The 53729-nt window shown below is 65.6% G+C and carries 66 protein-coding genes and 1 tRNA gene (1 of these 67 running past the window's edge); 21 read left to right on the top strand and 46 right to left on the bottom strand.

What is annotated here, in order from left to right; translation table 11 throughout:
• The 3 genes in view from GTH33_RS17895 to GTH33_RS10885 are tightly spaced (each overlapping or abutting the next) and all read right to left on the bottom strand, a layout consistent with a single transcriptional unit that may run on beyond the window.
• Positions 1 to 12 carry the 5' end (the start) of a hypothetical protein gene (locus GTH33_RS17895; RefSeq protein WP_166753137.1) on the bottom strand. 165 nt of this gene lie to the left of the window's left edge, so only the first 12 of its 177 coding nucleotides appear in the window; the start codon lies at positions 10 to 12; its stop codon lies beyond the left edge, outside the window.
• On the bottom strand, positions 9 to 254 hold the full coding sequence (locus tag GTH33_RS10890) for a hypothetical protein (protein WP_163958418.1): 246 nt from the start codon (positions 252 to 254) through the stop codon (positions 9 to 11). Before GTH33_RS10890 ends, GTH33_RS17895 begins: the two co-directional genes overlap by 4 nt.
• Complete coding sequence (locus tag GTH33_RS10885; protein WP_163958417.1) at positions 254 to 778, bottom strand: hypothetical protein; 525 nt, start codon at positions 776 to 778, stop codon at positions 254 to 256. Before GTH33_RS10885 ends, GTH33_RS10890 begins: the two co-directional genes overlap by 1 nt.
• Positions 779 to 896: 118 nt before the next feature.
• On the opposite strand from GTH33_RS10885, the gene GTH33_RS10880 reads away from it, so the two are divergent.
• On the top strand, positions 897 to 1064 hold the full coding sequence (locus GTH33_RS10880) for a hypothetical protein (protein WP_166753136.1): 168 nt from the start codon (positions 897 to 899) through the stop codon (positions 1062 to 1064).
• Here GTH33_RS10880 and GTH33_RS10875 read toward each other — a convergent pair.
• From GTH33_RS10875 to GTH33_RS10850, 7 genes are all read right to left on the bottom strand, one after another.
• The gene (locus GTH33_RS10875; protein WP_163958415.1) at positions 1054 to 1269 is read right to left on the bottom strand and encodes a hypothetical protein; all 216 of its coding nucleotides are present in this window, start codon (positions 1267 to 1269) and stop codon (positions 1054 to 1056) included. The genes GTH33_RS10880 and GTH33_RS10875 overlap by 11 nt on opposite strands.
• Positions 1269 to 1394, bottom strand: coding sequence for a hypothetical protein (locus tag GTH33_RS18305; protein WP_276508879.1), 126 nt, complete (start codon positions 1392 to 1394; stop codon positions 1269 to 1271). The genes GTH33_RS10875 and GTH33_RS18305 overlap by 1 nt, the downstream gene beginning before the upstream one ends.
• Positions 1394 to 1534 (bottom strand): hypothetical protein, encoded by a 141-nt coding sequence (locus GTH33_RS10870; protein ID WP_017980185.1) that lies wholly within the window; start codon positions 1532 to 1534, stop codon positions 1394 to 1396. The genes GTH33_RS18305 and GTH33_RS10870 overlap by 1 nt, the downstream gene beginning before the upstream one ends.
• A complete protein-coding gene (locus GTH33_RS10865; RefSeq protein ID WP_163958414.1) occupies positions 1531 to 2001 on the bottom strand; it encodes a helix-turn-helix domain-containing protein in 471 nt (156 codons plus the stop codon). Before GTH33_RS10865 ends, GTH33_RS10870 begins: the two co-directional genes overlap by 4 nt.
• Positions 2002 to 2113: 112 nt before the next feature.
• Positions 2114 to 2398, bottom strand: a complete 285-nt coding sequence (locus GTH33_RS10860) for an Ogr/Delta-like zinc finger protein (RefSeq protein ID WP_163958413.1) — start codon at positions 2396 to 2398, stop codon at positions 2114 to 2116.
• Positions 2399 to 2445: 47 nt separating this feature from the next.
• The gene (locus tag GTH33_RS10855) at positions 2446 to 2952 is read right to left on the bottom strand and encodes a hypothetical protein (RefSeq protein ID WP_163958412.1); all 507 of its coding nucleotides are present in this window, start codon (positions 2950 to 2952) and stop codon (positions 2446 to 2448) included.
• Positions 2949 to 3368 carry a hypothetical protein gene (locus GTH33_RS10850; protein ID WP_163958411.1) on the bottom strand — a complete coding sequence of 140 codons (420 nt, stop codon included), beginning with the start codon at positions 3366 to 3368 and terminating at the stop codon, positions 2949 to 2951. The genes GTH33_RS10855 and GTH33_RS10850 overlap by 4 nt, the downstream gene beginning before the upstream one ends.
• A 23-nt stretch (positions 3369 to 3391) precedes the next feature.
• Between GTH33_RS10850 and GTH33_RS10845 the strand changes: the two genes are divergently transcribed.
• The 6 genes from GTH33_RS10845 (at position 3392) to GTH33_RS10820 (ending at position 9939) form a co-directional block, all read left to right on the top strand.
• Positions 3392 to 4117 carry an XRE family transcriptional regulator gene (locus GTH33_RS10845; protein ID WP_163958410.1) on the top strand — a complete coding sequence of 242 codons (726 nt, stop codon included), beginning with the start codon at positions 3392 to 3394 and terminating at the stop codon, positions 4115 to 4117.
• Positions 4118 to 4198: 81 nt separating this feature from the next.
• Positions 4199 to 6457, top strand: a complete 2259-nt coding sequence (locus GTH33_RS10840) for an ATP-binding protein (RefSeq protein ID WP_163958409.1) — start codon at positions 4199 to 4201, stop codon at positions 6455 to 6457.
• Positions 6454 to 7659: a hypothetical protein gene (locus GTH33_RS10835; protein ID WP_163958408.1), complete on the top strand. Its 1206-nt coding sequence runs from the start codon at positions 6454 to 6456 to the stop codon at positions 7657 to 7659. The genes GTH33_RS10840 and GTH33_RS10835 overlap by 4 nt, the downstream gene beginning before the upstream one ends.
• Before the next feature lie 8 nt (positions 7660 to 7667).
• Positions 7668 to 8375: a hypothetical protein gene (locus GTH33_RS10830; protein ID WP_163958407.1), complete on the top strand. Its 708-nt coding sequence runs from the start codon at positions 7668 to 7670 to the stop codon at positions 8373 to 8375.
• 71 nt (positions 8376 to 8446) lie between these two features.
• Positions 8447 to 9484: a DNA cytosine methyltransferase gene (locus GTH33_RS10825; protein ID WP_249054860.1), complete on the top strand. Its 1038-nt coding sequence runs from the start codon at positions 8447 to 8449 to the stop codon at positions 9482 to 9484.
• A gap of 47 nt (positions 9485 to 9531) precedes the next feature.
• Entirely contained in the window at positions 9532 to 9939 is a 408-nt protein-coding gene (locus tag GTH33_RS10820) for a very short patch repair endonuclease (RefSeq protein WP_163958405.1), read from the top strand.
• Here GTH33_RS10820 and GTH33_RS10815 read toward each other — a convergent pair.
• The 26 genes from GTH33_RS10815 to GTH33_RS10690 form a co-directional block, all read right to left on the bottom strand.
• The gene (locus GTH33_RS10815; RefSeq protein WP_163958404.1) at positions 9917 to 10951 is read right to left on the bottom strand and encodes a contractile injection system protein, VgrG/Pvc8 family; all 1035 of its coding nucleotides are present in this window, start codon (positions 10949 to 10951) and stop codon (positions 9917 to 9919) included. The genes GTH33_RS10820 and GTH33_RS10815 overlap by 23 nt on opposite strands.
• Positions 10948 to 11334 (bottom strand): phage tail protein, encoded by a 387-nt coding sequence (locus tag GTH33_RS10810; RefSeq protein ID WP_163958403.1) that lies wholly within the window; start codon positions 11332 to 11334, stop codon positions 10948 to 10950. The genes GTH33_RS10815 and GTH33_RS10810 overlap by 4 nt, the downstream gene beginning before the upstream one ends.
• Positions 11334 to 14069 (bottom strand): phage tail tape measure protein, encoded by a 2736-nt coding sequence (locus GTH33_RS10805; protein ID WP_249054858.1) that lies wholly within the window; start codon positions 14067 to 14069, stop codon positions 11334 to 11336. The genes GTH33_RS10810 and GTH33_RS10805 overlap by 1 nt, the downstream gene beginning before the upstream one ends.
• 1 nt (position 14070) lies before the next feature.
• The gene (locus GTH33_RS10800; RefSeq protein WP_163958402.1) at positions 14071 to 14190 is read right to left on the bottom strand and encodes a GpE family phage tail protein; all 120 of its coding nucleotides are present in this window, start codon (positions 14188 to 14190) and stop codon (positions 14071 to 14073) included.
• Positions 14191 to 14198: 8 nt separating this feature from the next.
• The gene (locus tag GTH33_RS10795; protein WP_163958401.1) at positions 14199 to 14534 is read right to left on the bottom strand and encodes a phage tail assembly protein; all 336 of its coding nucleotides are present in this window, start codon (positions 14532 to 14534) and stop codon (positions 14199 to 14201) included.
• An 80-nt stretch (positions 14535 to 14614) separates the two neighbouring features.
• Positions 14615 to 15124: a phage major tail tube protein gene (locus GTH33_RS10790; RefSeq protein ID WP_163958400.1), complete on the bottom strand. Its 510-nt coding sequence runs from the start codon at positions 15122 to 15124 to the stop codon at positions 14615 to 14617.
• 41 nt (positions 15125 to 15165) lie between these two features.
• The gene (locus tag GTH33_RS10785; RefSeq protein ID WP_163958399.1) at positions 15166 to 16338 is read right to left on the bottom strand and encodes a phage tail sheath subtilisin-like domain-containing protein; all 1173 of its coding nucleotides are present in this window, start codon (positions 16336 to 16338) and stop codon (positions 15166 to 15168) included.
• Between the two features lie 11 nt (positions 16339 to 16349).
• Positions 16350 to 16712: a GPW/gp25 family protein gene (locus GTH33_RS10780; RefSeq protein ID WP_163958398.1), complete on the bottom strand. Its 363-nt coding sequence runs from the start codon at positions 16710 to 16712 to the stop codon at positions 16350 to 16352.
• Positions 16709 to 17233, bottom strand: a complete 525-nt coding sequence (locus GTH33_RS10775) for a phage baseplate assembly protein V (RefSeq protein ID WP_249054856.1) — start codon at positions 17231 to 17233, stop codon at positions 16709 to 16711. The genes GTH33_RS10780 and GTH33_RS10775 overlap by 4 nt, the downstream gene beginning before the upstream one ends.
• A gap of 92 nt (positions 17234 to 17325) precedes the next feature.
• Entirely contained in the window at positions 17326 to 18177 is an 852-nt protein-coding gene (locus tag GTH33_RS10770; protein WP_163958396.1) for a hypothetical protein, read from the bottom strand.
• A 10-nt stretch (positions 18178 to 18187) separates the two neighbouring features.
• Positions 18188 to 20026, bottom strand: coding sequence for an SGNH/GDSL hydrolase family protein (locus GTH33_RS10765; RefSeq protein WP_163958395.1), 1839 nt, complete (start codon positions 20024 to 20026; stop codon positions 18188 to 18190).
• 3 nt (positions 20027 to 20029) lie between these two features.
• A complete protein-coding gene (locus GTH33_RS10760; RefSeq protein ID WP_163958394.1) occupies positions 20030 to 20935 on the bottom strand; it encodes a tail fiber protein in 906 nt (301 codons plus the stop codon).
• Positions 20932 to 21588: a phage tail protein I gene (locus tag GTH33_RS10755; protein ID WP_163958393.1), complete on the bottom strand. Its 657-nt coding sequence runs from the start codon at positions 21586 to 21588 to the stop codon at positions 20932 to 20934. The genes GTH33_RS10760 and GTH33_RS10755 overlap by 4 nt, the downstream gene beginning before the upstream one ends.
• Entirely contained in the window at positions 21578 to 22477 is a 900-nt protein-coding gene (locus GTH33_RS10750; protein WP_163958392.1) for a baseplate assembly protein, read from the bottom strand. Before GTH33_RS10750 ends, GTH33_RS10755 begins: the two co-directional genes overlap by 11 nt.
• An 80-nt stretch (positions 22478 to 22557) precedes the next feature.
• Positions 22558 to 23223, bottom strand: a complete 666-nt coding sequence (locus GTH33_RS10745) for a phage virion morphogenesis protein (RefSeq protein WP_163958391.1) — start codon at positions 23221 to 23223, stop codon at positions 22558 to 22560.
• Positions 23220 to 23675: a phage tail protein gene (locus GTH33_RS10740; protein ID WP_163958390.1), complete on the bottom strand. Its 456-nt coding sequence runs from the start codon at positions 23673 to 23675 to the stop codon at positions 23220 to 23222. Before GTH33_RS10740 ends, GTH33_RS10745 begins: the two co-directional genes overlap by 4 nt.
• Complete coding sequence (locus GTH33_RS10735) at positions 23672 to 23905, bottom strand: hypothetical protein (RefSeq protein WP_163958389.1); 234 nt, start codon at positions 23903 to 23905, stop codon at positions 23672 to 23674. Before GTH33_RS10735 ends, GTH33_RS10740 begins: the two co-directional genes overlap by 4 nt.
• Before the next feature lie 16 nt (positions 23906 to 23921).
• Positions 23922 to 24221: a hypothetical protein gene (locus GTH33_RS10730; RefSeq protein ID WP_163958388.1), complete on the bottom strand. Its 300-nt coding sequence runs from the start codon at positions 24219 to 24221 to the stop codon at positions 23922 to 23924.
• A gap of 160 nt (positions 24222 to 24381) precedes the next feature.
• Positions 24382 to 25038, bottom strand: coding sequence for a glycoside hydrolase family protein (locus tag GTH33_RS10725; protein ID WP_163958387.1), 657 nt, complete (start codon positions 25036 to 25038; stop codon positions 24382 to 24384).
• Positions 25035 to 25382, bottom strand: a complete 348-nt coding sequence (locus tag GTH33_RS10720; RefSeq protein ID WP_017980156.1) for a hypothetical protein — start codon at positions 25380 to 25382, stop codon at positions 25035 to 25037. The genes GTH33_RS10725 and GTH33_RS10720 overlap by 4 nt, the downstream gene beginning before the upstream one ends.
• Before the next feature lie 5 nt (positions 25383 to 25387).
• On the bottom strand, positions 25388 to 25615 hold the full coding sequence (locus GTH33_RS10715; RefSeq protein ID WP_163958386.1) for a tail protein X: 228 nt from the start codon (positions 25613 to 25615) through the stop codon (positions 25388 to 25390).
• Positions 25615 to 26097 carry a head completion/stabilization protein gene (locus GTH33_RS10710; protein ID WP_163958385.1) on the bottom strand — a complete coding sequence of 161 codons (483 nt, stop codon included), beginning with the start codon at positions 26095 to 26097 and terminating at the stop codon, positions 25615 to 25617. Before GTH33_RS10710 ends, GTH33_RS10715 begins: the two co-directional genes overlap by 1 nt.
• Positions 26094 to 26429: a hypothetical protein gene (locus GTH33_RS10705; protein ID WP_163958384.1), complete on the bottom strand. Its 336-nt coding sequence runs from the start codon at positions 26427 to 26429 to the stop codon at positions 26094 to 26096. The genes GTH33_RS10710 and GTH33_RS10705 overlap by 4 nt, the downstream gene beginning before the upstream one ends.
• The gene (gene gpM, locus GTH33_RS10700) at positions 26426 to 27274 is read right to left on the bottom strand and encodes a phage terminase small subunit (RefSeq protein ID WP_243848301.1); all 849 of its coding nucleotides are present in this window, start codon (positions 27272 to 27274) and stop codon (positions 26426 to 26428) included. Before gpM ends, GTH33_RS10705 begins: the two co-directional genes overlap by 4 nt.
• A 53-nt stretch (positions 27275 to 27327) precedes the next feature.
• Positions 27328 to 28428, bottom strand: coding sequence for a phage major capsid protein, P2 family (locus GTH33_RS10695; RefSeq protein WP_163958383.1), 1101 nt, complete (start codon positions 28426 to 28428; stop codon positions 27328 to 27330).
• Between the two features lie 45 nt (positions 28429 to 28473).
• Complete coding sequence (locus tag GTH33_RS10690; RefSeq protein WP_249054855.1) at positions 28474 to 29445, bottom strand: GPO family capsid scaffolding protein; 972 nt, start codon at positions 29443 to 29445, stop codon at positions 28474 to 28476.
• On the opposite strand from GTH33_RS10690, the gene GTH33_RS10685 reads away from it, so the two are divergent.
• The 3 genes from GTH33_RS10685 (at position 29444) to GTH33_RS10675 (ending at position 33654) form a co-directional block, all read left to right on the top strand.
• Positions 29444 to 31249, top strand: a complete 1806-nt coding sequence (locus GTH33_RS10685) for a terminase large subunit domain-containing protein (RefSeq protein WP_163958382.1) — start codon at positions 29444 to 29446, stop codon at positions 31247 to 31249. The genes GTH33_RS10690 and GTH33_RS10685 overlap by 2 nt on opposite strands.
• 1 nt (position 31250) lies before the next feature.
• Positions 31251 to 32297: a phage portal protein gene (locus GTH33_RS10680; RefSeq protein ID WP_243848300.1), complete on the top strand. Its 1047-nt coding sequence runs from the start codon at positions 31251 to 31253 to the stop codon at positions 32295 to 32297.
• A 133-nt stretch (positions 32298 to 32430) separates the two neighbouring features.
• A complete protein-coding gene (locus GTH33_RS10675; protein WP_163958381.1) occupies positions 32431 to 33654 on the top strand; it encodes a hypothetical protein in 1224 nt (407 codons plus the stop codon).
• 20 nt (positions 33655 to 33674) lie between these two features.
• On the opposite strand, the gene GTH33_RS10670 is transcribed toward GTH33_RS10675, so the two are convergent.
• The 6 genes from GTH33_RS10670 to GTH33_RS10645 form a co-directional block, all read right to left on the bottom strand.
• The gene (locus GTH33_RS10670) at positions 33675 to 34943 is read right to left on the bottom strand and encodes a Y-family DNA polymerase (RefSeq protein WP_163958380.1); all 1269 of its coding nucleotides are present in this window, start codon (positions 34941 to 34943) and stop codon (positions 33675 to 33677) included.
• Positions 34940 to 35365, bottom strand: a complete 426-nt coding sequence (locus tag GTH33_RS10665; protein ID WP_017980146.1) for a LexA family protein — start codon at positions 35363 to 35365, stop codon at positions 34940 to 34942. Before GTH33_RS10665 ends, GTH33_RS10670 begins: the two co-directional genes overlap by 4 nt.
• Positions 35366 to 35908: 543 nt before the next feature.
• Positions 35909 to 36574 (bottom strand): replication protein A, encoded by a 666-nt coding sequence (locus GTH33_RS10660; RefSeq protein WP_163958379.1) that lies wholly within the window; start codon positions 36572 to 36574, stop codon positions 35909 to 35911.
• A 43-nt stretch (positions 36575 to 36617) separates the two neighbouring features.
• Positions 36618 to 37901, bottom strand: coding sequence for a tyrosine-type recombinase/integrase (locus tag GTH33_RS10655; protein WP_163958378.1), 1284 nt, complete (start codon positions 37899 to 37901; stop codon positions 36618 to 36620).
• Between the two features lie 160 nt (positions 37902 to 38061).
• Positions 38062 to 38146: transfer RNA gene (locus GTH33_RS10650), tRNA-Leu, on the bottom strand.
• A gap of 109 nt (positions 38147 to 38255) precedes the next feature.
• Positions 38256 to 39764 (bottom strand): YifB family Mg chelatase-like AAA ATPase, encoded by a 1509-nt coding sequence (locus GTH33_RS10645; RefSeq protein ID WP_163958377.1) that lies wholly within the window; start codon positions 39762 to 39764, stop codon positions 38256 to 38258.
• Positions 39765 to 39892: 128 nt separating this feature from the next.
• Here GTH33_RS10645 and GTH33_RS10640 point away from each other — a divergent pair, with 128 nt between their 5' ends.
• The 8 genes from GTH33_RS10640 to dapE all read left to right on the top strand — a co-directional run bounded on the left by GTH33_RS10640 (position 39893) and on the right by dapE (position 45450).
• Positions 39893 to 40171 (top strand): hypothetical protein, encoded by a 279-nt coding sequence (locus tag GTH33_RS10640; protein WP_163959921.1) that lies wholly within the window; start codon positions 39893 to 39895, stop codon positions 40169 to 40171.
• 87 nt (positions 40172 to 40258) lie between these two features.
• The gene (gene rpmH, locus GTH33_RS10635) at positions 40259 to 40393 is read left to right on the top strand and encodes a 50S ribosomal protein L34 (protein ID WP_017978410.1); all 135 of its coding nucleotides are present in this window, start codon (positions 40259 to 40261) and stop codon (positions 40391 to 40393) included.
• A gap of 86 nt (positions 40394 to 40479) precedes the next feature.
• Positions 40480 to 40794 (top strand): ribonuclease P protein component, encoded by a 315-nt coding sequence (gene rnpA, locus GTH33_RS10630; RefSeq protein WP_243848299.1) that lies wholly within the window; start codon positions 40480 to 40482, stop codon positions 40792 to 40794.
• Positions 40791 to 41003 carry a membrane protein insertion efficiency factor YidD gene (gene yidD / locus GTH33_RS10625; RefSeq protein WP_212592668.1) on the top strand — a complete coding sequence of 71 codons (213 nt, stop codon included), beginning with the start codon at positions 40791 to 40793 and terminating at the stop codon, positions 41001 to 41003. The genes rnpA and yidD overlap by 4 nt, the downstream gene beginning before the upstream one ends.
• A gap of 19 nt (positions 41004 to 41022) precedes the next feature.
• Positions 41023 to 42729, top strand: coding sequence for a membrane protein insertase YidC (gene yidC / locus GTH33_RS10620; protein ID WP_163958376.1), 1707 nt, complete (start codon positions 41023 to 41025; stop codon positions 42727 to 42729).
• Positions 42730 to 42818: 89 nt separating this feature from the next.
• Entirely contained in the window at positions 42819 to 43436 is a 618-nt protein-coding gene (gene yihA, locus GTH33_RS10615; RefSeq protein WP_208404086.1) for a ribosome biogenesis GTP-binding protein YihA/YsxC, read from the top strand.
• Positions 43437 to 43664: 228 nt separating this feature from the next.
• A complete protein-coding gene (locus tag GTH33_RS10610) occupies positions 43665 to 44327 on the top strand; it encodes a glutathione S-transferase family protein (RefSeq protein ID WP_163958375.1) in 663 nt (220 codons plus the stop codon).
• A 10-nt stretch (positions 44328 to 44337) separates the two neighbouring features.
• Positions 44338 to 45450 carry a succinyl-diaminopimelate desuccinylase gene (gene dapE, locus GTH33_RS10605; RefSeq protein ID WP_249054853.1) on the top strand — a complete coding sequence of 371 codons (1113 nt, stop codon included), beginning with the start codon at positions 44338 to 44340 and terminating at the stop codon, positions 45448 to 45450.
• A 373-nt stretch (positions 45451 to 45823) separates the two neighbouring features.
• On the opposite strand, the gene GTH33_RS10600 is transcribed toward dapE, so the two are convergent.
• The 3 genes from GTH33_RS10600 to GTH33_RS10590 form a co-directional block, all read right to left on the bottom strand.
• On the bottom strand, positions 45824 to 46348 hold the full coding sequence (locus GTH33_RS10600) for a Smr/MutS family protein (protein ID WP_163959913.1): 525 nt from the start codon (positions 46346 to 46348) through the stop codon (positions 45824 to 45826).
• Between the two features lie 25 nt (positions 46349 to 46373).
• Positions 46374 to 47735: a murein transglycosylase A gene (gene mltA / locus GTH33_RS10595; protein WP_163958373.1), complete on the bottom strand. Its 1362-nt coding sequence runs from the start codon at positions 47733 to 47735 to the stop codon at positions 46374 to 46376.
• A gap of 162 nt (positions 47736 to 47897) precedes the next feature.
• Positions 47898 to 48548, bottom strand: coding sequence for a Tim44/TimA family putative adaptor protein (locus GTH33_RS10590; RefSeq protein WP_163958372.1), 651 nt, complete (start codon positions 48546 to 48548; stop codon positions 47898 to 47900).
• 188 nt (positions 48549 to 48736) lie between these two features.
• Between GTH33_RS10590 and secB the strand changes: the two genes are divergently transcribed.
• From secB to trpS, 3 genes are read left to right on the top strand one after another with little or no spacing between them, the layout of a single operon-like run.
• Positions 48737 to 49261 carry a protein-export chaperone SecB gene (gene secB / locus GTH33_RS10585; RefSeq protein WP_163958371.1) on the top strand — a complete coding sequence of 175 codons (525 nt, stop codon included), beginning with the start codon at positions 48737 to 48739 and terminating at the stop codon, positions 49259 to 49261.
• Positions 49262 to 49285: 24 nt separating this feature from the next.
• Positions 49286 to 50863 (top strand): murein biosynthesis integral membrane protein MurJ, encoded by a 1578-nt coding sequence (murJ, locus tag GTH33_RS10580; RefSeq protein WP_163958370.1) that lies wholly within the window; start codon positions 49286 to 49288, stop codon positions 50861 to 50863.
• 10 nt (positions 50864 to 50873) lie between these two features.
• Complete coding sequence (trpS, locus tag GTH33_RS10575) at positions 50874 to 51890, top strand: tryptophan--tRNA ligase (protein WP_163958369.1); 1017 nt, start codon at positions 50874 to 50876, stop codon at positions 51888 to 51890.
• A 217-nt stretch (positions 51891 to 52107) separates the two neighbouring features.
• Here trpS and dnaA read toward each other — a convergent pair whose 3' ends face one another.
• Positions 52108 to 53538, bottom strand: coding sequence for a chromosomal replication initiator protein DnaA (dnaA, locus tag GTH33_RS10570; RefSeq protein WP_208404083.1), 1431 nt, complete (start codon positions 53536 to 53538; stop codon positions 52108 to 52110).
• Positions 53539 to 53729: the final 191 nt, after the last annotated feature.

Below are 53729 nucleotides of genomic sequence, written 5' to 3'. Positions count from 1 at the left end.
GTTGCGGTTCATGACCGGACCTTCAGCTCGTCGAGGCGGAGACTGAGGATCGCGCGGCGGGCGGCATCGATGTCGCCGGCCGCCGCGGCCTTCACCGCCGACGCGAGATCGAGCGCGATCTCGATGACGTTGTCGATGATCACGGAATGGGCGGCGGCCGACATCGGCTTGTCGGCCGCCAGCAGGAGGCGCGCGTCACCGTCGCGGATGACTTCCAATGCGCGGAGGCTCATCGTGAAGGTGGCGCGCTGCATCAGCCCTGCGCCCCTGTCTTCGTGCTTTCGGATATGATCGATGCCGCCAGCCGGCGCGCAGCGGCCGACAGGAGGTGCGGCGAGGCGTCTGGCCCTTGCCCCATCCGCTCGTAGCCGAAGCGCTCGACGAGGTCGCAATGCGCGAGGACGGTGGCGATTTGAACGGGCAGCGGGGTGGCGAGCGTCTGCGAGACGGGGTCGGTGACGATCGCACGTAGCTTGTGGGCGTGGGTGAGCAGCTTTGCCGCCTGGCGTTCGAGCAGCCGTACAGCGCCGAGCATGTCATCGTCGGATGCCCCGCGTTCGCCGTTTATCTTGTAACTGAGTGCCCGGCGCGTGATGCACATTTCGTCGGCGAGATCGCCCGCCCCTACCAGCTTGGCCGCGGTGTCGAGGCCCATGATCCGGCGAACGTCGATTGGCAGCGCGCTAGGGTGTTCCGATTTTTGTGAACAGGTCGCCGCATCGGCGGGCGCAGCGGGGGAAAGCTGGCGGTCGCCGGTGGGCGGGGTGTCGTTCGTCATGGAGGGCCCTTTCGTGGAGGGGGAGCGATCCGCGGCGCCAGTGGCGGCTCTTGTAGAATTGCCTTCGCCAAGGGTCGGCGACGGTTCACCACATGGGCGGCGGTCGGCGGGGGATCGGGTGGAGATCGCGGACGAGGCACAGGGCAGCGACGCCGTCATCGAATCGGATGCCGGCGAAGACCCTGCGGGGAGACAGGGCGTCGCCGTGCTGCCCGCGCCGCTGGCCGGCGCCGAGGTAGAGGACGCGGTCGCCATGAGCGATGCCATGGGGCGCCTCACCGGTTGACGCGCGGGGCACGCGTGGCTGCCATATGTTCGCGGATCTCGGCGAGATCGCGGATCAGGTCCGCCAGCTCCCACGGATCCGACACCTCAAGATCGACGCGAACCTTGGTGACGCCCCGCGCACCAGCGGCGCTGGTAAAGCCCGTCACCTTCACCTTCGCGATCGGGAAAGAAATTACGACCGCGCCGTCGGTGAGAACCCCCATTACAGCCCCCTCATGGCAAGCAGGTCGACGATACGGCGATGCTGCGGCACCACGGTCGCGAGGATCGTGCCGATCGCGGCCGATGCGGCGCCGGCGAAGACCACGATGTCGAGGACGGCGCGCATCAGCGGCGCTCCGCGGCGACGCCGGCGACGAGCATGAACAGGCCGACGATCAGCGCGGCGACCGCGGCGACCGCGATGCCGAGGATCCGTAGTGCGCGCGAACGACGCGAGCGGCGGGCGGTGGTGCGGCCGGCGGTCACTGATCATCTCCCGCGCAGCGCGTGCAAATCGCGGCGCCGTCGCGGCTGATCGGCGACCAGGCGCAACATTCGTGGCCGTCGGCCGAGACGCAGGCGTCGTTCTGGCTGCACCCGCAGCCGAAGCACACGCGCGGGTGGCGGGCGGCGGGGTCGTGGGCGAGCTGGCGGTACACGTCGGCGTCGAAGCTGAAGGCGAGCGATAGCCGGTCGAGCGTCAGGCCCACCTTCGCCCGCACGCCCGGCGTTTCGAGCGCGGTGATCAGGTCGACCGCGATCCGCACCTTGCCGTCGTCGCTGCCGAACATGCGGCGCGCGGCCTGCAGGATGGTGAGGCCCGCCGCCTCGCGCCGCAGGCGCAGGTAACGTTCGGCGGTGACAGGGGCGGTGGAGGTGCGCGCCTCCACCGCGGAATGGATCGCGCCGGCAAGGCGCGGACTGCGGCGGGGCGGCAGGGTGTAGTGGATCATGCGTCGTTCCTTTCGGACAAGGCGGAGGCGGCGCCGGAAGCGGGGACTTCCGGATTGGGGTGCGGTGGCGAAGGGATGCGGCGGTCAGCCGCGGGGGATCAGGGCGGTGGGATTAGCCCGGCGTCGGCGCGATCTCGGCCGCGTCGGGCTTGTCGTCGTTGGCGGGGATGCGGGTGTCGTCGTTGGCGGGCGCGCGGTTGCCCCAGGGGCCGACGTGCAGCGTCACCGCGGGGTTGGGCCGCTTGCTGGAATGGACTGTCCGCACGACGGCGAGCTGCGCCACGAAGACATGCCCGCAATCGACATCGTCGCAGCGATAGCGGATCTCGCGCGTCAGCCGGTCGATCTTAACGCTGTCGTAGGCGATCGACCGCGTTTCGCAGTGCGGGCACGTCATGCCCGGTATGCGCGGCGGATAATTGTTCTTCCTCTTTTTCACCTGTTTCACACCCCGGTTCTCCCCGACCCGTCCGGCATGGAGAGGCGAAGGAATTTGGGCAGGCGCCGGCGGATGCGGCGCAGAACGCCGTCGAGCTGCTGCGCCTCGACCAGCGCCCGATGATGATCGAGCGGGGAAGCGCCGGGCTGGGCGGCGTGGATAAGGGCGGCGGACAGGTCGGCCGATTCGCGGAGCAATTCGACTTGGTCGGCGACCAGCTCGCGCCGGCATACGTCCTGCTGGTCGACGGCCATGCCCAGCTGATGGGAAAAGGCGTCGCGGAACGGCGCGTCCTCGCCCCCTGCGAGCTGATAGGCCGTGTCAAGCGCCAGCGCGACGGCCAAGCTGGGCAAGGTGCCGCTGTCGGGGTTCGCCCATTCGTACATGGTGCGATCCGCATAGGTACGCCCCGCCGCTTGGCTGGCGACATTCGCCGCCTCGGCCGCGCCGATCAGCGCGATAACCTTGCCCATGGCATCGGCGAAGCTGTCGGGGGTGCGTGCCTTGGTCATTCCTGCCCCCGCAAAACGATGACTCGATCGCAAGCGACTGATGCGTCGTCGCTGCGGTAAGCGTGCGTCATAGAGACATCGGATACAGGCGGGCGCCCCATGCTGATAAGTGCCGTTGCAGCGTCATGAGGGATGACACGGTCGGGCCAGTTTGCCGGGACACGGAACCATGCATTGAATTTTTCGAGGTTCGCGACGGAGAACGTCGCCCCCGCTTTAAGGCGAGTGAAGAACGCGCCGCTGCTGACGACGATTGTTGCCACGCGCGAAAGCGATTTACCGCCCCAGCGAATAACTTCAGCTTCATACGACTCAGCGACAGTTCGCAAAGCGTTCTCATATGCGTCGTTCATGCCGCTTACTGCGTCGTATACGACGCTCTTGTCAACGGCGTATTTGCCGCTGGCATACCGCATGTGCGGCAAGGCAAGTGTGCGTCATGAGTTCAGCACCTGATATTTTGAAGGAGCGCATCCAGGCCAAGCTGTCTGAGCTGAATGTGTCGGCGCGCGAGATCTCCATGGCGGCGCTCAATCAGCCTGACGCCATCCGAAATATCGTGAAGAAGGGGCACATGCCCGCAATCGACAGACTAGATGCGATAGCGGACCATCTAGGAACGACGAGTGACTGGCTGCTCGGTCGTGAAAAGGCAATCGAACGGACCTTGCCGGAGGTCGCTGGCATACCGCCGGAGGCTTTCCGCAGACTTCCGAAAACATTGCCGATATATGGGAGCGCGCTGGGCGCGGACTTAGAATATAGCGACGAACATGGGATCGTCGTGAAGGTCGAGCAAACGGAAGTCCATATGTCCGCACCCATGGACTTCATGGCGCGGCCGATCGGCGTCACCGGACGCCCCGACCTTTACGTCGTCGAGGTGTCGGGCCATTCGATGGAACCGCGCTATGACTCCGGCCGACGCGTCTTGGTCGACCCCCGCCGCGCAGCCGGTGTCGGCGACGACGTCGTCGTCCAGCTCCGCGGCCCCACCTTCGACGGCGAGGAAATCCGCCACGTCCTCATCAAGCAACTGGTGCGCCGACGGCCCGGCGTCGTCGTCCTACGTCAGTTCAATCCAGTGGTCGAATTCGAGGTGCCGAACGAACAGGTATCCGCCGTTCACCGCGTGATGCCCTGGGACGAGGCGCTGGGTTTTTAAGTGATAACCATAAAAAATGTACGTAATTATCGCCCAAATCACGAACGGCCTTATGAGCTCAACGATTGAGGTAAATCAGGAGTGACCATCGACGTCTCCGATACGGTCGACGACTTCACGATCGAAGCGGAAGACCCCGCTTACGAGCCCTTCCCATTTTCGGCAGACTCCGCTCTCATACGGGAGTTGGGCGAGCGCTTGGTGGGTCAGCCATATACGGCGCTCGCCGAATTGGTTAAAAACGCTTACGACGCAGACGCCACGATCTGCCAGATCAGACTGCAAGGTAATAGGATTACCGTGTCCGACAACGGTCACGGCATGAGCACAGCCGAGTTCCAGCAACATTGGATGACGATCGGCACCCGAAACAAGCAGCGGATCACCCGCAGCCGTAAATTCGGTCGGTCCACTACAGGTTCGAAAGGCGTTGGTCGCCTATCAGCGCAATTCCTCGCTCACCGGATGCAGTTAGTCACCACGTCGGAAGAGGACTTGAGCAGGCGATTGCACGCCCTGGTCGATTGGGACACGGCCGTAGAGGCTGGCTTGCTGACGAACGCGCAGGCGCAGTACAAATCGGAGCCGGCGGGGTCCGGATTGTACCCCGGTGGAAGTGCCACCGGTACGACCGTGATCATGGAGGAATTGAAGCAGGGGTGGGCCGAAGAAGATATCAAGTTGCTGGGCAGGCAGATCTGGAGCCTGCAATCGCCGTTCGCCGGATGGGGAAGCCGGTCCACCGGTGACAGCGACGAACTCGATTTCACCATCGGTTTCGATACCGATCGCCCTGGCCTCGACACCACGTTCTCCAATCAGATGCGCGCGATCATCGACAGCTGGCACGCTGCGATCGTTGGATCCGTCCGCAGCGAAGGCGATAGGCATTTCGTCGACGTGGATTTACGCTTCGCGGACGGCGAGCGCCTGCACGACAGCTGGCCCATCGAGGATCTGCGTGACTTCGACACCTGGCCGGACTGGTTCGTCCACGAAGCGCAATGGCAGATCCGCATCTACGACTTCGTCGGAAGGCAGCCCGGCAACGTTCCCGTTCAGGATGCGCGCGATTATCTCCAAAAGTTCGGCGGCGTGACGCTTTACGATAGCGGCTTCAAGTTGCCCTACTATGGAGCGGAAACCGACTGGTTGGGTATCGAGTTCGATCACTCACACCGAAAGTCGGCGTCCACCCTGCTGCCGTCGCGCTTGCAGGCGAGCCGTGCCCTAAACGATTTGCCGACGCAGGGCCGTATTCTAGGCGTGGTGAGGATCAACACAGGCGCGGAATACGCCGCAGCTACGTCGGAACAGCGAACCAGCGGCGAATATCTCAAGATCCTGATCACGCGCGATCGCCTTGCCGGCAACGACGCGTTCGAGCAGCTGGCTCAGGCGGTACGCTCGTCGATCGACTACTACGCCACAAGACAGCGCATCCGTGCCGATCGCATGATAGAGATCGTGCGGCCGTCGCTGCCGCCCATAGCCAGGGTCGCCGGTCTTGAGGATCTGGCCCAGACCGCTACGATCCGATATCCCGATGACGAGATCATTCGAAATATATCCTCGGAGATCATCGAATTAGGCACGTCGATAGCCAAGCAGAGCGAGGCCGACGATGCCGAGAGATCGCTACTCGGCTCGCTCGCATCGACTGGCATGGCCGCCCTCGCCCTGGAACATGAGAACAAGAAGGAGATACGGCTCGGGCGTCAATTGGTCCGCCGCCTGAAATCCATTGCGGCCCGGATCGACGATCCGGAAGTTTCGGGTGTCGCAGGCGACATCGACACTTGGCTCAATCGGTTGGAAGCCACTCGGCGCATCTTTGCTCCGATGCTAAGCCAGGAAGACCGTGATGTCGTGGAAGCGTTGCAGGTCCGTAGCGTCGTCGAGGAGGTGATACGGGCGACCGAGCCACTCATGCCGCGCGTAGCCACGGAAATAGATATTCCCGGTCATGTCTATTTCCCACCAGCGACATTCGCCGATTGGCATGCTCTATTGCAAAACGTGTTGGTTAACGCAGCGAATGCAATGCTTGATATAGACGAGCCCCGAATTGCCTTCCGGTTCGGGCGGACAGGACGCAGTAGTTGGCTGCGCATCAGCAACAACGGACTTCCCATAGACGTTCCCAGCTCACACACCTACTTCGAGCCATTCAGGCGGCGGCAGGTGGCGTCGTCCGAACGCTCGGCTTTAGGATTGGGCGGTATGGGTCTTGGTTTGACGATCGTGCGGATGATCGCAAGCTTGCGCGGATGCCAGGTCAGATTCGTAGAAGACGGCGGTCCGACGACATTTCAAATTAGCTGGAGTAGCGGTGAATGAGCATTAAGCGCATCGCTGTTTGCGACGACAATCCCAGCCTTGCGGCGGACTGGCAGAAGCAAATAGCCAAGGCCGTTGGTTCAGGCGTAGACGTGGAGCGCATAGAGGATGCTCGCGCCCAATTTCGAAATCTGCTGACGCGTATCCCTACTTCGGAGAATAGCAGCTCCGACAAAGTCGAAACGCAATTCGACCAAGCCGACATTCTCGTCGTCGACTACGATCTCTTGGAGATTGATGCGCAGAATGCGCGGCATACGGGCGAGGGCTTTGCCCGGATGGCTAGGCTTTATTCCGATTGCGCATTCGTGGTCGTCATGAATCAGTTCGTCGATAAGGCCATGTTCGACCTTGAGATGCGGGGTCACTTGGAAAGCTTCGCCGATCTCAACATCGACTCGTCTCTGATTGGTTCGCAAACTCTCTGGGGCGGACAAAGGGATGGCGCGACGTTCGCTCCTTGGACTTGGCCGGATATCGGAAAGGTGATCGACAACCGCGGAAATCTTACGTCCGGCCTACTCGATGCATTCGACCAGCCTATACTTGATGTATTGCAATTTCCGGAGCGACATGTCTCGGCTTTGAGCGATGAGGCGGTCGGCTTTTTGTCGAACCAGGTGACGAACGCGGATGATTTGCAAAAGCTAAGCGTTCGAAAATTCCTGATGCAGTCGACGGAACATAAGGAGGTCGCACGAGCGATAGAGTCCAATAAGCGAAGGGCTATGGCGGCGACAGTAGCGCGTTTGTCCAAGTGGTATTCGCGGGCGGTGGTGGGACCACAAAATGTTCTAGTGGATGTTCCCCACTTGCTACAGCGCATGCCATTCCTGATGCGTCCGGAGTTGGGCGATCCTTTGGATATCGCGACGTGGAATCGAGCGATCGTATTCGGAGCGGAAGCGTTGATCGATGACGTCGCCGGTGCGAAATTCCAAGGGCATGCGGGTTGGCTCGGGCAGGATGCGTTCTGGTGGCCAGACCTCCTCAAGCTCGACGTCGTTCGCAAGGGACGCTCCGAATACGACCCGGCCAAATTCGCCGACGTCGTGTTCGCAGAGGACGCCTCAATCTTCATACCGTTCGACGCAGCCAAGCCGTTCCGGGCGGGCTTTCACAATCAATTCGACGTCAGATACCTAGCCTTCTTTCATCCGGACATCAGCTATGGCCCGAGCCGGCGCCTCGCCTCGGTATAGGTCTGGCCATGGAGGAAGAAGCGAGGGGACTGGTAATCATCCTACAGAAGCTCGCGCAGCGAGGTGGCGAAACGAATCGGCGCAACCTAGGTATGGTTCCGGGGGAACACGCCAAAGATGAGCCAAAGTCGGGCGAGCTGAGGCGGATCGTCGATCAGTACGCCAGACTGGGTCAGCGTGAGCTTGCCGACCTTCAAAAAGGCTCCTTAAACAAGCAATTTCCCGACAATCATTTCATCGAGCTGGAACCAAGCCGCTATACCAATGACGGCTACTCGTTTCTGTGGTGCAGCTGGCGCCTCGAGGGGCAACCGGAGGCGCATTTTCTCTACGGCATGTTTCGCTTGGGTGGCCGGCATTCGGTCGCTGGGGAAACCACGCCGAAGGGTCATGTCCCGCAATTTTGGGGCTACCGTTTTGAAACGCCGAGTTGGCAAGGCCGCGAGCATCGGTTTCATCACGCTCAACCGATCGACTCCATGACCCCTGATCGGGTGCCGATCGCGTGCGCACTCCCGCGCTCCACGAAAGGTCCGACGTTCCCGCTCGGCAGCTCAACCGTGTGCGGCTTGCTATTAACCCTCGTGCTGACCATCTTGGGGCGAGACGTGATGGACGAGATCGTCGCGGACCTTCAAAACGACTCCCGCGCCAAGCGAAACGCCTACGTCACCAACGGCATCAAGGAGGCCACCGGCCTTGTGTTGAATCCCTGACCACGGCAATGGATCGGCTTATGGTTGCGCCAACGAATTCCGCTGAGCCCCCTCGCCCTGCCTTGCCTGCGGTGGCATCGGTGGTCGATCTGTTTTGCGGGGCGGGTGGGCTTGCCCATGGCTTTCGCAATGAGGGCTTTTCCATTGCAGCGGGCATCGACTTGGATCCGGCATGCGAGTACGCTTTCGAGTACAACAACGCGTCTCGTTTCATCAGGAGAGACGTGGACGAGCTGACAGCCAATGACCTGTGCTCATTGTACCCGGAATCCGGTCGCCGGGTGCTGGTTGGATGTGCGCCGTGCCAACCGTTTTCGACTTATAATCAAAAGGGACGCGGGAAAGCCAAGTACGCGCTAGTTGAAAAATTCTCTCGACTGATTGCGGAATGCGAACCGGACGTCGTTTCAATGGAGAACGTTCCAAAGCTTGCCGACTTCGACGGAGGAAGACTCTTAGGTGACTTCGAAGCGCGCTTGAAAGCCAAGAACTATCATGTTTTCCGAGGGATAGTTCCAATGGTTCAATACGGGCTGCCGCAAAAGCGTAATCGCTTGGTTGTGCTTGCGTCGAAACTCGGCAAGATCGAGCTGGAGCAACCGGAGGTTCTCGCTCAAGCCCGCTCGGTACGCGACGAAATTGGCGATCTGCCGCCTCTTGCCGCAGGTGGCGTGGATGCGTGCGATCCACTGCATAGATCAGCGAAGCTTTCGGAACTCAATCTGAGGCGAATTCGCGCGTCTCGGCCGGGCGGAAGTTGGGCGGACTGGGAAGAGGATCTGGTTGCTGATTGTCACCGTTCGGCATCGGGTAGCACGTACCGATCGGTATATGGGCGCATGACCTGGAACGATCCTTCACCGACGATGACAACGCTATTCTACGGTTTCGGCAACGGCCGGTTCGGTCATCCCGAACAGGATCGCGCCCTTTCGCTAAGAGAGGGTGCGATGCTGCAGTCGTTTCCTCGCGACTATGAATTCGTCCGACCGGGTGACAGGGTCAATATGCGAAGCGTCGGCCGACTGATCGGCAATGCAGTTCCAGTTGCCTTGGGTCGAGTGATAGCACGCTCAGTCCGCCGCCACTTAGCGGCGTATCCAGCTTAGTGAATACTGCGAAGCGCGCTGACGTTAGTCCGCAGCGATCTCGCCTTATGGCGCAGGTCAAAGGAAAGGACACGAAGCCGGAAATAGCAGTCAGGAGGGCGCTGCACAGCCTCGGTTATCGATTTAGACTGCATCGTGGCGATCTTCCTGGTCGCCCTGATATTGTAATGCCTAAATATAAGACAGCCATATTCGTACACGGTTGTTTTTGGCATCGGCACTCGAATTGTAAAAAAGCCAGCATGCCCAAAACGAGGGTGGATTTCTGGCAGGATAAATTCGCAGCTAACGTTTCCCGAGATCAGCGTAACGAGGACGCCTTACGCACTAAGGGTTGGAACGTCGTGATCGTATGGGAGTGTGAAACAAGGGACACCGAGTGTCTTAAGACAAAGCTCAATTCGATGATAACCGGTGGGGACGAAAGGGCGATCAATTCGCCGCTTCTAACCTAAGCCCTGTCGTATATCCCCGGTCGCCGTAGGTGTGCGTCACCTCGGCGACGAGCCACGCCACCGCGTCGATTACCGCCTTATACCCCGTGACCGTGGCTTTCGTTTCCGGGTGGACGTCCGGCCGCCCGAGCGCGAGCGTCAGGGTCAGTGAGACAGGCTCGCGGCCGGCGCGCGCCTTGGCGGCGTTGGCGGCGGTGGCCGCGTCCTGCTCGTTGCCGAACACCTTGCGGATGCGCTTGGCGCCATCCTTCTTGCCAGCGACGAATTCCTGTCGCTTGCCCGAGGCGCGATCGTGCCATGTCGCGGTGACGCCAGGCACGTCCTCGCGCTTTTGACGGCTGAATTGGTGGCTGTCGCCGTCGCGGCGGGCGATGGTGACGGTAGCCAGCGACTTCCCGGTGGGCGTCACGCCGGCGGATATCGGCGAGACGACCAAGACGTCGCGTACAACTTTGGCGACGGCGCCATGTTCGCGGCCGATCCGGGCGATGAAGGCGAGGTCGCTTTCGCCGGTCTGGGCCTTTGCCGTGACCGCGATGCCGGCGAGGGCGGGCGCGCATCGCGCCGTCAGGCGGTTACGGCCGGCGATCTCCGACACGATGGCGCCGAGCGTCGTATCGTGCCAGCCCTGTTCGCGCCGCGTCTTGATGTCGCCGGTGAAGTCGGCCGCCCGGGCGCGGACGGTGATGAGGTCGGGCGGACCGGCATGGTTCGCCTCGTCGACGATGAACCAACCCTTGTCGACCAGCCCCGCGGTCACGTCGCTGCCCTGCTTCCATCCCAGCCAGACGTGGATCCGCGCGCCATCGCGTGGCAGCGGCACGGCGCCGTCGGTATCGTCGATCACTAGGTCGAGCTGGTCGGCCTCCCCGCCCCGCTTTTCGGTTATTCCGAGGCTGATGAGGCGCGAGCGCGGCGGGCGGCCGTGCGGCTGCGGTATCTTACCGACGAGCATCGGCGTGATATCCTTGCCGTCGACCAGAACGCGGATGGCGGGAATGTTCGCGATCATGCGTCGTCGTGATCGACGCGCAGCAGCTCGATCGAGAAGTCGATCTGACGGGGCGTACCGTCCGGAAAGAACCCCTTGCCGCGATCGTCGATGCCGGTGATGACGAACGCGCCATAGACGTAACCCCGCCCGTCGACCAACGACCAGGCGTCGCCGGTGTTCGCCATGGCGCGCAGTTCGTCGATCGACACGCTGCCGTCCGCGATCTCATGGAATACCGAGCCGGGCAGCGAGATCGTCTCTTCGCCGGGGCCAGTGAATTGCGTGGCGTCGCGCGTGCCGACGCGGGTTGAGGTGGCGTGGCGCCAGTTCGCCCGCCGATTGAGATCGTCGAATGCCAGCGTGTCGATCGAAAAGACGAACATACCAAGCGCGAGCAGCATTACACGGTCTCCCAATCGACCGGGTCGGCGTAGGAGGATCGTGTGCGGGCCGCCGCCTCGCGCTCACGGCGGTCCAGCTCGTCGGCAACGGCGCGCGCCAACGCCGGCCCGTCCTGCCCTGGAAGCTGATTGATCGTAATGTTGTACGTTCGTGCCGCCGGCGCCGCGCCGGCCGGCGAAGCGGTGGTGGCACCGGCGGGAACCGCGCCCATTGCCAGTGCCGGGATCGCGCTGCCCGTTACGATTGCCTTGGACAGGCGGTTCGAGAGGCTGTCCATGCGCCGCACCGGCTCGTCCTCCTGGCGCGCGAGGCCGTTGGTGAGGCCGTCGACGACATGGCCGCCAAGCCGCATGAAAACGCGGCTGGGCGACTGAATTTCATTCGCCTTCTTGAAGCCGCCCGACAGCGCGCGCGCCATGGCTACGCCGGCATTCCATAGCCGGCCGGGCGCGCTCTTGATGCCGTTCCAAAGCCCCTGGATAATCATCACGCCGAAGTCGAAGAACATCGCAGGCAACGTAATAAACGCGGCGCGCATCGCGCCTTTGAAACTCGCCCAGGCGATGTTCCACCCGCTCGCCAGCATCGCCGGGAATCGGGTTGTCAGCCAATTCCATGACGCGCTGATCGCGCCGGTGAGCATCGCCCATGCAGCGCTCCAGCCGGACGACAATAGCCCAGGCAACGTTCCGGTTAGCCAGTTGTAAGCAATCGTGCCGAACCGGAACAGCGTGCCGAGCGCATAGCCGGTGAAGAAAAACAGATTCTTATAGATGTCGAGCAGGCTCATCGAGAAGATCGACTTCACGCCCGACCAGAGTCCGCGAAAGATGCCGGTCACCGCGCTGGCGGCGCCAGTGAACCGCGAGACGATGCCGGTCCACATATCGGAGAAGAAGCCGCCGATGGCGCCCCAATTCTGATAGATGAGGTACGCCGCGGCACCGATCGCGACGACGCCGGCGACGACGCCCAGCGTGATGCCGATCAGGGGCAGCATGGCGATGTTGAGCGCGCCGGCCGCGAAGGACAAAGCCGCGAACGGCGCCACCAAGCCGGCGATGACGATCGCCCCGCCGCCCAGGACGAGGAAGAGCGCTGCGAACGCGGCGGCACCGATCGCGATGGCCTTGGTGGCGTTCGGATAGCGGTTGGCGACGTCGCCGATCCACGTTGCGAAGGCGTTCGCCTTGGTGGCGACGGCATTGACGGTGGGCAGGAGCTGCGCGCCCAGGGTGATCGCCAGCGTCGTCGCGTTGATCTTGAGCTGCTTGGTCTGCTCGGCCGAATCCTTCATGCGCTCGGCGAAGTCGCGATCGGTCGTGCCGTCCGCCTTCGACGCCTCGGCGCGTATGCGGCGATATTCGTCCATGTTCTGGATCAGCGGTCGCAGGCCCTGCTGCACCTGTGCGTCTTCGAATAGGTAGCCGAGTTTCGACAAATCGCCCTTCAGCGTCTTGTTGGTCAGCTCGGCGATGGCCTCCAGCGGTGTCTTGCCCTCCGCATACGCCTTCTTCAGCGCGGCGGGCAGATCCACGCCCATCTTCTCGAACGCCTTGTTGGTGGCGGGCGAGGCGATTTTCTGCAGGATGTTGGCGAGGTTGGTGCCGGCGCTGGCCGCATCTCCGGCGCCCTTGCGCGCGATCTGAAGGCCCGCGGCGAGATCCGCCACGGCGCCTGTACCGGTCTGCCCCAACCCCTGATAGGCTGCGGTCAGCGCCGGAAAATATTGCGCCATGTCTTTGATCTCGAATGCGCCCGATTTCCCGGCCGACGCCATGATGTCGATGATGCGCTGCGTTTGCGATACGGGCACCTTCAAATTGTCGGTCGCCGCATAAGCAGCGTTCGACAGGTCCGCGATCTCGGCCTTGTACGCCGTGGCGGCTCGGCCGATCGGCGTCATCATCTTGACCGCGTCGGGCACCTTGGCGCCTAGCCCGGCGAGCGCGTCGACGCCGGCCTGCATGTCCGCCGGCATCTGGTTTGCGGCCTTGGCCGAGATGAGCAGGTTCTTGCCCAGGGCGGTCGCCTGGACACGCGACAGATCGGCCTTCTGGCCGATATCGGTCATGACCGATTCGTATTCCTGCGCGGCTTTGATGCTGCCGATCAGCGGTGCGGCCATCGCCATGCCGGTCCCGATCGCGGCGGCACCGCCGGCGGCAAGGCCGGTCGCCATGCCCTGGATCTTGGCGAAGCGGGCGCGGCCGGCCGCCATGCGGCGCTCGCGATCGGCGAGCTGGCCGACGCGGCGTTCCTGTTCGGCGATCTCGCGGTTGGTCTGAACGGCCTCGGTACGCAGGCGGCGCTGGTGACGCGCCAGATCCTCTGTGTCGATGCCGGCGGTGTGGAGCTTCAGCCCCATTTCGCTCAACGCCTGCGTCTGGCGCCGTTCGGTCGCCTCCAGCGTCGTCACCTCGCGTTCGGCCTTGGCGAGCGCGCGGGTCAGCGCCTGCGTCGGCTTGTCGGTGGCGGCGATCTCCCCGCGCAGCTCGGCGACACGCGCCTTGGATGCGTCGAGCTGGGTATTGGTCGATTGCAGCCCGGCCTTCAGGCCGCGAAAGCCGTCGATGTCGCCCTGCGCCTGCTTGATCTCCTTCAGCCGATCGCGCGTCAGTTTCAGCGCCTGCGCGGCCTTGGTCGACCCGCCGGCGATATCGCGCAGCGGGCCGGTGACGCGGTCGCCGGCCTCCAGAAGCATGCGGATGCGCAGATTGCGGTCGGATGACACGCTATTTCCCTTCCGGGTTGTGACGGCGCGCCGCGCGCTCGCGCCATTGCATCAGGTCGGACACGGACAACGCGTCCATGACGTCGGGGGGCCAGTGGAAGACGAAGGCGATATCCGCCATCGGCTCTTCTACGCGCTCTGGGAGAGCGCATCCTTCGTCGACGTCGGCAGCAAAAAATCGACGATGATCCCGGCGAATTGGGTCACGTCGGCGGGATCCATCACTTCGAACAGGTGCGCGTGCAGGATCGGGCTGGTGACGCGGGGGGCGACCATTGCGACCTGGTTGTAATCCATGCGGACGAGGCCACCGAGATTGGCGCCGCGGAGCTCCCCACCCATAGGCTTGCGCACGTGGATCGTCGTGCCCGCGGGCAATTCTACCTTGCCGTTGACGACGATGTCGTGTTCGAGGGTGAAGTCGCCGGGGGCAACAGGGGTCGGCATGTCGGTCTGGTCGCTCATCGTGAAAATCCTATCGGGGAAGCTGAGGGCGGTGGAGGACGGCGGGTTTGCGGCGCGGGCGCCGGAGGGCGCCCCTTACGTCAAAGGCCCAGGGCGGCGCGATGCGGCGCCATCAGGTCGACCCCACCGACGATCTCGATCATGCCGAGGACGTCGATCTCGATCTCGACGACGCCGTTCCACGAGAGCTTGAAGTAGACGAGCTGACTCTTGACCTTGAATTCGCTATCTTCGCCGGGCTTCATCTCGCCCATGTCGATCTCTTCGTGCCGGCCGCGGGTGACGATCTCGATCACGACGGGCTGACCGGTGTCGTCGTCGATGAACGAGCCGACGAAGCGCTGCTGCACGCCCGACAGGTTAAGCTGGCCGTATTGACGCAGGACGGCGCGCATGGGGCCGCCGTAGACCGCTTCCATTTCCAGCGGCTCGCCGCCCATGTCGACCTTTACCGGCCGGCTCATGCCGCCGGCGCGGTATTCCTCCAGCTTACGGACAAGCTTGGGGGGCGTGACCGAGACGGTTTCGCCGATAAAGGCATCGCCGTCGTTGAACATCATCATCTGCTTGAGCTTGGGGGCGATCGACATGGCGGCGGTCCTTGGGAGTGTCGGTGGGGTGGCGGGCGCGATCAGGCCGCGACGACGAGCGACGTGAAGTCGGCGAGGAATTCGTCGCTGATCTCCTGCTCGAGGAAGAGCGCTTCGAGCGGTGGTACGGGCGTGTACCGGAAGCCGATCACGAGTTTCCCGGCCTTCAGGCTGGCGTCGGGGTTACGGCTGGCGTCGAAGACGGCGACAGCACCCATCAGGCGGCCGGCGCGGGTCTCGACACGGAATTTCTCGTTGATCTGCTCGGCGATGTCCTTGGCAAGGCTGGGGCGCAGCGGCTTGTCAATTGCCCAGATCAGGCCCAGCGCGACGGTATCGGCGAGGATCTGTTGCGTGCGGGCGGCGCTTTCGAAGACGAAATCGCTGTCCGCCGCGGCGCAGGTACGGTTGCCCCAGAAGCGCAGGGCGCCGCCCATGCGAACGACGGTCACCAGGCCCGAGGCATTCAACACGTTGGCGTCGCAGTCGGGATCCTGAATGTCGGACGCGACGTCTGCGGTCAGCCCGTCGATGTCGGCGAGATCGACATTCGACAGCGTCTTGTGCCAGCCCTGCGTCTGGTCGATCGCGGCGCGCGCGCCCATGGCGACCGCCGCGATCGGCACGGGGATGCTGGCGCCGTCGGCGCCATAGGGCGCGGTCACCCCTGGCCACAGCAGGGTCAGTTCGCGCGCGTCGGCGAACAGGCCGCGGTGCGTGATCGCCTCGCCGCGGTCGAGGCCAAGCGCCTGTGCGTAGACGTGCGCCCGCAGCTTCTTGCCGACCGCAGCCAATCCCTTGGTCACCTTTTCACTTTCGAGGCCCGGCGCGCCGATGATCCGGGGATGCAGATCGAGCTGCGCGGACGCGGTCAGCAGCGCCTGCATGCCCGTCTTAACGCCGGCGACGTCGGCGCCGACCAAGGCGGTTGCCGTCGCATCGGCGTTGGCACCGGGCGCCACACGCACGACGACGACGGGGGCGGTCACCTGTCCGGCGATAGCGCGCAATGCTGCACGCAGTGTGCCCCCTGCGCCGGCCTTGGTGATGGCGTCGTCGAGATTGTCGACCTTAACCGCCGTGTCGAGCGGGAAGGCGCCAGCGACGGCGTCGGGGGCGGTTGCGACCAGGCCGATGACAGCGGTGGCGATCGTAGCGATGCCGCGCTTGGTGTTCTTCACCTCGGTGACGTTGATCCCGTGCAGGAAGCTCATGGGTGGACCTTTCAGGCGAGCGCCGAGAGGGCGCGGATGGTGGACGAGGCGGTAAAGGCGGGGTTGTCGGCGATGTCAGTGCGGCGACCGGTGACGGTCAGCACGACCTGATGCGGCTGGGCACCGGGCGAGAGGGAGATCCGCGCGATCCGGGCGCGGCCCTCCTGGCGCATCAGCGCCAGCGCTGCAGCGGCAATGACGCGCAGGCGCCCGGCCGGGTTGTTGGGCTGGTCGAGCTGGCGGGGCACGAGCGAACCGTAATCGCGACGGCCGACGCGCGTGCCTACGGGGGTCGACAGGATGTCGTCGATCGACTGGAACAGGTGGTCAGTGCCGGCGATGGCCTTGCCGGTGTGGCGGTCCATGCCGATCATTGCGGCGGTCCCGAGATCGCGGCGCCGGCCTGTACCTTCGTGTGGACGTGGTCCTTCAGGCTCTTGCCGGCGCCGACGACGTCGCCATCGGCGGTGATCGTGTCGGTCGCGTGGATCTTGCCATCGACCGTCAGGTCGCCGGTAAAGTGCAGTCCGCCGCGTGCCACTACCATCACCGTCGCATCGGCCGGCAAGTACGCCATGAGAGCGTGGGTTTCGGGATCGTAGCTGATCGTCGCGCCATCGTCGAATTCAGCAAGTGTCGATCCGTCCTGTGCAGGGTGCGGATGCGCGCTACTCGACAGACTGCCGACGATGATCCCGCGGGTGGCGTCTGCCTCGGGCGCGAGAACCAGGACACATTCGCCTACAGAGGGCGGCGACCAAATGCGTGTCTTGCCGGCGCGCGGTGCCAGCCAAGGAAGATCACCGGTCGTCAGCGCGTCGGCGAATTCCACGCGTGCGGTGCCGGCGACACGATCGACGGAAACAATGACGCCTTCACGCGCGAGATCGCCCACAAGGCGGTGAAATTCGGGAGAGTAGACCATTGCCCCGCGACCATGCGCGGGGCGTTGAACGACGCGAGGGCCTGCTCTTGTAGAATGCGCTTCTACAAGAGCAGGCGCGACCGTCCTCGCTCTTCATCTTGATGAAGATCCATCGGATCGAGACGCCCTTGTCCTGGCCACGCGGTGAAGGTGCGCGAGGTGCGGACCAGCGTAAGGGGAGCAAGGCCCCATCCGGCCAGTCCGACGAAGTCGAAATACCCCTGTGTGTCAGGCCAAGCGCTGGGACGCGGATAGGCGGCACCCCCGACGATCTCGACGCCGTCGCAGAAGGTGCGGGCGGTGGTCGTATCGCCCTGCACGTCGAAGTCGAGCGACAGGCCAAGGTGCAGCAGGGTGCCGAACGCCCGATCGTGAGCGAGGACCCGGCCGCTCACCCACTCGACTACGTTCCCGGTCGTGTGGTCGACGCCGAAGCCATATTCGACAGTCGACGCCTGCCCGCGGCCCGAGATCCCGCGCGCGAATTGCGACGCCTCGCCGCGCAGGATCACCCAGACGTCGAGATAGAAGCTGCGGAACCCCTCGGCGACGGGACTGGCCGCGCGGTTCATCTGCTGACCGCTACGGCGCAAGGCATAGCCGACGGTGCCGCCGTTCGCCGAGGTCAGGCCCTTGCCGTCCGAGATATGGGCCTGCGTGCCGTAGACGTAGGGCGCCATGATCTGCTGGTCGCGGACGAGGATTGCCGATTTGTCGAGCGCGAGGTTCTGGAAGTCGCGCAGGGGGAGCGGCGCGCCAGCGACCGGCAAGGCGCCGCCCCACTGGTTGGGATCGCGCCAGTCGAACACGAAGTCGGTCGTGCCGCGCGCGCAGGCGGCAGGATCGGCACAGAGCAGGAGCAGGCTGTTATCGTCGGTCGCATAGGTCAGCGGCGTGATCTGGGTCTTGGCCATGATCGAATCCTCAATAGATCGGGAGGGACTGGAAAATTTGGATCAGCTCTGCCGCCATCGCGCAGGCGACCATGTCGTGCCCGAGCTGGGTCATGTGGGCGCCGTCGCCGGTCATCCAGAAGGGTCCGTTGGTGGCGACGTTCATGAGGCCACGCGTCTCGATGAAGCCGGACCGCAGGCCCTTGGGATCGAGATCCGCGGCGACAGCCACGAAGCCCTGCCGTACCGCGGCCGAGCGCGTGTCGGGACTGCCGCCATCGACGCGCCGCATCACGCCCGTCTGGATCATGATGGTGCCGGCCGGGAGCCGCGCCCAGGCTGCGCGCCAATAGGCTTCCACCGCCGCTTGCAACGCCGCATCGCTCGCGTCGGTATAATCGTCGTTGATCGAGCCTTGCGTCAGGAACACGATCGGTCGCCCAGCGGTATCGGCCGCGTCGGCGAGATCGACGAGGCGATCCATGTAGCGCGGGGTGTTGGCCGAGCCGTTGGTGAAGCCCGTACCGCCGACCGAATTCTGCCAGACGTCTTGGATGCCGATCATCCGGCCGGCGGTCTGCGCCCAGCTGCCGTCGATGGCGTCCGAGTAGATCTGCCCCCAGCTATCTTGCATCGTGACGAGGCGCGGCCCGGCGACGGGCCAGCGGCGCACGGTGCTGCCCGACGTCAGCCGGATGCGCCCTAGGAAGCCGTTACCGCCCCCGAAAACGACTTCGACCCGCCGCATGCGGCGGCTGGTGTGTCCGGACTGGCTGACGCCGCCCAGCGAGTCCGAGAGCGCGAAGGTGGCACCATTGCCGCTGCCGCCCATTGCCGCGACGGGGGCCGATGGTAGCACGGTGAGCTGCCCGAAGCCTTCGATCGACACGCTGGCGATGGCGCCGGTGGCGGTGACGGCGCGCACGACGAGCTTGATCCCCGACACGGATAGCGCGTCGCCCTCGACATAGCCGGTGCCGGCTGCCGCGATGGCCGCGCGCGGGCGGATCGGCCGCATGTCTTCGCCGAAGTCGATGCAGGCGAGATATTCATTATCCGCCGGCAGATCGACTGTGTTGCCGAGGCTGGCCGGCTGATCATCGATCCACACGCGCACGATCTGGCCGCCGGTGATCGGCAGCTCGATCTGCGGGCTGTCGGTCACAAAGCGCACGCTCCATTGCGTCGCGCCTTCGCGGCTCCCGTATGCCGAGACCCATTGGCCGCGCAGATAGTCCGCCGTCCATCCGGAGGCGCCGCGGCGCACGGGGGCATGGCCGAAGCTGAGACGGGCGTCGAGCAAGTCGAGCGTCATCCGCTGCCCGGCGGGGATGACCGGACTGCCCGTCTCACGCCGGAACACCCGCGGCGGGGTGAGGTGGACGGTAGGCGCCGCCTCGAGGCGCAGGCCGCGGAGCTGGGCGGCGACCAGCGCCCGGCGGACGAGCGCCATATCGGCGGCATCGTCGATGTCGGAGGGCGGCGGGTAGGCACCTCGCGTGGCATGCACGCCACGCACGACCCGCCCCTCTTCGTCGACCTCTGCCGAGATCCATCCGCCGATCTGCGCGACCAGCCGCGGGGCAGCCAGTTCGAGCAGGGCGAGCCGATCGTCGACGGCGTCGACCGAGGGCTGATATTCACCGCGGAGCGGATGATAGCCCGACACGATGCGGCCATCGCGATCGATCACGACGTCTTTCCACCCGCCAGGGGCGTCGGTGATGCCGAGATCGGCCGCGAGACCGCCGACCGCGCCCTCGACGAGGCCCGACATGCTGGCGGCCATGGTCTTGTCGCCGACGAGGACGGGCACGCGCTCGCTCCCGTCAGGCGCGTCCAGTTCGGGAAGCAGCGAGATCTTGGCCATCGGTCAGACCTTCATGATGAAGTGGAGGGCGATCGAGGGCGGCGTCACGTCGATGGTCAGATCGTGGCTATGAGCAGCGTCGTTGAAGCTGACCGAGCCGATCAGGCCGCTTGCGGAGCCACCGGCATCGACCGCGCGCGTGGTCGTGGAAACCGATGCCCCCGTATAACTCGGCGTGACGCTGACGGTGGTTTCGCTGGCACCGAACGTCGCCCCGGGGGCATGCGCAACGCTGGCGCCGACCGGCGCGCGGCCGACGAGATTAGGGGTCACGACCGTGCCCTCGCCATCGCTGCGCGCCACCTCGCGGCCGTCGCAGATTGCCCAGCCGTCCGGCACACTCGGAGCGTCGCCATACCACATCGTCACCGTCCCGATGGGCAGGGCGCTGCGCAGGTCCGAGGGCGTCAAGGCGACGTCGGTGGCGATGCCGGTATCGCGCTCGGCAGGGGTCGCGAAACGCACCACTCCCTTTCGCGTTGTAGTACCAGGCGGATTGAGGAAATTGGTGTCGCCGAAGGTTATCCGGTCGACACCCGCCTCTGGGAAGGCGATGTCGATGACGAGCGCGAGCATCGCGTTGCTCGACTTTTCGGCGATCACGCCGGGCTGGCTGTAGGTCGCGAACAGCGTGCCATCGCCGAGGAACAGCCCGAAGCCGCGGACGGTGTAGGTCAGCGCGGCATCGTCCTGCACCGTCATGTGAACGAGGTTGTCGCCCGCCGCCTCGCCCGACACGGTCGATACACGGCGAAACTCGCCCGGTAGCGCGGTCAGCGTCGGCGCCGCGACAAATGCCGTCGCGGTGAAGGCGACCTGTGTGACGGTTAGATCGACACCGGCGTCGCTCTGTGCGGCAGTGAAACGGCCGAGACCGGCCGTCGTCATGACGAGCTTCAAGGGGATCATGGGCGGGTGTCCAGATAGGCACCGGTGTCGGCGTCCTCGATCGGCTCGCCGTCTTCGGTTTGGAGGTACGCCGCCCAATCGGGAGACGTGTCGATCGTCATCACGGCATCGTCGCGCAAGTAAGCGAGGACGCGTAGCGTCGCCTGCAACCCGACGGCGCCGGCTGCGTCGATCTGCTGCACCATCCGCATATGCTCGTGCAGCGGCTTCACGCGCGCGACCTCGCGGATGATGGCATCGGTGAAGGCGGCTTGTGCGCGGCGGCCGCCCGGCGCGATGCCGGCGGGCGTGACCATCGGCAGTACGACGTCGAAGGTGTGAGCCGGACGCCTGGGCGACGCCTGATGCCATTCCACAAGATGGGCGAGCTGATCGAACCGGGCGACGACTGTCTCGACAGACAGGCGCGTGCCTTTCCGGCGGTGCATCTCGATCGACGTAGCGACTGCGCTCCGTTTGTCCGCCTCGCTCCATTCGGCGTCCCACGCATCGACCGATAGCCCCCAGGCAAGCCATGGGAGAAGCTCGGCCGGGCACGTTGCCGGATCGTCGATCGATTCGGCCGGGGTGACGATCGGCGTCAGGCGACCGGCGCCCGCTTCGAGCGCGCGTTCGAGGCGCGTCGCGTTCGGGGGTAGCAGGCTATTCGTCATAGCCCGCATGGCCGATCGTGATGTCGGTGCACAGCGCCGCCTGCGTCAGATCACAGACGACGTCTGCGGTCGGGGCCAGCAGTTCCACGCGCTGCACGCCTTCCGCGGTTAGCGCAGCGGTCAGGCTGGAGCGAGTGATGTCACGCCCGAGCTTGCGCGAGGTGGCGAGATAGGTGTCGAGGCGGCTGCGCGCCGTCGCGAGGACGAGGGCGGCATCAGGGCCTGCGAAGGTCCAGATCCGCGCGGAAACGTCGAACGGCCGCCGTGCCGCGGAGGCTACGGTGACCAAAGCGCCGAGCGGCCGCACCGCCTTGTCGGTGACGATCACGCGTACCTTGTCGAGCAACGCCGCATCAGCCGTGCCGTCGCCGAGCGTCGACAGGACGTTGACCAGCACTTCCCCCGGATTGGGCGTGGTGGCGCTGGCGTCGAGGACGAGGGGCGAGGCGTCCTTTGCCCATTTTACCCAAGCCAGCTCAGGCCCCGCCGCTGCGAAGCCCTCGGGGCCGAGAACGATACGCGCGCGGAACGCATCATCGCCCTCGTAGACGGCGGGCGCGCCCGTGGTCGGATTGGCAGGCGTGACGACAAGGCGCGCGATGCCGATGGCGGCGCCGATATGATCGAGCGTGGCGCCAGTTGCGTAAGCGACCAGACGGGCGGTCAGGCGCTCGTTGAAGTCTTGCCGCAACAGCAGCTCGTCATAGGCGGCCACCTGCAGGATCTTGACGGCGGGATCGCTATCGACTGTCGCATCGAACGACGGCAGCAGCTCCTGCACGCGCGCCACCTTGCGGGCGAGGATCGTCTCATAGTCGAGCTGCTCGACGATCGTCGGCGGGGCAAGCCGTGAGAGGTTGACGGTGGTCGAGGCGGAGGTGGAGGACATGGCGCCGGCCATGTCGGGCGGTGCGCGAGGGCATGGCTATGGGGCGCTCTTGTAGAACCGCATTCTACAAGAGCAGACGTTCAGCGTTCGACGACGTGGGAGAGCAGCATGTCGATCGCCATGCCCCGCTCGCCCTCGGTAAGGCCGAGCAGGCCGCGTGCGGCATAGCGGACCTTGCGCCCACCCTTCACGACGCTGTCCGTGCGGCCTTCCTGGTGGACGCGCGCCAGCTCGCCGGCGCGGCCGGTGAAGCCGATCCATGCTTCCATCGCCGTCGCATCGCCGCGCAGGAACCGGCCGCCCCGCAACTTGCGGAACATCGCTGCGCGGCGGATGGCGCCACGCCGGCGGAGTTTGCCGGCGCCGGCATTCTGCTCGGCCGTATCGACGGGAAGCCATTGCGCCACCTTATCGAAGAAAAACGAGCGAATGCCGCCCGCCTCGGCATCGAAGCCCGTCATAAGCGGTCCTTGCCGGACCCAGCTTTTCATGAACACGACCCGCGGCTCGGCGGCACCCATGGGATACAGGAAGCGGACGGCATAGCCGCCGGGCTTTTGTTCGCGGGGGACATGGCGCTTGGCATAGGCGGTGCCGTCGGGGTTCTGCTGGCGGGCGATGCGCTGCGATTGGCGGTCCCGTATCGCACGGGCCATCTTGCGCAGCAGGCTGCGCTTTTCGGCCGGGGCCAGCCGTAGCAGCAGATCCCCGGCGAGCCGCTCGATCGGGGTGAAATCGTCGGTCACGGCGTCATGTCGACCACGCCGTCGATCAGGCGGACGCCGGCGACGCCGGGGAAGGCATCGGTCGGAAGCGTATCGTCGAGGTGGGTGACGTGAACGCCGCCCTGCGCCGGCGTCACGCGAACGCGTTCGGTGAGCGCGATGTCGATCGACACGTCGCACAGATCGCCGTCGAGGATCTCGGCTTCGAAGGTGAAGGGCTGGCTATCGCCCTTCTGTAGCAGCTCGGACTGATTTTCCGCGATCCACCCCAGGATGGGGACTATCAGCGTGTCGAGGTTGCCGGCGAAGTCTTGCACCACGACGTTTAGGGTGTAGCTGTACTGAAACGACAGCGAACCTGCGCGACAGCCGATCGCGCCGCGATCGATGAAGAGCGTCAGGTTTTCCGGGTTGTCGGCGAGCGGCTTGACGCTGCGCAGCAGCACCGCCTTCAGGCTGTCGGGCTTCCTCACGGCGCGGCCTTCGCTATCGGGCAGGAGCCGGGGGCATGCCAGTTGACGAGCCGGTCCTTGCTATCCGCATTGAAGCGGAAGGCGCGCGCCAAGCGGATGATGCCGGCGCGGATCGGCGCCGGGATCTGGGCGATCAGAGAGGCGTCTTCGGGCAGGCCGGCGGGGCGATCGGCGCACGTCATGAGATCGGCCGGCGGCTGGGGGGGATCCACGGCGACCGCGGCGGGCACCTCGACCGCTGGTCGCTCAACGGCTCGGTGAGCGCAGCCCGGCAACGCCGTTGACAGCAGCAAGCCAGTCAGGCCCCACGAGATTGCGGCGTTCGGCTTCGGCATCGGCGGTCTCCATGCGCTCGGCCGCGGCACGGGCGGCTTCGGCCGCAAGGCGCGCGGCCTGGTTGTCGTTGACGGTGCGGGCCTTGGCGTCGGCCATAGCCTTGGTGAAAAGATCGATCGTCTTGCGATCGACGTCGGCGCGGAATTTGACCAGGTCGGCGACGTGGCGGGCGCAGGCCGCGCCCCTGCCCCCTTGTCCGGCGCGGTCCATTCGACGCCGGAACGGGCGCAGACGATCTCGGCGCGATGCACGGCATCGTCGCGCTGCTTGATCGCCTCGGCGCGTTGAACGTACAGCCATGCGCCGATCGCGGCGACGACGACGAGCGTCAGCCATTCGCGCCCGTTGCGGATCGACCGCCAGAGCCCGATCACAGCGGCAATCCCTGCACGAACAGGCGGCGTTCCCGATCTCGCCGATCGGTCAGGCCTTTCACGGTGCAGGACCATCGGTCCGCCGCTTTCGGCACGCAGGTTTCGCCGCGGCGTCGATAGGCGGCGACCTCTTTGGCGGAAACCGTCACCTTGTTCCATGCGGCAAAGGAGGCCGCGGCCCCCGCCCAGTCGCCAGCGTTGATCCGGCGAACGAGCGTCGAGGCGCAGATCGCGCCCGTCCCCATGTTGTAAGCGAGCGACACGACGGCGGCAGCCTGGTTGCCGCGGCCATAGAGGCCCGGCGCGCAGCGCATGATCGGCTCGGCATGGGCGATCAGTGCGGTTTCCAACATCGCGTCGCACTGCGCCGGGGTGTACGTCTTCCCGATCGTCACGCCCTTGGTGATGCCGTCGCAGGCGGTCGGCACGCGGACGATGTCGAGATACGCCTTCAAATAGCGCGGGCCGGCGACATGGCGCAGCGTGATCGTCTGATCGCGCTCGACCTTGGCAGCGACGGTTCGACCGCTTTCCTCGGCTGGAACCCTCACGAACAGCGCCGCGGCGCCGATCGCGCTGCCGATCACGGCGGTGAGCGTCTTGCGGACTATGCCGGGCTTTGCCGCCGAGGGGGCCGGCGCGGGAGCCGTCATTTGCCATCCTTTCGCTTGGGGAGGAATCGCGAGATCAGGTCCGCCGGGAGCGTGCCCAGCGCGTCGGCCGCGCCCGAGATGAAGCGCGGGGCCGACTTGAAGGCGACCATGCCGATCGAGAAGCTGATGCCCTGCAGGACGAAGGGGTCGGGGGCGAGCAGCACGCCGACGATGCGAGTCGCGAAATAGCTGACGACGACGCCGACCGCGAATTGGGTGAAGCGGTCCGCCCAGGTCAGCCCCCTTTCGTAGGACACCGCGACGAGCGCGCCGAGGGCGGCCGGCGACAGGCCGATCGCGAGGGTGACGATCCAGTCCCAGACCGGGGCAAGGTGCTTCAGCATGGTGGTCAGTCCCACAGGTTGACGACGTCGGCGCGCACGGTGACGGCCGGCGTGGCGATGGCGGGGATGGTCACGACCTGGCCCTTGGGCAGGATCGGGCCAATAGCGGCGAGGCCGGGATTGGCGGCGAGGACCGTGGGCAGATCGGCAGGGCCGAGCCCGCGTTCGCGCCAGATCAGGGCGTCGAGCGTATCGCCCTGGCGCGCGCGCAGCGTGTCGGTGAGGGCGGCCATCAGATCAGGTCGATCGTAGTGCGCGTGACGCCGAGGACGTCGCGGATCGCGTGCAGCGAGTCGCGGCGCAGCTCGGTCACGCTGGGGTCGAGATCGTCGGACTTGCGCTGGCCGGCGCCGGTGATGTCGATATCGCGATAGTGCTCGACCACCTCGGCCTTGGCGGCGGTAAACACGGCGCGGCGATAGGCGAGCAGCTTGACGCTGACGCCGTCGATCGTGTCGGCGGGCACCAGTGCGAGGGAGGCGATGCCCTCGGCACGGCGGGCGGCGGCCCAGCCGGCGAGATCGCGGCCGACGGTGATGATGGCGGCGATCAGCGCCTCGCGCATCCGCGCCGGCGTCACGCCGTCGCGGATCCGCATCTGCTCGCGCCACATGACGGGATCGATGTCCGGAAAAAAGCCGTCGTTGGCGATCGGCGGCAGTGCCGGTGCAGGATCCGCGGGATCCGACAGTACGGTCGCGATGAAGTCGCTCATACGATCGCCTGGCCGAGCAGCACGGCCGCCGTCAGGAAGATGAGCAGCCCCAGCAATGCGGCCGTCGCGCCGGCCGCAACGGGATGGCAGCCGAGGATGCGATCGGTCGGCTGCGACACGATCGCCACGATCGACCCAAGCATCGTGCCGGCGATGCCGACGCCGAGGGCGGCGACGCATGCGATGAAGCCGACGATGGGGAGGACGGTGGCGATCATGGGGTGGCCTTCGAAATTCACGGGGGTGAGGACCGGGTCGAACGGCGGCCCTGCGACCCGAAGGTCTCCCGCCTCGCGCGATCCGCCCCCGAGCGCCGGGGGCGAGCTGGTCAATCGGTGTCGTTCGGTGTCGTGTCTGTGTTCCCGGTTTCAGGAACGGAGGAATGGGTCTGGTCGATGCCTTTGATCGCCGCAGCGCGGGCGCGATCGAGGCCGCGAAGCATCGTCTTGACGCCGACGCGGTCGTGCAGATCCTGCGCCCTGGTCAGGGCCGCTGCAGCGCGATCGATCGTCGGCACGATGGCGTCGCCGGTCGACATGCCGGCGGCACGGATCAGCTCGGCGCCGATCGCCTTCAGCAGCTTGGCGCGGGGCTGATCGTGCATGTCGATGCCGCCGGTCAGCGCCTCGACCGCTTCGAGAATATGGAGGGGAAACGCGTCCCCCTTGGTCTGGGCATTCAACGCCGCCTCGGCGATCAGCTCAAGGGCCAGCGTCGGGGCATCGCGTTCATAGCGCTTCGGCATCGGGATCGAGAACCGGATGACGAAGGCCGCCAGCGCGAGGGCACGCTCGTAATTCCCGACGTCGATATTCCAGACCATCAGGGTCGGCAGCACATCGTCGGCGCCGGTCGGCTCCAACGCGGAACCCGGCGCATGTCGGCCGGCGTCGAGCAGACCGTCGCACCAGGCGTCGTATTCGGGTAGCATGACGCGCTTCGCGGCGATCTTGCGCTCTTTCGACTTGATCTGGCGCAGGCGCTGGATGTCGTGACGCAGCCGCATTGCGATCGTCGCCGCGGCGCGGGCGGCGGGGGTGTTGCCGGCGGGCTGGGGCGGCGCAGGCGCCGCGGCCGGGCGATGGGCCGCGGCGGTGCGGGTGTGCCCGCCCCCGGACGCAGGAGCGGACGCCGCTTTCATGGCAAGGATTTGCTCCTGGCGGCGAGCGAAGCTCATTCGGCGTGTCCTGGTGGGGGCGGGAACGGCGGTGGGGCGTCAGGCGGCGACCGTCAGGCCGCCGGCTTGCTGCCCATGACGATGTTTTCGATTAGCGCAGCCTTGCCCATGTCTTCGACGACATAGGCATGGTTGACCGACTCGTAGTTTTCGATCTGGTCGCGGCTGGCGTTGTCCTCGATCTTGCGGCGTTCGCTGCCGATCTGTTCATAGACCGACAGGTTGGCGAAGGTCGTGATGAGGATGGCGTTCTTCGGGAACTTCGGCACGCGGATGGCCGTCAGGCCACCCAGCTTCTTGTCGGACAGCAGCACGTCGCGCGCAAGCTGTTCGGTCGCCTTGTCGCCCGAGGCGTTGACGATCGCGAAGTACTTGTCGTTGACCAGCTCGCGGCCGACGATGACGACCAGGTCGGTGTCCTCGCGATAATTTTCATGCAGCAGCTCAATGCCGGCGAACACGACCGCGTCGATGTTGACGAAATCGACCTTCGCGGTGGCGAGGTTCGACTTGTCGGCGGCCACGACTTCACCCGGACCGACGTAGATTTTGCCGGGCGCGGTGACGACGCCGGCCGCGTTCCGCGTCTCTTCCTTCAGGTCGCCGCCAGCGGCGTGACGCTCGGGCGCGTCCTCGCGGATGTGCTGGAGCCAGCCCTTGTTGACGTCCTGGAGCAGCGGGTAGGTGTCAGGATCGGTGTCCTTGGCGACGTGGGTGCCATTGAAGCCGATGGTGATGATGTCCAGCGCCTTGGCGGTGATGATCGCATCGCGGAGAAGGGGCTGGAAATTGGGCTGGTGCGCCCAAGCGTCGAGCGTCTCGTAGCGAATGAGCGTGTCGAAGTCGGTCTTTTCGCAACGATAGCGCGTCGCGTCGAGATCGCCGGGGTAGCGTGGCTCGCGGCTCTTCGTACGCGTGTCGGTGCGGCTGGCGATCGTGCCCTTCACGCCGACGCCGACCTTGTCGCCTTCCTGCGCCACTACGGGGATGATGTTGATCCGCGACAGGAAGTCGCTCGACGCCTTCAGCTTGGCGCGCAGGGTCTGGGCGACGGCGGGCAGCACCTCGAACGAGCGCGACGGATCCGCGACGTTGTTCAGCTTGCCGATCTGCTGGGTGTAGGCGTCATACTTTGCACGGGTGGCGTTGAGCATCGGGGCGGTTCCTGTGGCGGGCGTTCGGGGCGAAGGGTCTGCGGATCAGCAGTCGGTCAGTTGATCGTCCGCGCCGCCCGTCGACGGCTGGCGGCTGAAGCGCGGCTGTTCGGTGCCGGCGAGCTGCGTCTTCAAACCGGCCAGCTCGGTGGTCAGCGCCGCCTGCGCCTCGGCGATCGGCTGCACCGCTGCGGTGACGACACCGGTCACCGCCGTCTTCATGTCGGCGGTGAAGGCGGCGAAATCGAAATTATCGTTGGCCGGGGTGGGCGCGGCGGGCTGTTCCGTCTTGCCGAACTTCGCCGCGACGGCGGAAAACAGGCGATCGACGATGCTGTCGACCTTTTCCTGTTCGGCCTCGAACGCCAGCGCCGCGCGTTCGCTGGAGGTGAACAGGGTCAGGTTGTTGACGCGCAAGAAGTTGAGGCGCTGCGTCGCAATCGACGCCGGCGTGTCGGTGAACGCGAGGCCGATCAGACCATATTTGCCGGTTCCGGCGTAATTCGCCGAAAGCTCGACCGACGGGAACGGTTTCTGCTCGCGCTTGGACAGCTCGACCATCGCATCGCTGGCGTCGACCTGGGCGTACAAGGCCCGGCGCTTTTCCGTCTTGCCGGCGATCACGATATCGTCGGTCCGCGCCTCGACGGCGATAACGGTGCCATGGTTGTTGAACGGCGGTTCGGGGCTGTAGCCGCTGATGTGTTCCAGATTGCACTGGGGGGCGTACGTTTCGACGTTGAAGGTTTCGACGATGTCGTCGATCATTTCGGCGGTCACATTGCGACCGTCGCTGATCGTCTCACCCTCGACGAAGGCGCGGAAAATCTTGCTCTTGGTGCCCATGGCGGCTGGTCCCTCGATCTCTCGTCTGCGGCGCGCCGGGCGCCCGTCTTTGCAGGCCGGATCAGGGACTGAATTGCGCCCGGCGCTCAATGGCGGGGACTTGTAGAATTGCGTTCTACAAGTGCAGCGGGGGGCGGCGGCTGGGCGCGCACGGCAAGGTCGGCGCGCCATGTCGATCCTCGCCGATCCCTTAACTCTCCCGCCCGAGGAACGCCGCAGGCCCGCGCGCTCGCTATACTGGCGCGGCTGGTCGCTTGGGCAGATCGCCGGCGAACTGGATCTGAAATACGACACGGTGAAGAGCTGGGCGCGGCGCGATCGGTGGGACGATGCGCCGTCGATCCGGAAGCTGGAGGACTGTCTTGAGACGCGCCTGATGGTGCTGATCTGCAAAGAGTCGAAGACCGGCGCCGATTACACCGAACTCGATGCGCTGCGCCGGCAGGTGGAGAGCTTGGCCAAGGTGCGGCGCTATGAGGCGCCGGGCGGGCATTCCGGCGACCTGAACGACAAGGTCGCCAACCGCAACGCGGGCGAGAAGAAGCCCCGCGCGAAGAAGAACCACTTCACCGCCGACCAGGCCGCCGAGCTGAAGGCGATCTTCCTCGACCAGCTCTACGGCTACCAGGAGGCGTGGTTTGCCGCGCTATCGTTCCGCACGCGGATGATCCTGAAGTCGCGTCAGATCGGCGCGACATACTATTTCGCGTTCGAAGCGCTGATCGACGCCATCGAGACCGGGCGCAATCAGATCTTCCTGTCAGCCTCAAAGGCGCAGGCCCACCAATTCCGCTCCTACATCGTCAGCTTCGCCAAGCTGGTCGGCGTCGCGCTGACCGGCGACCCGATGCTCATCACGAGCGAGTTGCGCCCGGCGGAGGAAGCTGCGGCCGAGCTGCACTTCCTCGGCACCAATTTCCGCACCGCGCAGGGCCGGCACGGCAATTTCTACTTCGACGAATTCTTCTGGGTCCACAGCTTCGAAGAGTTGAACAAAGTCGCCAGCGGCATGGCGACGCACAAGAAGTGGCGAAAGACCTATTTTTCGACACCGTCGACGATCGCGCACGCGGCCTATCCGTATTGGACCGGCGAACGGCGCAACCGGCGCCGGAAGAAGGAAGACCGCGTCGAGATCGACGTCAGCCATGCCGCGCTGAAGGACGGATCGCAGGGGCCGGACCGGATCTGGCGCCACATCGTCAACATTCTCGACGCCGAGGAAGCCGGCTGCGACCTGTTCGATATCGACGAGCTGCGCGACGAATATGCGGCCGACGAATTTGCCAACCTGTTCCTGTGCGACTTCGTCGACGACAGCCTGTCGGCGTTCCGCTTCAACGACCTGGTCAAATGCGGCGTCGACACGATCGAGGAATGGACCGATTTTCATCCCGACGCTGCCCGGCCCTATGGCGACCGGCCGGTGTGGGCGGGATACGACCCGCAGAACAGCGAGACGGGCGACAATGCGTCGCTGTGCATCTTTGCGCCGCCTTTGGTGCAGGGCGGTCCGTTCCGATTGCTGGAACGTCACCCGCTGCGCGGCCTCGACTTCGAACAGCAGGCGACGTTCATCCGCGGCATGCTGTCGCGGTACAATTGCACGTACCTCGGCATCGATGCGACCGGCGTCGGTGCCGGCGTCTACCAGCTACTCGCCAAGCCCGACAGCGGGATCCGCGGCGTCACCCGGATCGAATATTCGCTCGAGGTGAAGGCGGCCATGATCATGAAGGCGCAGCACGTCATCAGCCGCGGTCGCCTGGCCTTCGACAGCATCTGTACCGACGTCGTCAGCAGCTTCGTGTCGATCAAGAAGACGCTGACCACGTCAGGCCGCAACGTGACGTTCAAAGCCGGCCGCGGCGGTGAGGACGGCCACGCCGATCTCGCCTGGTCGATCATGCACGTCCTGATGAACGAACCGCTCGACGGCAAGGAAGCCCAGAAGAGCACGATGGAGATCCTGTGACATGAGCAAGGCAAGCCTTCGGCGCATGGCGCGCAGCGAGGCGGCGCGCGCTGCGGCCGGCGCGATTGACGGGGGCAGGACGTCGACGGCGGTCCAGGCGTTCACCTTCGGCGATCCGGAGCCGGTGAACAGCCGGCGCGAGGTGCTGGATCTGCTGCAATGCTGGCACAACGGGCGATGGTATGAGCCGCCGATCAGCGTCGAAGGGCTGGCGCGATCGTTTCGCGCCAGCCCGCACCACAGCTCGGCGATCATCCTGAAGCGCAACCTGCTGGTGAAGTCGTTCGTGCCGTCGCCCTGGCTGTCGCGGACCGAATTCGAAAAGCTGGTGCAGGATTACCTGATCTTCGGCTTTGGCTTCCTCGAACAGCGCCGGGCCGTGCTGGGCAACCTGCTGCGGCTCGAACAGACGCCAGCGAAGTTCACGCGCGTCGGCGTCGTGCCGGGCACTCATTTTTATCTGGAGGCGGGCGGCGCGGAGAGCGAATTCCGGCCGGGGAGTGTGCTGCAGGTGATGCAGCCGGATATCAACCAGGAGATCTACGGCGTCCCCGAATATCTGTCGGCGCTGCAATCGGCGCTGCTTAACGAGGCGGCGACGCTGTTCCGTAGGAAATATTACCTCAACGGCAGCCACGCCGGATTCATCCTGCATGCCACGGGCGACTTCTCCGATGGCGACGTCGAGGCGATCCGTGAGGCGTTGAAGCGGTCGAAGGGGCCGGGCAATTTCCGCAACCTGTTCGTTCACCAGCCCGGCGGCAAGGATGGCGGGATCAAGATCCTCCCGATCGCCCAGATCGGCGCCAACGACGAATTCCTCGGCATCAAGAACGTCACGCGCGACGATATGCTGGCCGCGCACCGCATGCCGCCGGTGTTGCTCGGCATCGTGCCGGCGCAGGGGTCGACGTTCGGCAAGCCCAGCGAGGCGGTCGATATGTTCTTCGAGCTGGAGATCGAGCCGATTCAGTCGCGGCTGCTTGAGGTGAACGACCAGGTTGGCGCGCCGGCGGTGGCGTTCGCGCCGCGCAATCGTGCGCCGTAAAACGTTTCCATTTGCAGGAATATTCAACGGTCGGTAGGTTTCGCGCCACCTCCGCCACAAGCAGATAACGCTTTGTGTGACTTGCCGTTTTGAACTTGCGCTAAGCGCGTATCTTGATGTTTATCACGCAGTGATGGACGATAGAGATGAGAACACGCAGTTAGGGCAACTGCTTCGCAACCCCTGGTTCCAAGGCGCTTCTGCGCTTGGTGTACTATTAGGCATAGTTGGGTTTATCATTGGCCTCCCACCGGTCTCAGAGATCGCGTTTGGGAAAAGAATGTCATTAAAATTGGATGTGGTAAGCCAAATCCCGGTTTTCGCCGTTCGCCAACCTGTCCCAGGCCTTTCGGTGCAGCTCAATTCGCAGGATTTAACACAGTCAAAACGAGACCTTGTTGCGGTAAGATTAAGGCTTAGAAATGATGGCGAAATCGGAATAAATTCTCGGAACACGACACCTCAAGACCCCTTAGGGTTTACTGTTCGGGGTGGGGAAGTTGTTCGGCTATATGAGCGCGGCGCAACATCCGAGCATCTCCGCAAGTTGGGCATACCTGTTCGTTCGGGCGAGGCGTTTAGGTTGCCACCCGGCTTAATCATTGATCCTGCTGATTATTTGCAATTTGATCTTTTGATTGTGAGGCCAGTGAATGGCCAGTTATCTTTCCAAAGCCTTGGAAAAGTCGAGGGCCTACGTGAAATCGGGGTCGGTCGGACAGATATGACCAAACCCTCGCCCAGCGCGGCTTCAGTGGCTTGGTCCGGCGGATTATTGCCGCAATTGCTCAGAACAATCACATATCCGTTCATAGCGATCGCTATTTTAGGTGCATCGATAGCGAGCGGGTTTTGGGTTTCAACGGTGGCCAACAAAAGAAAGAAGCGACTTAGAAAAGCCTACGCCCGGGATGCGTCATTAATATGGGAAGAGGCGGACGCGAAAACGCGCAAATTGGTCACTGCGCTCTACACTGCAATCGGGCAACGCGGCCTCAACACCCTTACCGACAAAGAATTGGAAGCGGCAAAAAGAAAATCTCGAGAATCTAGGCAAAAAAAATTTGATAGATCAGGAAGGGCTGCGACAAGCGATTTCGAGATTTCTCAATGGATTGACGATTCATTGGAGGGGCCCGACATATCCTCAATGACAGCGGAGTCATTATTGTTCCGCCTTGGCATGCGAGATCCCGTCGACTTTTCTTTGGATGAGAAACTCCGTGAGGCCCTTGAATCATTTCAGGTTGCTCTTTCGAAAGCTGTTTCATCGAGCAAGCTAAAAAAATCAGAGCCGTCTAAGGAAGATTTATTTGTTACAGAGCATGGCATCACAGTTAGTAGGAGCTGGCCTTGAGCATATCTTGACTGGCATCTCTACGTCTTGACCAATGGCAAATCACTTAGACGCGTAGTCCATGCGGGCGACCGGCTATCAGCACGAAGCTTCCATTCACGTTTGAAGCCCTGCGATGCCGTCACCGCAGACCATTTTCCAAACCTACCGTTAATTTCATCCAGCGCTGACATCAGCCGTGCGCGGCGATCATCTGGCTCTTCGAACAGCGTGCGTGGGCGCAGCTCTGAGGCAACGAGGTTTTCCAGAATAACGCCGGCCTTGGTGAAGGCATAGCCATCGCGCCATGCGCGTTCGGCCCCGCGCCGCGCCGCGGCGATCAATTTCAGGCTGTCGGCCGTCATCGGATGCAGCGTCACGGCGCGCGAGGCGGCATATTGGGGCCGATCGGGGCGGTGGCGGTTGGTGTGGAAGAAGGCGGTAAGTCGGCCGGCAACGAGACCGTGCGCGCGCAATTTCTCGCCGGCGCGCATGGCATATTCGGTCAACGCACCCATGAGATGGTCGAACCGCGTCACGGGGGTGCCGAATGATCGGGTGACGGCCATCCCCTTGCGCTGCGGCTCGATAGCCTCGACCGCATTGGCGGCCTCCCCGCGCAGCTCGGCCACCAGCCGCTCCAATACGACAGTGCCGACGGCGCGGGCTTGTTTCATCGGCATATCGCGCAAGGCCGCGGCGGTGCGGATGTCGAGATCCAGCAGCTTCGTCGCCGTCGCGCGGCCGACCCCCCAGACGTCTCCGACCTCAATCACGTCCATGACTTTGCGACGCACGGCGTCGTCGCGCAGGTCCGCCACCCCGCCGAATCGCGGATCTGTCTTGGCGGCGCGGTTCGCCAGCTTCGCCAGCGTCTTCGTGCCGGCGATGCCGACGCAGGTCGGAATGGTCGTCCATTGCTGCACCTGGTTCCGCATCGCCTGGGCATGCGCGACCAGGTCGCGGTCTTCGAACCCCGCTAAATCGAGGAACGTTTCGTCGATCGAGTAGATCTCGAAGTCTCGCGCGAAGGCTTCGCAGGCGGCAATCACGCGGCGCTGCATGTCGCCGTACAGCGTGTAATTAGACGACAGAACGCGGATGCCGTGTCGGCGCACCATGTCGCGCAGGTGATGGATGGGATCGCCCATCTTGATGCCCAGGGCCTTCGATTCGGCCGAGCGGGCGATCACGCATCCGTCATTGTTCGACAGGACGACGACGGGTACGTCCTTCAGGCTGGCGTCGAAGGCGCGCTCGCACGAGACGTAATAGCTGTTGCAGTCGATCAGCGCGATGGGCGTGGTCACGACAGCCGGCGCGCGACCGCGACGACGACGCCCCAGATTTCGACATATTCGTCGACCAGGATGGGCGGATAGCCCTCGGCCTCGGCCACCAGCCAGTGTCGTCGGTCGATGAAGCGCAGCCGTTTGAGGGTGCGCTCGCCGTGGACCAGCGCCACGACGATCGAGCCGGGCCGCGCTTTCTTCGCGCGGTTGACGACGACCAGGTCGCCGTCGCTGATGGCGGCGCCCGTCATGGAATGGCCCTCGATCCGCATCAGGTAACTCGCGGCCGGATGTTCCATTAGATAGGCGCCGAGGTCGATCGGCTCTTCCATGTCGTCCTGCGCCGGCGAGGGGAAGCCGGCGGGGGTGCGCGTCAGGAAGAGCGATGCCTCACGGGGGATCAGCTCGAAAGGGACGTCGATGAGTCGGAGCGTCTGCATCCCGCAGCATGTAGCGCGATGCGGAACACAAAGGGAACGCAGATTTTTAAATGACGTCCTGCCCGACGCTATGACGGTCGCCGCTAAGCCCCGCAGGGCGCGATAGACGCGATGGTCGATCCGAACTGCTGCCCGGCCTGCGCTGCGCCCCACGGGGCACCGCCGGCCAGCAGCCGGCCGACCGCAGCCCGACCCTGCCACCCCGAATTACGCGCTTTTCCCCCCACCTCGCCCGCGCCCTTTTCGTGTCGCTTTTGGTGCAGTCATCGACGCCCAAGCGCCCCGGCCTCAATCCTAAGGTTTGGGGCTTATGAGGAATATCGATCACCGGTGCGTTTCGGTGCAGCGACGGGTCAAATCGAGCTGCGGCAGCGGTTGACAGGCGCCAGAATTCGCATGCTCCCCCTAGGGAGCCTCGGGGCCGCCCAAGCGGCCACGTCCGACAGCGGTCGCTTGACGCTGTCAGGGCATTGGCTCGGGGCCTAGGGGCTTGGTGAAGCAGCAAACAGCGCACGGCGTAGCCGTTCCTTTTATCTTTGATCCTTACAGGGCCTCTGTCTGTCCGCTCGGCGGATTTGCACCCTCAACGGCATCGCGGAGCCGTTCGAGGACAGCGCGCAATCCGGGGTCGGTAGCCTCGGCGATGACGTCGTTTACGGTACTGGTCTCCAGCTTGCGCTGACGGGCAAGCTTGTCGGCGACGGCGCGCACGAACTCCGTCGGACGGCGCAGCATGCGGCGGACGCGCTCCTTGGCCGTCGCCGGCGTCTGAAGGATGTAGGCGTTGGCGATCTGCTCGGTCTGCTGCTCGTCAGGCTCGGCATTCTCAATCGGCTGGCATCGCCGGATCCAGTCGAGGTAGCCATGCTCCTTGAGGCGCGTCAGCGCCGCGTGCACGGCGCTGCGCGATCGTCCTATGGCATCGGCGATCCAACGCACGGTCGGATCTAGGCGGCCGGTCTTCTTACCGCGGAGGCGCAGCAGGTAGCGATACACCTGCAACCCAACGCCGCCGATTGCACCATTGCGCTTTCCGGGGAGCTTCGTCTCACGCTCGAATTCCTCAAGATCCCGCATGCGTGCGTTGTGTTCCGACTTCGGGAACATGTTATGTTGCCGCCACAAGGCCATCTCCGCACCGCCGGCATTATGGCTGTTGCGACGCACCGGTTGGCCTGTGCGCTGGCGCAGCGGCTTGCCGCCGGCCACCTCATGAACCGACCGGGCGCTCACAGTGCGCCCCCGAGGCCCGTCAGCCGTGCTGTCGCAGCCCTTCCAGCAGACTGCGGGGCGGCGCGAGATCCTGCACCAGCATGTCGGCCCATTGCTGCGCCAGCTCGCGGCGCCGGGGCATGTAGGCGGCGCGGTTGTAATGCGCCTCGACGCCGCCCAGCACATGGGCCAGCATTAGTTCTACAATCGCCCGATCTGGGGCCACACCGGTGCCCCCGCGGCTGTGATACTCCCGCTCCAGCGCTTCGTTCATGATCGTTGAGAACGTGCTGCGCCATCCATGCGGCACATGCACGCCCGTGAAGCCCGCTTCCCGATACACCTTGCTGATGGTGCTGTCGCTCAGCGGCCGTCGAGGATGACGGATACTGCGAAAGATCACCGGGCCATTGCCCGAAAACGTCATCGCCAGCTTCACGACCTCCACGGCCTGCCGAGAGAGCGGCACGATGAAGTCGTAGGCCGCGTCGTTCTTCTGCTCCAGCACGAGCTTCATTTTCGCAGCCGGGATACGCCAGAGAGGCTCCGATCCGTCGAGCCCCTCGAATTCCTGCGGCGCCGCCATGCGCAGCACGCCCGATCGCACCGCGGTCAACGCGAGCAGTCGGGATGCAAGCTTCGTCAGCGGGTGCGCCGGCTGCTCTTCCACCTTTCGCAGGACGTTCCGCGCCGCCTCGATCGTCCGTACGGCAGGCTGCTTGCCCCGCAGTATCGGGGAAAGGCCCTTCTGCGCGACGGCCGAGGGATCGAGCTGCACAATACCCCGCCCGATCGCCATCGCGAAGACGTCCGATATCCGCTGTCGAGCGCGATGCGCTGTCTCGATCGCGCCGCGCTGTTCGACCGCGCGCAAGAGATTCGCCACCATCGGTGTCGTGATCGTGTCGATAGGCAGGTGCCCCAAGGTTGGAAAGACGTCGCGCTCCAGGCTCGCCTTCACGACCTTCGCGTGCCCCTTGGTCCAGATCGCAGCCTGGCTTTCCAGCCAATCCTCGGCAATCGTCCTGAAGGTCGCACCCATTCGCGCGATCTCGGCAGCCGCCCGCTGCACCTTGTCGATCGCCGGATCCACGCCGTTGATCAACTGTCGCGAAGCATCCTCGCGCATCATCCGCGCCTTGGCTGGCGTGATGCTGGGATAAGGTCCGAAGACCAGGCGCTTTTCTTTGCCGCCGATTCGATACTTCCAGCGCCAGCTTTTGAAGCCGGTCGGCGTCACGTACAGGTACAGCCCCTGCCCGTCCGCGAGCTTGTACGGCTTGGCCTTCGGCGGGGCTTTCTTGCAGGCGATATCCGTCAGCACCGAGTGCCCCCAGCCTGGGATAGCGGTGCCCCCAGAATGCCCCCAAAAAGTCTGCGCTGCATGGCGACGGTATGAGACGGCGTGAGACGGCCCGCAAGGGCGTAAATGACGCTAATCCCACCCCTTTCGGGACGGGATGAGACAGCGTGAGATCGGCGATTGGTGCCCCTGGCCGGACTCGAACCAGCATGCCTTGCGGCGTTCGATTTTGAGTCGAATGCGTCTACCAATTTCGCCACAGGGGCAGCGAAGCATCGCCCGATAGCGGGGCGGGCGGGGGTTCGCAAGGGCCGTCACCCATCCGCATACGTCGCCCGGTGAACCCGGCCAGCCACCGCGGGGCACGCGCCTGCGTCATGGAACCGGAGCGCGCCGACGGTAACTCAACGCTTCGGCAACATGCACGCGCCCGATCGTCTCGCTCCCGGCCAGATCGGCGATGGTGCGCGCCACCCGCAGCACGCGGGTATAGCCGCGCGCCGACATCCTCATCACCTCTGCCGCCTGCGCCAGCAGCGCGCATCCCGCCGGATCGGGGGTCGCGACACGATCGAGCAGCGCCCCGTCCGCCTCCGCATTGGTACGCGCCTCCTCGCCGGCATAGCGACCGGACTGGATCGCGCGGGCGGCGGCGACGCGCGCGGCGACCTGCGCCGATCCCTCGACCGGCGGCGGCAGGATCAGGTCAGCGGCACTCACCGCGGCGACTTCGACATGCAGGTCGATGCGGTCGAGCAGCGGTCCCGACACCTTCGCCTGATAATCGGCGGCGCAGCGCGGGGCGCGGGCGCAGGCAAGGCTGGCATCGCCCAGATGCCCGCACCGACACGGGTTCATCGCCGCGATCAGCTGCACCCGCGCCGGAAAGGTGACGTGCGCATTGGCGCGTGCGACGCTGACCACGCCCGCCTCCAGCGGCTGGCGCAGCGAATCGAGCACGGCACGCTGGAATTCCGGCAGTTCGTCGAGGAACAGCACGCCCAGATGCGCCAGGCTGACCTCGCCCGGCTTAACCTTCAGTCCGCCTCCGGTCAGCGCCGCCATCGATGCGCTGTGATGCGGGCTGCGAAAGGGGCGATTGCGCGTCAGCCGTCCACCGGTCAGCGTGCCCGCGACCGACTGCACCATCGACACCTCCAGCGCCTCGGCGGCATCGAGCGGCGGCAGGATGCCCGGCAGGCAGGATGCCATCAGCGACTTGCCCGCACCCGGCGGGCCGACCATCAACAGGTTGTGGCCACCGGCAGCGGCGATCTCCAGCGCGCGCTTGGCGACCTCCTGCCCCTTCACCTGGCGCAGGTCGGGGCCATGGCCGGCGGGCTCCACCGTGCCGGCGGCAGGTGGGGAAAGCAGGCCATGGCCCTTGAAGTGGTTGATGAGCGCCAGCAGGTCCGGCGCGGCGAGCACGTCGACCGACCCCGCCCAGGCCGCTTCCGATCCCTGCGCGGCGGGACAGACCAGCCCCCTGCCCTCGCCCGCAGCGTGCAACGCGGCGAGCAGCACGCCGGGCGACGGGGCGATGCGCCCGTCCAGGCCCAGTTCGCCGACGACGACATAGTCCGCCAGCGCCTCGACATCGATCACCGCCATCGCGCCCAGCAGCGCCAGCGCGATCGGCAGGTCGAAATGCGACCCCTCCTTGGGCAGGTCCGCCGGCGACAGGTTCACCACGATCCGCTTCGGCGGCAGCGCCAGGCCGAGCGCGGAGATCGCGCCGCGCACCCGTTCCCGGCTTTCCGCGACCGCCTTGTCCCCCAGCCCGACGACGATGAAGTTCGGCAGACCGGGGATCAGCTGCACCTGCACCTCGACCCCGCGCGCTTCCAGCCCCAGGTACGCCGCCGTCTGGACGATCGCCACCATGTCAGTCTCCTCATGTCACGCTGGCGTCACCACCGGGTCATAACGATATTCGCAGGGTGAGAAAGAGACCGTTTCGAACATTTCCTTGCCGTCTTGTACAAATAACACACCAGCCCCAAGTGAGCAGCATGCAGGATCGCCATCCCGTCAGTCGCGCGTTGCAGCTCGTGCTGGGCGGCCTGCTGATCCTCGGCGCCGCGGTCGTCGGGCCGCTGCCGGGACCGGGTGGCATCTTCCTGTTCGCCGGCGGGCTGGTGCTGATCCTGCGCAACTCGCGGCTGGCGCAGGTGAAGTTCGCCCGGGCCAAGCGTCGTTGGCCGCGGATCGGCGGCCTTGTCGACCGGACGATGCGGCGGCGGAGCGCGCTGCGCCGCCATGCCCGCGACAAGCGGCTGCGTTCGCGTTGACTTATCCGGCGCCTCTCGGTAAGCGCACCCCATCAAGGCCGTCCCGCGTGGCGGCCGTTTTCTATTCAGACGATCAGGGAATGAATCATGAAGCGGACCTTTCAGCCGAGCAACCTGGTGCGTGCACGTCGCCACGGCTTCCGCTCGCGGATGGCCACGGTGGGCGGTCGCGCAGTGATCCGCGCACGCCGGGCCCGCGGTCGCAAGAAGCTGTCGGCGTAATCCACACCCCCGCCGACAGCGCCGTCATCACGACGCTGTCGCTGCGCCGCGACTTCCTCGCGGCGAATGCGGGACGGCGCGCACCGATGCCGGGCTTCGTCCTGCTGGTGCGCGACCGCGAAGACGGTGACCCCGCGATGCGCGTCGGCTTCACCGTCACCAAGAAAGTCGGCAACGCCGTCGTCCGGAACCGCATGAAACGGCGGTTGCGGGCGTTGGCGCGTGAACTGTTGCCGGCGGGCGGCATCCGCGGCGCGGATCATGTGCTGATCGGCCGCGATGGCGGCATCGAGCGGGACCATGCCGCGCTGAAGGCCGAATTGGCCAAGGCGCTGGCAAAGATTGGCCGCGGCGAAAGCGCACCGTCACGACCGCGTCATCCCGGCAAGCCGAAACGGTGATCGCCCGCGCGCTGATCCTGCTGGCCCGCGGCTGGCAATTGGGACCGTCCGCGGTGTTGCCGCCGACCTGCCGTTACCAGCCGTCGTGTTCCGCCTATGCAATCACCGCCCTTCGCCGCTATGGCGCGGCGAAAGGGAGTTGGTTGGCGGTAAAGCGGATCGCGCGCTGTCATCCTTGGGGCGGGTACGGACCCGATCCCGTCCCTTGAGCCAAGACGGGGCAAGACCTTGAACAAAGAACGCCAGAATTTCGTCCTGTTCGCGGTCATCGCCGCGCTGATCCTGTTCGCGTGGCCGCTGATCCAGGGCAAGTTCTTCCCCGTGGCGAACCCCCCGGTGACGAAGATCGTCAACGGCAAATCGGTCCCCGTCGTCGCCAACAAGACCGCCGACCCCACTGCCGACACTCCCCGCGCGGTGCGCAACCGCCAAGTCGTGCTGGGCGAATCCCCGCGCGTCCGCATCGACACGCCGACGCTGCGCGGCTCGATCAACCTCAAGGGCGCGCGCATCGACGATCTGGTGCTGGTCAAGTACAAGGAAACGATCGCCAAGGATTCGCCGCCGATCCGCCTGCTGTCCCCCGCCGGCGCGCCCGAGGCCTATTTCGCCGGCTTCGGCTGGCGCGACGACGGCCTGAAGCCGCCCGCGGCGGACGCGGTGTGGACCGCATCGTCGCAATTGCTGGCGCCCGGTCGTCCGGTAACGCTCACCGCCGCAAACGCTACGGGTCAGCGCTTCGCGATCGAACTGTCGGTCGACGATCAATATATGTTCACCGTCAGGCAGACGGTTCAGAACGGCGGCGGCGCCCCGGTGCCGGTCGCGCCCTATGGCTACGTCAACCGCGTCGGCGTGTCGAAGGACCCCGGCACGTGGCAGATCCACACCGGCCCGATGTCCGTCCACGGCGGCGGTGCCGATTACGGCACCAAGTTCAAGGACCTTGACAAGGCGCCCGAGAAATTCACGACCACCGGCGGCTGGCTCGGCTTCACCGACAAATACTGGCTGACCGCGCTCGTCCCCGATCAGGCGGCGCAGTTCGACGGCCAGTTCCGCGCCGGCACCAACACCGCCTATCAGGCCGATTACGCCTTTGCGCCCAAGCTGCTGCCCGCCGGTCGCGCGATCACCCAGACCAGCCGCTTCTTCGCCGGTGCCAAGGAGGTGAAGGCCCTTCAGCATTACGAGAACGATGCCGGGGTCGCGAAGCTGGACAAGGCGATCGACTGGGGCTGGTTCGAGATCGTCGAAAAGCCGATCTTCACCTATCTCGACTGGCTGTTCCGGATGATCGGGAACTTCGGTGTCGCCATCATCCTGCTGACGCTGACCATCCGCGGCCTGATGTTCCCGATCGCCCAGCGCCAGTTCGCCAGCATGGCCAAGATGCGCGCGATCCAGCCCAAGATGAAGGCGATCCAGGAACGCTTCAAGGACGACAAGCCCAAGATGCAGCAGGAGGTGATGGCCCTCTACAAGACGGAGAAGGTCAACCCCGTCTCCGGCTGCCTGCCCACGCTGCTCCAGATCCCGATCTTCTACGCGCTGTACAAGGTGCTGATGCTGACGATCGAGATGCGGCACCAGCCGTTCGTCGCCTGGATCAAGGATCTGTCCGCGCCCGATCCGCTGACCCCGCTCAACCTGTTCGGCTATCTGCACTTCACCCCGCCGCACATGATCGCGATCGGCGTCGTGCCGATCATCCTCGGCATTTCGATGTACTTCCAGTTCAAGCTGAACCCGGCGCCGATGGACGACACGCAGAAGCAGGTGTTCGCGATCATCCCATGGGTGCTGATGTTCGTGATGGCGAGCTATCCGGTCGGCCTGCAAGTCTATTGGATCGCATCGAACTTCCTCGCGATCCTGCAGCAGCGAGTGCTGTATGCCCGCCATCCCGGCCTCAAGATCGCGGCCGCCAAGTGAGCGACGAGCCCCATCCGAACGATGCCGTGCCGGGCGAAGCCGTCCCGCACGACGTCGTCGCACCCGCCGGTGACGGGTTTTCGCCCGACCTGATCGAGCATGCCCGCAAGACCTTCGCCGGTCCGATCAGCTTCCTGAAATCCGCGCCTGCGCTGGAGCATCTGCCCGCGCCGATCGTGCCGGAGGTGGCGTTCGCCGGCCGTTCGAACGTCGGCAAGTCGTCGCTGCTCAACGCGCTGACCGGGCGCAACGGGCTGGCGCGGACGTCGAACACGCCGGGCCGGACGCAGGAGCTGAACTTCTTCGATGTCGGCCTGCCGCTGACCTTCCGGCTGGTCGACATGCCCGGCTATGGCTTTGCCAAGGCCCCCAAGGATGTCGTCCGCAAATGGCGTTTCCTGGTCAACGACTTCCTGCGTGGTCGCGACACGCTGAAGCGGGCGCTGGTGCTGATCGATTCGCGCCACGGCATCAAGGAGGTCGATCGCGACATCCTCGAGATGCTGGACAAGGCGGCGGTGAGCTATCGCCTGGTCCTGACCAAGGCGGACAAGGTCAAGGCTACCGAACTGGCCGACGTGATGGCCAGCGTCGCCGCGGAAGCACGCAAGCGCCCCGCCGCCCATCCGGACATCCTCGCGACATCCAGCGAAGGCGGCATGGGCATCCCCGAATTGCGCGCCGCGGTGCTCGAATCGATCGGCTGACCGCACCTGTTGGTCGGAACTCGCGATAAGGTATTGTAACCGGGCAAAAATCCGCCCGCCCTGTCCTGCACGACGGTAAGGCGCCATAGCCCGGCGGTGACGCGCGCCGCGCTCGATGGTCCGGAAACGGAAACCATCGGCGCGCAACGTTTCCGTACGAGTGCCCCACTTGTCCACGTTGCCGCTGCACGCTGGACCTCCCCGCGACCCGCCGCTACCCCGTCGTCCATGAAGCTCATCATCGGCAACAAGGCGTATTCCTCCTGGTCGCTGCGCGGCTGGCTGGCATGCAAACAGTCCGGCCTCCCGTTCGAGGAGGTGGTCGTGCCCCTCTACGATGCCGAATGGGATCGACGCCGCGAGGGCGCGGAATTCGCGCCGTCGTCGGGCAAGGTACCGATCCTTTGGGATGGCGATGCGGTGGTGTGGGACAGCCTCGCCATCGTCGACTATCTCGCCGACAAGGTCGGCCGCGACCGCTTCTGGCCGCAGGACGAGGCGCCGCGGGCGATGGCGCGATCGATGGCGGCAGAGATGCATTCGAGCTTCACCGCATTGCGCCGCAAGCATGCGATGAACATCCGCCAGGTCTTTCCCGCCACCCGCCCCGACGACGACGTGCTCGCCGACCTTGGCCGGATCATGGAATTGTGGGCGCAGGCCCGCGCCCGCTGGGGAAGCGATGGCGCGTTTCTGTTCGGCCAGTTCGGGGCGGCGGACATCATGTTCGCCCCTGTCTGCACCCGCATCATCTCCTACCAACTGCCGATCGCCCGCTTCGCCGCCGCCTATATCGATGCGGTCATCCAGCATCCCTGGATGCAGGACTGGATCGCCGGCGCGCAGGAAGAGGATTGGGTCATCCAGCAATACGAACAGTCGCCCGCATGAGCCGGCGCGCGTGATCGACGTCCTGGCGCTGGCCCAGGCACTGCTGCGGGCGGACAGCGTCACGCCGGCGCGCGGGCCGGTGTTCGACGTGCTCGAATCGGCGCTGGTGCCGATCGGCTTCGCGGTCGACCGCTTCGTCGTCGGCGAGGCGCCGGACGGCCCGGTCGAGAACATGATCGCGGTTCGTCCCGGCGCGTCGACGCACCTCGCCTTCGCCGGCCATGTCGACGTCGTCCCGCCGGGCGAGGGCTGGCACGGATCGCCCTGGTCGGGCGAGGTGCGCGGCGACCTGCTCTACGGTCGCGGCGCGGTCGATATGAAGGGCGCGGTGGCCGCCTTCGCCGCCGCCGCGTCCCGCACCGCCGGACCGACGCTCAGCCTGCTCATCACCGGTGACGAGGAAGGGCCGGCGACCTATGGCACCCCGCTGCTGATCGAGCGGCTAGCGGCGCGCGGGATCGCGCCCGACCTTTGCCTGGTCGGCGAACCGACCTCGGTGCGGCAGCTTGGCGACATGGTGAAGATCGGGCGGCGCGGCTCGGTCAACATCTGGATCGAGGTGCCGGGCCGGCAGGGCCATGTCGCCTATCCCGGCCTCGCCGACAATCCGGCGGGCAAGCTGGCGCGCGCGCTGGCCGCGCTGGAGGCGATGGGCCTCGACCACGGCAATGCCTGGTTCCAGCCCTCGAACCTCGAAATCACCGACATCGCCGTCGGCAACGCCGCGCACAACGTCATCCCCGCCCGCGCGACCGCCCGGCTCAACATCCGCTTCAACGACGAACAGCGTGGCGCCGACCTGGTCGACCGCGTGACCACCGTGGTGCGCGAATATGCCCCCGGCGCGATCGTCACAGGCAAGGTGTCGGGAGAGGCCTTCCTGACCGAACCCGGCGCCTTCACCGCGCTGGTCAGTGCCGCGATCGAGGCGCGCACCGGTATCGTACCCGAATTGTCGACTTCGGGCGGCACCTCCGACGCGCGCTTCCTCTCGAAACTCTGCCCGACGATGGAATTGGGCCTCATCAACGCGACGATGCACCAGATCGATGAGGCCGTCGCCGTCGCGGACCTCGAAACGCTGACCGCCATCTATGCCAACGTGATCGAACGGGTGGGCTAACTCGGGCCGGCCATCCCCCCATCGTCATCCCGGCGAACGCCGGGACCCATGGGCACGCTGGATTCACCGCATCACGGCTCGCCTGCCGATCGAACCATGCATCGCGGCCGTCGCCGGGATGACGGGCACAGATGCGACGACGTCGATGCAAACCGTCACGAAAGAGGGTGATTCACGCGGAGGCGCGGAGGCGCGGAGGTGTCGCGCCTAGCCGCAGGCGTGGCCCGTTCATCATGTCTGTCGGGAAGGCTGAAGACAGCCTGCGGCGCACCATCTCCACGCCTCCGCGCCTCCGCGTGAACCATCTTGCTACCGGCCGTCACGCCTCCGCGACACCGAACCCGGATGACGCGACCCTCGCAGCGCGACGCCGCTAACGCCCACGCCGCAGCACGATGTACAAAGCCCCCTGCCCGCCATGTCGCGGATGCGCGCCCCGGACGGCGGCGATCGCATCGGCATGGCGCGACGCGGCGAGCCAGTCGGCGATCGCCGCGCGGATGGCGCCGCGCGCGTGCGGACGTTCGCTCTCCGGGCGTGGCGGCTTGCCGGTCACCAGCAGCAGTACGCGGTCGCCACGCGCGATCGCACGCGACAGCCCGTCGTCCAGCATCGCATGCGCCGACGACAGCGTATGACCATGCAGGTCGATCGAACTGTCGGGGCTGACGATGCCGCGGGTCAGCCGCTTGTCCCAGCTGCCATCCAGCGTGTTCTGGCGCGGTGACGGTGGCGGCGGTGCCACGACCGGCCTGGCCGCGACCGCGCGACCCGCCGCGACGGCGCGCACCAGCGCCTTGGACGATTTGGTCGCCTTGACCGGTGCTTGTGCCGGCGGCGGCACGGCCGGGCGCGGGGCGGGCGGCGGCACCGCGCGCAGCGGCTTCACCGTCGCCATCACCCGCGCCCACAGGTCGGCTTCGTCAGGGTTGAGCTGGCGCACCTGTCCCCGTCTCGAACGATGGCACGGGCTGGTTGCCCTGTACCCGTGCCAATGTGCCGATCGGCAACAGCAGGAACGCGGTCCCACGCGCCGCCATGCCGCCCGCGGTGGCCTCCGCCACCGGGCCGGCACCCCAGAAGGTGTCGAAGCGGTTGCTGCCCTTGATCGCGCCGCCGGTGTCCTGCGCCACCCACAGGCCGGATGCATCCTGCCGGTCCATCGACAGGAACACCGGCGCGCCGAGCGGCACGTATTTGACATCGGCCGCAGCACTGACACCACCGTTGACCACATAACCCATCGCGCCGACCGGCGGCGTGTTCAGTTCGCGGAAGAACACGAAGCTCTTGTTCTCGGCCATGATCGCCCGGCCCTCGTCGGGGTGCGCGTGCAGCCAGGCGACGATCCCCCGCATGGATGTCTGGCCGGGTTGCAGCAGCCCCCGCGCCTTCATCAGCGCACCGATACCTGTATAGTCCCGCCCGTTCTGCGTGTCGTAGCCGACGCGCATGATCCCGCCATCGGGCAGCCGCAGTCGACCCGAACCCTGAATCTGGAGGAAGAACACCGCCGCTTCGTCCGCCCCCCAGGCGAGCACCGGCGCCTTGCCGTCCAGCACGCCCGTGTCGATCGCGGCGCGATCGTAATAGGGGATCAGATTGCTGCCAGACACGCGTCCGCGCACCTTCTTTCCCTTCAGCGCATCACTGAACTGGCCGAGATCGACGTCGATCAGGTCGTTTGGCCGCGCGTAGATCGGCACCGTATACCCCGGGCGCCGCTCACGTGAGGCGGCGATTTCCGGCTCGTAATACCCGGTCGCGAATGCCCTGCCGTCGGCGACCTGGACGGCCTCGAAATAGCTCGCAAAGAACGCGCGTGCACCGCCCCGCGCCACGTTGGCCGCCGCGCTGCATGCCGGTTGCCAGTCGCTGCCGCGGGTCAGGCCCGACGCATCGGTGCGCCGCATCAGGCCGGGACAACTCGACAGGAACGCCCGGCGCGCCGCCTCGGCCTGTTCGTCGGTGAACGGCAGGGTCGCGACCGACGGACCGGGAACGATGCCTGCCGTCGCGGCCGTGGTCGCTCCGGGGTTGGCCGGCACGGGGACCGCAAGCAGCGGCGTGGCACCCCTGATCTGTCCATCGAACGTGCGGCCACTCGCGATCTGCTGGCCGGCGGCCTGCTGACCCGGTGCCGCGGGCCGCGCGGTCGGCCGCACATATTGCCCGGCCGTCTGGCGTGGTGGTGGCGCTTGCGTGGAAAGGGGCACCACGCGACCACCGCACGCGCCGAGCGCCATGGCCAGCGCGATGCTGGCGATCGTACGTCTGCCGGTCATTCTTGATCCCCGTCTACCAGCATCGACGTCTGTTATCATCGATGTCTGCCCGCATGGATGGCCCGCATCGCCGCGGGCGCGTGGCGCCGGCTGTGCCGAAGCCGGCGGACGAGGACAAGCCGTTGTTTCACGACGGGCCGATAGTCGCCGAAAGCCGCGCGCCTATTCCTCGTCGGTGTCGGCCAGCTTCCAGTTGGGATCGCGGCTCTTCAACGTGCGGGCAAAGGTCCAGACGTCGTGGGTCTCGACCGCGTCGGTCAGCGATCCGGCAATCACGTTACCCTCCGCGTCGCGCGTCACCGCGGCGATGTCCGCATCGAAGCGCACGGTGATGCGTGCCTCGCGACCGTCCAGGCCAGCGTCGGCGATCACCGCGCGCTCGATCGAGATCAGGCGATTGTCGAGCGTCTCGCCGGCATCGCGCCGGGCCGCGATCGCCTCACCGAAGGCATGGGCGACATCGGGCTGCGCCAGTTCGGCCAGCGCCGCTTCGTCACCGGCCCAGAAGGCTTCCAGCGTCATGCGATACGCCGCCTGCGCGCCGCCCAGGAACTGGGTGACGTCGAAACCCTGTTCGCCGGCGATGATCGCCCGCAATCCGGCCTCGGCCCGCGGCTCGATGTTCCGGTTGACCGTTTCGCGCGCATCCGGCGTCGCATCGATCGTGCGCGGCGCGACGGGCAACGCCGTGGGACGATCCTCGGCGGCACGTGGCAACGGCTGCTGTTCGTGGCCGGTCCGCTTGCCGAGCACGCTGTAGAGACGGAGCGCCAGAAAGGCCGCCACCATCGCGAGAAGAACTACGTAGAACACCGTGCCTCCGATCTTGACCGATACATAGGCCGAAAGCCCCTGTTATTCAAACGACACTGTCATACCATGACACCCGGCCGACGTTGTAAGTGCGGACGGGCGCTGCTAGGCGCGGGCGCCATCGGCATCGAACGCCCGACGGGCTGCTTCGGTCCCCCTTTCTCCGCTCCACTCTCGAGGATCATATCATGGCCGACCAGGACAACGGCACCACGATCGACACCCAGCCGGCGACCAACGGCGACGACACCGCGCCCGCTGCCGGCCTGATCTCGCAATACGTCAAGGACCTGTCGTTCGAGAATCCGAACGCGCCGGCGATCTTCCAGAACCCCAACCCGCCCGCGATCGACGTGCAGTTCAACATCGGTACGGCGCAGGTCGGCGAAGAGGTGCACGAGGTGCTGCTGAAGATCGACGTCAAGGCGGATGCCGATGGCCAGACCGCCTTCATCGTCGACCTCACCTATGCGGGCCTGTTCGGCCTGCGCAACGTGCCGGCCGATGCGATCCAGCCGTTCCTGCTCGGCGAAGCGCCCCGCCTGCTGTTCCCCTTCGCCCGCCGCGTGCTCGCGGATTGCGTCCGCGACGGCGGCTTCCCGCCGCTGCTGCTCGAACCGATCGACTTCGCGCAGCTGTATCTCGCCCAGTCGCAGCAGAACGGGTCCGACCAGAACGGGTCGTTCCAGGTCAGCGACGTCGGCCACGCCTGATCCTCAGGGCGGGGGCGGACGGCTGTGAACCTGACCAAGGCGCTCGGCTCGGTCGGCGGGCTGACGCTCGCCAGCCGGGTGCTGGGGCTCGTGCGCGATTCGCTGTTCTTCCGTTTCGTGGGGGCAGGCTTCGCGTCGGATGCGTTCATGATCGCGTTCCGCCTGCCCAACCTCTTCCGTGCCCTGTTCGCGGAAGGCGCCTTCTCCGCCGCCTTCATCCCGATGTTCAACCGCAAGGTGGCAGAGGGTGACCGGACGGCGGAGGGGTCCGGCCTCGCCCACGGCATCGCCTTTGCCGAAGATGCCCTGTCGATCCTGCTGCCGATCCTCATCCTGATGACGGCGGTGATGGAGGTCGCGGCCTGGCCCGTCACCTATGCGCTTTCGGGCGGCTTCAACGGCGTCGATCCCAAACAGTTCGACTTCGCCGTCCAGCTGGCCCGGCTGACCTTTCCCTACCTGTTGTTCATCAGCCTGGTCTCGCTGCTCGGCGGCATCCTCAATTCGCTGCATCGCTTCTGGGTCAATGCCGCGGCGCCGATCCTGCTCAACGCGACGCTGATCGCGGCGCTGCTGTTCTTCCACGATACCGTGCCGCTGCTCACCGCACGCAACCAGGCGATCGCAGTCACCGTCTCGGGGGCGTTGCAGCTGTTGTGGCTGTGGTACGCGTGCCGCCGCGCCGGCGTGACGCTGCGGCTGAAGCTGCCGCGGCTGGGGCCGGACGTGCGGCGGCTGCTGGCGCTGATCGGCCCCGCCGCCGCCGGCGCGGGTGCCGTCCAGATCAACCTCGTCGTGTCGACCGCGCTCGCCGCGCGGCTGCTGCCGTCCGGATCGGTGTCCTACATCTATGCCGCCGACCGGCTCAACCAGCTGCCGCTGGGCCTGATCGGCATCGGCCTCGGCACCGTCCTGCTGCCGACGATCTCGCGCCTGCTCGGGCGCGGCGAGGAGGCGGCGGCGATGACCACCCAGAACCGCGGCATGGAACTGGCGCTGCTGCTTACCCTTCCCGCCACGGTCGCGCTGGTGATCTGCGGCACGCCGATCGCCGCCGCTTTGTTCCAGCACGGCAAGTTCGACGCCACCGACACCCATCTGACCGCGCAGGCGCTCGCCGCCTTTTCGATCGGCCTGCCGTCGTACATCCTCGTCAAGGTGCTGACGCCGGGCTATTATGCGCGCTCGGATACGCGCACGCCGGTACGCTATGCCACCATCTCGATGGGCGTGAACCTCGCGCTCAACCTCATCCTGATCGTGCCGCTGCGCCACATGGGTCCGCCGCTCGCCACCGCGATCGCCAGCACCGTCAACGTCGCGCTGCTGTACAGGACGCTGGTGCGACGCGGTCAGTTCACCCCCGATGCGCAGCTGAAGCGCCGCGCCCCGCGGCTGCTGGTCGCCGCGCTGGCGATGGGCGCGGTGATGTTCTTCCTCAACGACCTGTTCCAGCCCTATACCACCGCCGCCAACCTCGTCCGCTGGAGCGCGATGGCCGTGCTGGTCGGCACCGGCGCGCTGGTTTATGCGGCCGCGGTGTTCGCGACCGGCGCGCTCAGGCCGCGCGATATCCGCCAGCTCATCCGTCCCAGATCCTGAGGCTTCGCTTATGCCCGCAAAACGTGTCGTGTCCGGTATCAAGCCCACCGGCAACCTCCACCTCGGCAATTATCTGGGGGCGGTGAAGCAATGGACGGCGATGCAGGATCGGGTCCAGGCGGAGGGCGGCGAGACGATGTACTTCATCGCCGATCTCCACGGCCTCACCGAATGGATCGCGCCCGCCGACCTGCGCCAGCAGACGATCGAGATGACCGCGACGCTGGTCGCCGCCGGCATCGACCCCGACCGGTCGATCCTGTTCAACCAGGCCCGCGTGCCCGCGCACAGCGAATTGTCGTGGTTGCTCAACAACGTCGCGCGGGTCGGCTGGCTCAATCGCATGACCCAGTTCAAGGACAAGGCGGGCAAGAACCGCGAGGGCGCCAGCGTCGGCCTGTACGATTACCCGGTGCTGATGGCGGCCGACGTGCTGCTCTACAACACGACGCACGTGCCGGTCGGCGAGGACCAGAAGCAGCATCTCGAGCTGGCGCGGGACATCGCGACCAAGTTCAACACTGATTATGCGACCACGCTGTTCACCCTGCCGGAACCGCTCATCAGCGCCGCCGCGCCGCGGATCATGAGCCTGCGCGATGCATCGGCGAAGATGTCCAAGTCGAACCCGTCCGAGCAATCGGTGGTCAAGCTGGTCGATTCGGACGAGGTGATCGCCGACAAGTTCCGCAAGGCCAAGACCGATCCCGACCTGCTGCCCGCCACCATCGAGGAACTGGCCGACCGGCCGGAGGCTCGCAACCTGCTGACGATCTTCGCCGCCCTGGCGGATCGCACCCCGGCCGACGTGCTGGGCGATTACGCGGGCAAGGGGTTCGGCGCGTTCAAACCGGACCTCGCCGACCTCGCGGTGGCGAAGCTCGGTCCGATCCGCAACGAAATGGTGCGCCTGCTCGACGACCGCAGCGCGATCGACGCGATCCTGAACAAGGGCGCGGAAAAGGCGCGCGATCTGGCAGCCCCGGTGTTGCGCGGCGCGCAAGAGGCGATGGGGCTGGTGCTGTAACGGCCCAGGTCGAACGGCGACATTCGGCCGAAAAAGAAGACCACCCCGAAATCACCGTCACCCCGGACGTGTTCCGGGGTCCACCGCGCCGCGAGCCATATCCTTGAGCCTCTTGCCGCTAAGCTTGCCGCTCAGTGGCCCCCGGAACAAGTCCGGGGTGACGAGGTAAACCAAAGGCTGCGTTCCACGCCATAGTCTCAGTTTCGCCTGCGCAGGCTTACGCCTCCAGTTCGCGCATCAGCGTCCGCACAGCGCTATCGATGTCGCGGTCCTGATCGCGCAGTTCCTCGATCTTGCGCACCGCGTGGATCACCGTCGAATGGTCGCGCCCGCCGAACTTGCGGCCGATCTCCGGCAGCGAACGCGTCGTCAGGCGCTTGGCCAGATACATCGCGATCTGCCGCGGGCGGGCCACCGCGCGGCTGCGCCGGGCGGACACCAGGTCGAGCGGCTTCAGCTCGAAATGCTGGCTGACCAGCTTCTGGATCTCGTCGATCGTCACCCGGCGCTGGGCACCGCGCAGCACGTCGCCGAGCGTCGCGATCGCGAAATCCATGTCGATGCTGTCGCCGGTCAGCTGCGCATAGGCGACGACGCGGTTCAGCGCGCCTTCCAGCTCGCGGATGTTGGCGTGGATGCGCGCGGCGAGCAGGTCCAGCACTTCGGCGGGGACCTTCGCCTCCGGCAGGTCGCTGAGTTTCCTGTCCAGTATGGCACGGCGCAACGTCAGGTCGGGTGCCTTGATGTCCGCGACCAGCCCCACCGACATGCGGCTGACGATCCGCGCCTCGACGCCGTCCAGCGCCTGCGGACAACGGTCGGCGGAGATGACGAGGCGCTTGCCGGCGCTCATGATCTCGTTGACGGTGTGGAAGAATTCCTCCTGCGTCGCATCCTTGCCGGCGATGAACTGCAGGTCGTCGATCAGCAGCAGGTCGGCGCCGCGCAGCCGCTGCTTGAAACTGTGCGTGTCGCGCGCGCGCATCGCCGCGACGAAATCGAACATGAACCGCTCGGCCGACATGCAGATGACGGTGGCATCGGGATGTTGGGCCAGAAAGGCATGGCCGATCGCATGCATCAGGTGCGTCTTGCCCTGACCGGTACCGGAATGGAGGAACAGCGGGCTGAACCGCGGCACGCCCGGCTCCGCCAGCGCGCGCGAGGCGTTGAAGGCGACGCGGTTGGCGGCATCCACGACGAAGCGGTCGAAGGTGAAGCGGGCATCGAGCGGCGGGCGTTCGGCAGCGGGCTTCGCGACAACCGGCGTGGCCAACGGCAGCACGGCCTGGACGGCCGGCTGCGGCGCCGCCGCGACCGGTCCGGGCATCCGCGCTGCCGGTGCCTCGGCAGGCTCCGCGACCAGCTTGACCGGCGCCGGCGCCGCCAGCCGGGTCTCGATCGACACGCCGCGAACGTTGGGCAGCAGCGCCCGGAATTCGAGCACCAGCCGGTCGGCGTAATGATTGCGGACCCAGTTGGTCATGAACGCCGATGGCAGCGCCAGGCGAATCGTGTCGGCGTCGCCGTCCTCGATCAGGTCCATCGGCTTCAGCCATTGTTCGAACAGGCGGGCACCGGCGGATTCACGCAGGTTGCTGCGGACGCGAGCCCAGGCGCGCTGCGCCTCGCTCTCCGTCATCGCCATGGCCTGCTGATCGTTCAACGCACACGTCTCCGATGTCGGAACGACGGAATGTCGCGCCAACGGCTGTGTTCAGGACAGACAATTCCCCCCTCCGGCCAACGGCCGTTCGGCATGCCCACGCTGTTCAGGTCCCCGACCGCGATGAATATCGCTGCGGTGAAGGCGAGTTATGAAGCCTTGCCCGAGTCGAT

This window comes from Sphingomonas insulae (assembly GCF_010450875.1).
Taxonomy (GTDB): Bacteria; Pseudomonadota; Alphaproteobacteria; order Sphingomonadales; family Sphingomonadaceae; genus Sphingomonas; species Sphingomonas insulae.
Note: the sequence above shows the minus strand (reverse complement) of the source record. Positions and strands in the feature narration are given on the sequence as shown.

What these genes read in the sequence shown, in the direction of transcription:
- GTH33_RS10890 (WP_163958418.1), bottom strand. Translation starts at nt 254, where the DNA reads ATGCAGCGCGCCACCTTCACGATGAGCCTCCGCGCATTGGAAGTCATC.
- GTH33_RS10885 (WP_163958417.1), bottom strand. Translation starts at nt 778, where the DNA reads ATGACGAACGACACCCCGCCCACCGGCGACCGCCAGCTTTCCCCCGCT.
- GTH33_RS10875 (WP_163958415.1), bottom strand. Translation starts at nt 1,269, where the DNA reads ATGGGGGTTCTCACCGACGGCGCGGTCGTAATTTCTTTCCCGATCGCG.
- GTH33_RS18305 (WP_276508879.1), bottom strand. Translation starts at nt 1,394, where the DNA reads ATGCGCGCCGTCCTCGACATCGTGGTCTTCGCCGGCGCCGCATCGGCC.
- GTH33_RS10865 (WP_163958414.1), bottom strand. Translation starts at nt 2,001, where the DNA reads ATGATCCACTACACCCTGCCGCCCCGCCGCAGTCCGCGCCTTGCCGGC.
- GTH33_RS10860 (WP_163958413.1), bottom strand. Translation starts at nt 2,398, where the DNA reads ATGACGTGCCCGCACTGCGAAACGCGGTCGATCGCCTACGACAGCGTT.
- GTH33_RS10855 (WP_163958412.1), bottom strand. Translation starts at nt 2,952, where the DNA reads ATGACCAAGGCACGCACCCCCGACAGCTTCGCCGATGCCATGGGCAAG.
- GTH33_RS10850 (WP_163958411.1), bottom strand. Translation starts at nt 3,368, where the DNA reads ATGCGGTATGCCAGCGGCAAATACGCCGTTGACAAGAGCGTCGTATAC.
- GTH33_RS10845 (WP_163958410.1), top strand. Translation starts at nt 3,392, where the DNA reads ATGAGTTCAGCACCTGATATTTTGAAGGAGCGCATCCAGGCCAAGCTG.
- GTH33_RS10835 (WP_163958408.1), top strand. Translation starts at nt 6,454, where the DNA reads ATGAGCATTAAGCGCATCGCTGTTTGCGACGACAATCCCAGCCTTGCG.
- GTH33_RS10830 (WP_163958407.1), top strand. Translation starts at nt 7,668, where the DNA reads ATGGAGGAAGAAGCGAGGGGACTGGTAATCATCCTACAGAAGCTCGCG.
- GTH33_RS10820 (WP_163958405.1), top strand. Translation starts at nt 9,532, where the DNA reads ATGGCGCAGGTCAAAGGAAAGGACACGAAGCCGGAAATAGCAGTCAGG.
- GTH33_RS10815 (WP_163958404.1), bottom strand. Translation starts at nt 10,951, where the DNA reads ATGATCGCGAACATTCCCGCCATCCGCGTTCTGGTCGACGGCAAGGAT.
- GTH33_RS10810 (WP_163958403.1), bottom strand. Translation starts at nt 11,334, where the DNA reads ATGCTGCTCGCGCTTGGTATGTTCGTCTTTTCGATCGACACGCTGGCA.
- GTH33_RS10800 (WP_163958402.1), bottom strand. Translation starts at nt 14,190, where the DNA reads ATGGCGGATATCGCCTTCGTCTTCCACTGGCCCCCCGACGTCATGGAC.
- GTH33_RS10795 (WP_163958401.1), bottom strand. Translation starts at nt 14,534, where the DNA reads ATGAGCGACCAGACCGACATGCCGACCCCTGTTGCCCCCGGCGACTTC.
- GTH33_RS10790 (WP_163958400.1), bottom strand. Translation starts at nt 15,124, where the DNA reads ATGTCGATCGCCCCCAAGCTCAAGCAGATGATGATGTTCAACGACGGC.
- GTH33_RS10785 (WP_163958399.1), bottom strand. Translation starts at nt 16,338, where the DNA reads ATGAGCTTCCTGCACGGGATCAACGTCACCGAGGTGAAGAACACCAAG.
- GTH33_RS10780 (WP_163958398.1), bottom strand. Translation starts at nt 16,712, where the DNA reads ATGATCGGCATGGACCGCCACACCGGCAAGGCCATCGCCGGCACTGAC.
- GTH33_RS10770 (WP_163958396.1), bottom strand. Translation starts at nt 18,177, where the DNA reads ATGGCCAAGACCCAGATCACGCCGCTGACCTATGCGACCGACGATAAC.
- GTH33_RS10765 (WP_163958395.1), bottom strand. Translation starts at nt 20,026, where the DNA reads ATGGCCAAGATCTCGCTGCTTCCCGAACTGGACGCGCCTGACGGGAGC.
- GTH33_RS10760 (WP_163958394.1), bottom strand. Translation starts at nt 20,935, where the DNA reads ATGATCCCCTTGAAGCTCGTCATGACGACGGCCGGTCTCGGCCGTTTC.
- GTH33_RS10755 (WP_163958393.1), bottom strand. Translation starts at nt 21,588, where the DNA reads ATGACGAATAGCCTGCTACCCCCGAACGCGACGCGCCTCGAACGCGCG.
- GTH33_RS10750 (WP_163958392.1), bottom strand. Translation starts at nt 22,477, where the DNA reads ATGTCCTCCACCTCCGCCTCGACCACCGTCAACCTCTCACGGCTTGCC.
- GTH33_RS10730 (WP_163958388.1), bottom strand. Translation starts at nt 24,221, where the DNA reads ATGGACCGCGCCGGACAAGGGGGCAGGGGCGCGGCCTGCGCCCGCCAC.
- GTH33_RS10725 (WP_163958387.1), bottom strand. Translation starts at nt 25,038, where the DNA reads ATGACGGCTCCCGCGCCGGCCCCCTCGGCGGCAAAGCCCGGCATAGTC.
- GTH33_RS10720 (WP_017980156.1), bottom strand. Translation starts at nt 25,382, where the DNA reads ATGCTGAAGCACCTTGCCCCGGTCTGGGACTGGATCGTCACCCTCGCG.
- GTH33_RS10715 (WP_163958386.1), bottom strand. Translation starts at nt 25,615, where the DNA reads ATGGCCGCCCTCACCGACACGCTGCGCGCGCGCCAGGGCGATACGCTC.
- GTH33_RS10710 (WP_163958385.1), bottom strand. Translation starts at nt 26,097, where the DNA reads ATGAGCGACTTCATCGCGACCGTACTGTCGGATCCCGCGGATCCTGCA.
- gpM (WP_243848301.1), bottom strand. Translation starts at nt 27,274, where the DNA reads ATGAGCTTCGCTCGCCGCCAGGAGCAAATCCTTGCCATGAAAGCGGCG.
- GTH33_RS10695 (WP_163958383.1), bottom strand. Translation starts at nt 28,428, where the DNA reads ATGCTCAACGCCACCCGTGCAAAGTATGACGCCTACACCCAGCAGATC.
- GTH33_RS10685 (WP_163958382.1), top strand. Translation starts at nt 29,444, where the DNA reads ATGTCGATCCTCGCCGATCCCTTAACTCTCCCGCCCGAGGAACGCCGC.
- GTH33_RS10690 (WP_249054855.1), bottom strand. Translation starts at nt 29,445, where the DNA reads ATGGCGCGCCGACCTTGCCGTGCGCGCCCAGCCGCCGCCCCCCGCTGC.
- GTH33_RS10680 (WP_243848300.1), top strand. Translation starts at nt 31,251, where the DNA reads ATGAGCAAGGCAAGCCTTCGGCGCATGGCGCGCAGCGAGGCGGCGCGC.
- GTH33_RS10675 (WP_163958381.1), top strand. Translation starts at nt 32,431, where the DNA reads ATGGACGATAGAGATGAGAACACGCAGTTAGGGCAACTGCTTCGCAAC.
- GTH33_RS10665 (WP_017980146.1), bottom strand. Translation starts at nt 35,365, where the DNA reads ATGCAGACGCTCCGACTCATCGACGTCCCTTTCGAGCTGATCCCCCGT.
- GTH33_RS10645 (WP_163958377.1), bottom strand. Translation starts at nt 39,764, where the DNA reads ATGGTGGCGATCGTCCAGACGGCGGCGTACCTGGGGCTGGAAGCGCGC.
- GTH33_RS10640 (WP_163959921.1), top strand. Translation starts at nt 39,893, where the DNA reads ATGCAGGATCGCCATCCCGTCAGTCGCGCGTTGCAGCTCGTGCTGGGC.
- rpmH (WP_017978410.1), top strand. Translation starts at nt 40,259, where the DNA reads ATGAAGCGGACCTTTCAGCCGAGCAACCTGGTGCGTGCACGTCGCCAC.
- rnpA (WP_243848299.1), top strand. Translation starts at nt 40,480, where the DNA reads ATGCCGGGCTTCGTCCTGCTGGTGCGCGACCGCGAAGACGGTGACCCC.
- GTH33_RS10610 (WP_163958375.1), top strand. Translation starts at nt 43,665, where the DNA reads ATGAAGCTCATCATCGGCAACAAGGCGTATTCCTCCTGGTCGCTGCGC.
- GTH33_RS10600 (WP_163959913.1), bottom strand. Translation starts at nt 46,348, where the DNA reads ATGGCGACGGTGAAGCCGCTGCGCGCGGTGCCGCCGCCCGCCCCGCGC.
- mltA (WP_163958373.1), bottom strand. Translation starts at nt 47,735, where the DNA reads ATGACCGGCAGACGTACGATCGCCAGCATCGCGCTGGCCATGGCGCTC.
- secB (WP_163958371.1), top strand. Translation starts at nt 48,737, where the DNA reads ATGGCCGACCAGGACAACGGCACCACGATCGACACCCAGCCGGCGACC.
- trpS (WP_163958369.1), top strand. Translation starts at nt 50,874, where the DNA reads ATGCCCGCAAAACGTGTCGTGTCCGGTATCAAGCCCACCGGCAACCTC.
- dnaA (WP_208404083.1), bottom strand. Translation starts at nt 53,538, where the DNA reads ATGGCGATGACGGAGAGCGAGGCGCAGCGCGCCTGGGCTCGCGTCCGC.